Origin of the sequence: Streptomyces marispadix, assembly GCF_022524345.1 — a bacterium.
Lineage (GTDB): Bacteria > Actinomycetota > Actinomycetes > Streptomycetales > Streptomycetaceae > Streptomyces > Streptomyces marispadix.
Map to the genome: position 1 here is coordinate 4,167,937 of NZ_JAKWJU010000002.1, position 57,671 is coordinate 4,225,607.

Below are 57,671 nucleotides of genomic sequence, written 5' to 3' on the forward strand. Positions count from 1 at the left end.
CGGCCTGCTCGTGGGACTGGTGCTGGCGGGGCTTGTCGGCGCGCTGATGTACGCGGTGTGGTTCATGCCGAAGGGCGACCCGGAGGGCGCCGCCAACCAGCAGCGCGGCTCGGTCGGCGGCGACAGCCGTCCCGGAGAGCCCGGCGCCGACGGCAAGACGGGCGGCACCGGTACAGGCTCCGGCGCGGACCCGGGGGAGGGCAGCGGCGACGGCGCGGAGCGGCCGCGCCCGTCGGCACCCGCCGACAAGGCCCCGAAGGGCTACAAGCTCAGCCGGGACCCGGCGGGGTTCCAGGTGGCCGTTCCGCAGGAGTGGAACAGGCGCTCGACGCCCGGCCACGGCCAGGTCCGCTACAACGGCGGCGCGGTCGAGATGGTCGTCGTCAACGGCCGCGACCCGGTGTCGAAGTACGGCGACGACCCGATGGACTACCAGAGCGACCACGAACGGGAGTTGAGGGCGTACCGCGCCTCCGACTGGGCGTCCACGACCGGGCTGCGCCGCATCGACGTGGGCGAGGCGGCCATGGCCGAGGGCACGTTCGTCTGGAAGGACGGCGGCCGCGACGTGTACGCACGCAACAGGGCGATGATTCTCGACGGGCGCTACCACGTGCTGATGGTGATGGGCTCGAAGAGCAGGAAGCAGGAGATCGACCGGCACTTCGAGGCGGTGGCCGACACCTATCGCTCGACGGGCCGCTGAGCGCGCGCCGCTCGACGGCCACTCGATCGCGTACCGGTCTGCGGGCCGCTGACCGCCGCGGTGGGACGGTCTCCTGAGCGGAACGGTCTCCTGAGCGGAACGGTCTCTTGAGCGGAACGGCCCCGCAGCGACGCCCTCGCAGGCCCCCGTCGGGCCCGTCACGGGCCGTCGCGCCAGCGTTCGCTGGCGGATTCCGTGAAAGTGGTTACCGTCGGGTATGCAGCCTGTTTCGGTGGTCGTAGTCTCTCTCGCATGACGGACACGCAGCAAACCCCAGGCCCCCAGGGCAGCGGCGACAGCGTCGAGCGCGGCGGCGACGGCGCGGGCAGCAACGGCGGGACCGCCGCCGGCGGCGCCGTCACCGGACGCACCGAGGGCGACCGCGCCGAGGGCAACCCGGTGGCCTCCGCGCCCGAAGGGGCGCGCACCGCCGCCGACGTCGTCACCGGCGAGCTGGTCGCGCAGCTCTCCGAGGGGGTGATCGGCAGCGGCCGTACGGCCAATCACACGCCTTTCACGGGGAAGAAGCTGGCCGAGCTGCCGGAGTCCACGCTGGAGGACGTCGCCTTCGCCTTCCATCGCGCGCGGGAGGCACAGCGTTCGTGGGCCGCCGTCCCCGTGAAGGAGCGGGCCGCCGTGCTGCTGCGCTTCCACGACCTGGTGCTGCGGCGGCAGAACGAGGTGCTGGACCTGATCCAGCTCGAGACCGGCAAGACCCGGCTGCACGCGCACGAGGAGGTGCAGGCGGTCGCCGTCGCCGCCCGGCACTACGGGCTCAAGGCACCCGCCTATCTGCGTCCCAAGCGGCACATGGGCGCCTTCCCCGTGCTGACGAAGGTGGCCGAGCACCGGCATCCGCGTGGAGTCGTCGCACAGATCGCCCCTTGGAACTACCCCTTCGAACTCTCCGTCGGCGACGCGCTCCCCGCCTTCGTCTCGGGCAACTCCGTGGTGATGAAGCCGGACACCGAGACGGCGCTCACCGCGATGTGGGCGCGCCGCCTGCTGATCGAGGCGGGTCTGCCGAAGGACGTGTGGCAGATAGTCATCGGCGAGGGCCATGTGATCGGGCCCGCCGTCGTCGAGCGCGGCGACTACGTCTCCTTCACCGGCTCCACCAGAACCGGGCGCGGCGTCGCGCAGAAGGCGGCCGAGCGGCTGGTGGGCGCATCGCTCGAACTGGGCGGCAAGAACGCCATGATCGTGCTGCCGGACGCCGACCTGGACAAGGCGGCGGCGGGCGCGGTGCGCGGCTCCTTCTCGTCGGCCGGACAGCTTTGCATCTCGATCGAGCGCCTCTACGTGCACGAGTCGGTGGCGGACGCCTTCGTGGAACGCTTCGTCGAGCGTACGAAGCGGCTGCGGCTCGGCTCGTCCCTCGCATACGGCGCCGACATGGGCTCCCTGGTGTCGCAGAAGCAACTCGACAACGTCACCCGGCACATCGAGGAGGCCGTCGCCAAGGGCGCGAGGGTGCTCGCGGGCGGGCGCGCACGGCCCGACGTCGGACCGCTCTTCCATGAGCCGACGATCCTCGACGGGGTCGAGACGCCGATGGCGGTGTGCACCGAGGAGACCTTCGGGCCCGTCGTCTCGGTCTACCGCTACGCCGACGAGGACGAGGCCGTCGAACTCGCCAACTCCACGGCGTACGGCCTCAATGCGAGTGTCTGGGGCGGCAACGGGCGGCACGCCCGCGAGGTCGCCGCAAGGCTGCGCAGCGGCACCGTCAACGTCAACGAGGGCTATGCGGCGGCGTACGGCAGCGTGCAGTCCCCGATGGGCGGCATGGGCGACTCGGGGCTGGGCCGGCGGCACGGCAGCGAGGGCATCCTCAAGTACACCGAGGCGCAGACCGTGGCGCACCAGAGAGTGCTGCCGATGGCGCCGTCCTTCGGCATGGACGACGCGAAGTACGCCAAGTTCATGAGCCTCAGCCTCAAGTTGCTGAAGGCGCTCCGCCTGCGATGACGCCGGGCCGGGCGCGCAGGCGCCCGGCCTCCTCCCGCACCGAGTCCCGCACCGAGTCCCCCATCGGAACCCGGCACCGAGTCCCGCATCGGGGCCGCGCCGGACCCCGCACCCCCGTCCCTACGACCGAGCACCGATCGATCCCGAGCCGCAAGCACCACTCGCACCGGAGGCCAACCGTGTCCGAGGAGAACTCCGCCCAGAACAAGGGCGGTTCGTACGACTACGACGTGATTGTCATCGGTTCCGGCTTCGGCGGTTCCGTCTCGGCGCTCCGCCTCACGGAGAAGGGGTACAGCGTCTGCGTTCTGGAGGCCGGGCGCCGCTTCACGCGCGAGACCCTGCCCAAGAACTCCTGGGACACCAAGAACTACATCTGGGCTCCCGCGCTCGGCCTCTACGGCATCCAGCGCATCCACGTCCTCAGCAATGTCATGATCCTGGCAGGGGCGGGGGTCGGCGGCGGTTCGCTGAACTACGCCAACACCCTCTATGTGCCGCCGCCCGCCTTCTTCAAGGACCGCCAGTGGGGCCATATCACCGACTGGCAGGAGGAGTTGAAGCCCTACTACGACCAGGCGCGGCGGATGCTCGGCGTACGGCTCAACCCGACGATGACGCCTTCGGACGAGCATCTGAAGACGACGGCCGAGCGCATGGGCGTGGGCGACAGCTTCCATATGGCGCCGGTCGGTGTCTTCTTCGGCGACGGCGAGGACGCCGACGGCACCTCGACCGTGAAGCCGGGCGGCGAGGTGGCCGACCCGTACTTCGGCGGAGCAGGGCCCTCGCGCCGCGCCTGCTCGGAGTGCGGCGAGTGCATGACCGGCTGCCGTCACGGGGCGAAGAACACCCTCAACGAGAACTACCTCTATCTCGCGGAGAAGGCGGGCGCCGAGGTCCGCGCGATGACGACCGTGCGCGGGATCGAGGAACTCCCGGGCGGCGAGGGCGAGTCGGCGGACGGCGGTCCGGGCGGTGGCGGGTTCGCCGTGACCTGCGTCGCCACGGACAAGCGCAAGAGCCCCCGCACGGTGCTGCGTTGCCGCAAGGTGGTCGTCGCCGCCGGTACGTACGGCACGCAGACGCTGCTGCACCGTATGCGCGACACCGGCACCCTGCCCCGGCTCTCCGAGCGGCTCGGCGAACTCACCCGTACCAACTCCGAGGCCCTGGTGGGTGCGCAGACCATCGACCGGCGCTACCGCAAGAAGTGGAAGGACGGCCGGAAGCTCGACTTCACACGGGGCGTGGCCATCACCTCGTCCATCCATCCCGACGAGCACACGCACATCGAGCCCGTCCGCTACGGCAAGGGCTCCAACGCGATGAGCGCGCTGACCACCCTTCAGGTCAACCACGAGACGAAGCTGCCCAAGCTGCTGGGGCACCTGGTCACATGTCTGCGGCACCCCAACCTCTTCCTGCGGTCGCTCTCGGGCCGCAAGTGGTCCGAGCGCATCATCATCGGCCTGGTGATGCAGACGCACGACAACTCCCTGACCACGTACCGGAAGGAGAAGGGCCTCGGGAAGGGCCTGCTCACCGCCCGCCAGGGCCATGGCGCGCCCAACCCGGCCTACATACCGGAGGGCGCCGAGGCCGCGCGTCATCTCGCGGACGAGATCAACGGCTTCCCCGGCACCAACCTGGGCGAGCTGATGGGCATGCCGCTCACCGCGCACTTCCTCGGCGGCTGCCCCATCGGCGCGGACGCGGACAGCGGCGTCATCGACCCGTACCACAGGCTGTACGGCCACCCGGGCATCTCGGTGGTGGACGGCTCCGCCGTCTCCGCGAACCTGGGGGTCAACCCGGCGCTGACCATCACGGCGCAGGCGGAGCGTGCGATGTCGCTGTGGCCCAACAAGGGCGAGGAGGACGCCCGTCCGGAACAGGGCACCCCCTACGTACGCATGGCGCCGGTGGCACCGCGCGAACCGGTGGTGCCCGAGGGCGCGTTCGGAGCGCTGCGGCTGACGGTGCTGCCCGTGCCGGAGGTCCCGGCGCGCAAGCGTGAGACGGCGGGCAAGGGCGGCGACGCGGACTAGCCGCCTGGGCCCTCGTGACGTGCGAAGGGCCCCGTGGCGCCGGCCGGGTGGGGCGGCGTCGCGGGGCCCTTGGCGTTCAGCACGGACGTCAGGGCAGCGCCCGAGCTGAAGAAGCGGCACCGGGGGGTTGTGCCGCTGGGCCGTCGGGGCCGCGGCAGCATGCTGCGCGGCCGGTCAACGGCTGGACCTGCAACGGGAGTTCGTGTGCATCGTGCTGGACGGGCACGTGGTGCGCAAGGTGTGCGACCCGGTTGCTCACGGCATTCGTACCGGCTGGCCGGAACTTTTACCGCGGCTCGCAAATCTCCCGAGGATCTTCCTGAACGGAGGCCGGTGAAGAGGCCGAGGGCGCGGTTAGAGTTCCGCGGAGCGGCCGGTCCAGGGCGTCCCCGGGACCGGCCACTCTCTCCCCGTACGGGGAGAGTCGGTGACCGGGCTGCTGTCCCCTGCTGACCGGTCACGCGCGCCGGAGCGAGGTCCCACGACACTTCCGTCTCCGCCCACGGGAGGAACGGGCGTCTCATCGCTTGGGCGCGTCCCCGAACTGCCGGACGTCCGGCGCGTATCGGGGTCACCGGGACCAACGAAGCTTCTTGTCGGGCGGTCACGCACCGTACGGGTGACCGCGGCGATCCGGAATTGCCGCCTTGTGTGAACCGCCTTGTGTGAACGCCCGCCGCCCGGCGGGGATTTCACAGCGCGCCTCGGCACAGCGCCAGCAGCGTCATCGCGAGCTGGGTGCCGGGGCGCCCCAACTCGCCCCGGTAGCGGTCGAGGATCTCCATCTCGCGGGCGAGGTGCACGCGGCGTCCGCCCGCCTCGATGCGGGCCCGCTGGATGCCCGCCGATACCGCTCTGCGCTCCTGCACGAGCGCGATGATGCGGGCGTCCAGTTCGTCGATGCGGGAGCGGGCGCCGGTCGCGTCGCCGGTGGCGGCACCGTCGGCGGTGCTCCCGTTCACGTCCGCGGCGCTTGCGGTGCTTCCGGTGCCTCCTGTGCTCGCCGGGCTTGCTGTGCTTGCTGTGCTCCCGGCGCCCGTGGCGTCCGGGATGCTCGCCGCGTCTGGGCTGCTCGCTGTGTCCGTGGTGGTCGTGGCGTTCACGGTGTCCATGTCTCCGTCCTCGGGGCTCGTACGCAAGCCGGAGCCCTGGACCGCGCGGCCCGTGGGAGCGGAAACAGCGAGCGCCCCGGACCTGTATCGGCCCGGGGCGCCCGGTGAGTCGCTCGTCAGTGGTTCAAGCAGCTCGACCTCGGCAGCCGGACGGGCCGGTGCCATAGGTAAACCAGAAGCCGGTGGCGAGGTGCTGCTCGAACATGCAGGACAGTATGCACAGCGCCGCCTCGATGACCAAGCGGGGCCCCCGGGGGCCGCGAGCGGGGGCGGCCGGACCTCTGCCGCCGCCCGTTAGAATCGGCCATACGAAGTGAGCATGCGCTCCGCGCTCCGGTAGGCGTCACGCCGTCCGTACGCGCCCATGCCGTCCACGCTCCCGTACCACCGCCGCAAGGCCGAAAGGCAGCCGCTCCGTGGCATCAGCGCCCGACCCTCGGGGCTCAGGCTCCCCGGAATCCGCCCCCGCCGCCTCCTCCTCGCAGGCACCGGACTCGCCGGAGGCACCGGCCTCGCCGGGCACGACGGAGACCGTGCTCGTCGTCGACTTCGGTGCCCAGTACGCGCAGCTCATCGCCCGCCGCGTGCGTGAGGCGCGGATCTACAGCGAGGTCGTCCCGTCGACCATGCCGGTCGAGGAGATGCTGGCCAGGAAGCCGAAGGCGGTCATCCTCTCCGGCGGTCCCTCGTCCGTCTACTCCGAGGACGCCCCTTCCCTCGACGGCGCGCTCTTCGAGGCGGGCGTCCCGGTGCTGGGCCTGTGCTACGGCTTCCAGCTCATGGCGCAGTCGCTCGGCGGCATCGTCGACAACACCGGCAGCCGTGAGTACGGACGTACGGACCTGTCCGTCACCAAGGGCGCCTCGACCCTCTTCGAGGGCACACCGTCGCACCAGCAGGTGTGGATGTCGCACGGCGACGCCTGCTCCGCCGCCCCCGAGGGCTTCACGGTCACGGCGTCGACGGACACGGTCCCGGTCGCCGCGTTCGAGAACGACGAGCGCAGGCTCTACGGCGTCCAGTACCACCCCGAGGTCATGCACTCCACCCACGGCCAGCAGGTCCTGGAGCACTTCCTCTACCGAGGCGCCGGGCTCTCCCCGACGTGGACGACCGCGAGCATCGTCGACGAGCAGGTGGCCGCGATCCGCGAGCAGGTCGGCGGCAGGCGGGCCATCTGCGGGCTGTCCGGCGGCGTGGACTCCGCGGTCGCCGCCGCCCTCGTGCACAAGGCCATCGGCACCCAGCTCACCTGCGTGTACGTCGACCACGGGCTGATGCGCAAGGGCGAGACCGAGCAGGTCGAGAAGGACTTCGTGGCGGCCACGGGCGTACAGCTCAGGGTCGTCGACGCCGCCGACCGCTTCCTGTCCGCACTGGCCGGGGCATCCGACCCGGAACAGAAGCGGAAGATCATCGGCCGGGAGTTCATCCGGGTCTTCGAGCAGGCGCAGGCGGAACTCGTCGCCGAGGCGGGCGCCGCCGGCGAGGACGTCGCCTTCCTGGTGCAGGGCACCCTCTACCCGGACGTCGTGGAGTCCGGCGGCGGCACCGGCGCGGCCAACATCAAGTCCCACCACAACGTTGGCGGCCTTCCCGAGGACCTGGACTTCGAGCTGGTCGAGCCGCTGCGCAAGCTTTTCAAGGACGAGGTCCGCATGGTCGGCCAGGAACTGGGCCTGCCGGAGGAGATCGTCCAGCGGCAGCCGTTCCCCGGGCCCGGCCTCGGCATCCGCATCATCGGCGAGGTCACGCGTGAGCGCCTCGACCTGCTGCGCGAGGCGGACGCCATCGCCCGCGAGGAGCTGACGGCCGCGGGCCTCGACCGCGACATCTGGCAGTGCCCCGTGGTGCTGCTGGCCGACATCCGCTCGGTGGGCGTGCAGGGCGACGGACGTACGTACGGGCATCCCGTGGTGCTGCGCCCCGTCTCCTCCGAGGACGCGATGACGGCGGACTGGTCGCGCCTCCCGTACGACGTGCTGGCCCGCATCTCCACCCGCATCACGAACGAGGTCGCGGGCGTCAATCGCGTCGCCCTCGACATCACGAGCAAGCCCCCGGGGACGATCGAGTGGGAGTGAGGGGGAGCGGCGACCTACCCGTCGACACCGTCAACGAGGCATCGTCTGCTCACACCTTCGTGTGACTGTGTACCGCTCCCGCCCGCTACGGTGAGCTCGCGGCAGAGGATCCCGTTCATGGGAGGAACCATGACCTCCTCCAGGGGTCGAAGGCGCCAAGTGCCGTGTCCCCGGCCCGGGTTGCGGGTCGGGGACACGGCCGTTCAACGGTGCCCGGCGCGCTGCCTGGTCGGCGGCTGCGGCGCCGGGCGTGCCGCTGCGTCAGCGAGGCTTCAGCAGGGCCTGATCTTCCACACCGGGGTCCAGGACGCGGTGCCGGTGTCCTTGGCGCGGTTCGTCCAGCGCAGGCTTCCGTTCCGGTTGTAGAAGCGTGCGACCGTGCCGGACGTCTGGTTGTTGTTGAAGGTGCCGTTTCCGATTCCGTAGAAGTTGTACGTACCGCAGCGGTAGTAGTCGTAGCGCTTGCCGCGGCCGTCGACGATGCACAGGTGCCCGTGGCGGCACGAAGGGGCGCTGCTCGCCCGGGAGCCGGTCTCGCCGCGGGCGGGGAAGGTGACGGTTCCGCCCTTGAACTCGACCTTGTTCGCGGAGATCTGGCGTGCCCCCGAGTCCTTGGCCAGGTAGCTGTCCACCTGCCGCTGGAGCTGCTGCGCCTGGCTGCCGGACGGCTGCTGCGGCGCCGCGGTCGCGGTGCCCGCCAGTGCCGTACCGCCCACCAGTGCGGCCGCTGCCGTCATCACGGCAAGGGTCCTGCGCGGTGACTTGTTCACTTTGTTCCCCCTCCAATTGGGCTCTCCGGCAAGCCACTCACTTGATGGCGGCCCGTCCCGGAGTCGTCACCCATCGTGCTGGCGAGGGTGGTATTGATGAAAGGGGAAACTGAGGCTCTTACAACGCAAATTGATACAGTATCCGGTATGGGGGCAAACGGGGTGGATGGGTCGAATGGCAGAGGGGGCCGCAGGACGGCGACCTGGGGGAGCGATCCGAGTGTTCACCAACTGCGGCTGTTCCTGGCGCTCGCGGAGGAGCTGCACTTCGGGCAGGCGGCGAAGCGGATGTTCATCAGCCAGCCCGCGTTCAGCCGGCAGATCACCGCGCTCGAACGACGCATGGGCATCGGCCTGTTGGAGCGTTCCACGCGGCGTGTGGAGCTGACGCCGGAGGGCCGCGCGCTGCTGCCCGTCGCACGCGCGGCGGTCGAGGCGGCGGACCGGCTCCGCAAGGCCGCCGAGCTTCAAGCGAGGCATGTGAGCGGGCGGTTGAGGGTCGGGTTCGTGGGGGCGGAGGCGGCCATGCCGTACACCCAGCGGATCCTCACGGAGTTCCGCAGCCGCAACCCCGACTGCGCCGTCGAGATGTGCGGCCTGGATCTGGCCGGGCAGGTCGAGGCGCTCACGGGCGGCGACGTCGACGCGGCCTTTCTGCATCTGCCGTTGCCTGCCGGCATCCGCACGCTTCAACTGGCCGCGGAGCCGAGGGTGGTGTGTCTGCCCGTCGGAGATCCGCTTCTCGATCGTCCGCAGCCGCTCGCCCTGTGCGACCTCGGCGAGCGCGTCTTCGTGGACGTCGCGGGGGAGTCGGTGCGCGAGTGGTGGGACCACTGGACGGTCAATCCACGTCCGGACGGTACGGCCGTGCGCTTCGGACCAGTGGTCACGGGGCTGGAGTCGCTGCTGCTCGCGGTGGCGCAGGGCGAGGGCATCGCGCTACTGCCCGCCGCCGCCCGGGAGTTGTATCCGCGTCCGGGCCTGGCGTACGCGGACATCGCGGGTCTGCCGCCGGTCACCGCCGCGCTCGCCTGGCTGCCCGCGTGCGGTGAGTGGCGGAGCGTGGCGGCGCTGCGGCAGGCCGCCCGTGCGGTGCTGCGCGCGGGCAGATGCCCGAGTGCCGCTCCGCGCAGGCGCGGTGGCGGTGGTGCGGCGCCGGCGGCGCGGCGGGTGCGGCTCCCGGGGCAGCGACGGCCGCTGGTGTGACGGTGCCTGTGCCTGTGCCTGTGCCGCGGGGGTGGCGACCGCCGGGCGTACGGGCGCAGGGGGCGCGTATGTCCGGCACCCGCCGCCGGTTCCGCCGCGTAGGCCGGGCGGCCCTCAGGTGCCCGACTTGCCGTCTATGCGCTCGCGCAGCAGATCGGCGTGACCGTTGTGGCGTGCGTACTCCTCGATCATGTGGACCAGGATCCAGCGCAGCGAGACGGTGCCGGCGCCCATGACCGACGCGTACCGTTCAGGGACCTGGCCGGAGTCGTCGAGGGAAGCGGAGGCGGTGAGTTCACGGCCGCGATCGACCTCGCGCTGCCAGGTCGCCATCGCCTCGTCCATGCCGCGCTCGGGCGTGACCGCGAACCCGTCCCGGTCGCCCTCCTCGTAGATCGGCGGCAGATCCTGGCCCGCGAAGATCCGCTGGAACCAGTTGCGTTCGACCTCCGCCATGTGCTGCACAAGGCCCAGCAGTGTCATCGCGGAGGGTTCGACGGACCGCTCGCGCAGCTTGTCGTCGTCGAGATCGGCGCACTTGAGGGTGAGCGTGGCGCGATGAAAGTCCAACCAGCTCTCCAGCATGGTGCGTTCGTCGGCCTGCGGATGAGGAAGCCGGCGCTGCGGGTGCCCTTCGAGGGTCGTCCTGGTCATGGGCCCAGCCTGGCATGGAAGGCTCCTTCCGGGGCCCGGTCCGGTGACTTCGGCGAGCGGCTCCGGTCCTCACTCCGCAGGGACTTACGCACACGGAGAGACGTCGAACGACCGGCTCCACCGGCTCCAACGGGCCCACCCGCTCCAACGGTTCGTACGACCCCGAAGGCGGCCGGGTCAGCCAGCGGAACGCTCGCCGGGCGCCAGATCCTTCGCCGGGCGTCCCGCAGCCCACACCCACATGGCGAAGCCAGCCGCGAAGCCCAGCATCGTCACCACCCCGCGGGGGTGGAAGATGTGGCTGTCGAAGAACGACCAGCAGCAGATGAGCAGCACCGCCGTCCCCGGCAGCACGCGTGCCGCCCCGTAGCGGACGCACAGCGCCACCGACGCCGCCGCCACGGCGACGGTCAGGCACCACACGCCTGCCTGCCCCAGCGCGTCGCCGGTGTGGAAGAGCGGGTTGACGACTTCGCGCCGCCGGTCGCCGCCGTGCTGTTCGGCGATGCCCGCGCCGATCCCGGCTACGGCGTCGAGCCCCGTGTAGAAGGCGGCGTAGCCGAATGCCGCGGCCCAGGCGACGACGGTCGCCGCCCCGGTGACGTCCCGGCGTGGCCTTCCCCACAGCGGCAGCACCAGGCCGAGGGCAAGCAGCGGCCAGACGGGCAGCAGCCAGATGTGCAACTCGGCCCAGTGCGCGGCGTTGTGGGGCCGCAGGCCGCCGGGGTGCCCGAGTCCGAATCCGGCGAGCACGAGGGGCGCGGCGACGACGAGCGCGATGTCGCGCACGAGACTGGCGGGCCGGGGGAGCCGACCGGGGCTGCTGGGGCTGGTCGCGGACATGTCCGTGATGGTAGGGCGGCGGCGCCGCTGTGGCGGGTCCTCGTGGTGCGACGTCACAGAAGGGAAAGAACTCGGACGGTGGCGAACGGACCGCGCGTCCACAGGCCCCCTGCCCTGGTCGCCCGTGCCGGACGAGGCGACCCGAACGAGCGGCGGTTCGCGCACCCGGACATCGCACCCCAAAGCCGCCCGGTCACCCAACCCCCTTGCCCCCGCGCCGAGTTCGGGTGTGATTCCCCACGCTCATCCATGGAGCCGATTCGGCCTCCCGTACGTCGTATCCTCGTACTGTTATCGGCTATGCACTCTCAGCATCCGTCTCGTGATCGAGGCGCCCGTCGAGTCTGGAGATAGACGAACGGATGGAATGTGCACGACTGTCAGACGCCGAACTCCTCCCGCTCATAAGGGAGGAGGGCGAGTCGTACCGCGAGGCGCTCCGTGAGCTGGAGCGACGGCACCGCGATGCGGTGCGGGCGTTCGCCGCGGTGTGCGCCGTGGACGCGGAGGCGGCCGAGGAACTGGCCCGCAACGCGTGGCGCCGTGCGACGACGCTGCGGGAAGGCGTGTCCGTAGGGGCGGTACGGCCGCACGCGCTGTGCTCGGTGCTGCGTACGACCGCCGACTGGGCCGGGACGGCCAAACGGGGCGAGCTGCACGACGAGTTGGTCACCTGGATCCAGACCTATGTCTCGGAGGGAAGGGGCGACTCCTCCGCCGACGACTTCCCCCGTACGTCCATGGCGGCGCGTGCCTTCGGCTCGCTGCCGGACGCGAGCCAGACGGTCCTGTGGCACTACACGGTCGAGTACGACGGCGTGGCGAGGGTCGACCAACTCCTCGGCGGCGGCACCGAGGAGGTCTCCGTCCTGGAGAGACGGGCGCGCCGGGAGTTCTACAACGCGTATGTGCGCCTCCACGAGGAGGAGATCGAGCACGACGAGTGCCGTCGGCTGCGGCGCACGGTGCTCGCCTACGCGGACCAGAAGTCGATCGAGACCGCCGCCGAGCTGACTCCGCATCTGGAGTGGTGCGCGCACTGCTCGCAGGCGGTCGACGACCTCGGGCTGATGCGGGTGCACTGCGGGGCGCTGCTGGCGGAGGCGCTGCTTCCGTGGGGCGGCCCGGAGTACGCCGCGTCCAGCCTCCCGTCGTCCGCGGCCGGGGCGCTGCGCGGCGGGAACGGCGCGGTCTCGGGTGCCCGCGACGGGGCGGCGGACAGCGGGGCCCGTTCCCGTTCCGGCGCCGGTGCGGGCGGCGGGGAGCGTTCGTATGAGAGCAGGCTGACGGGCCGTGCGCGGTCGGCGCTCGCCGGATGGGCGGGACGCCTCGCGGATCTGCGGACCGCGGCCTTAGCCGGGGCGCGCGGAGGCGAGCCCCGTCCGGGCGACGGGCGGCGGCGTTACCGGACGAAGCGTGTGATGCAGAGCGCGCTGGTGGTGACCTTGTCCTCGCTCGTCGTCGCCGTCGCATACACAGGGGCGTTCCGCCCGGGGGCGCCGCAGAGCAGCGCCTCGCCGCCCGCGCGGGGGGCTTCGCAGACGCCCCTGCCGCCGTCGGGGGCGAAACCGACCACGGCGACGGCCACCGCGACGTCGACCGTCACCACGACACGGACCGCGCCGCCACCGCAGAACGGCGGCGGGCAGGGCGGCACAGGGAAGCCGCCCGCCGTGGTGCAGCCCGTGAACGCGGCGCTGGAGTGGCTCTTCGACACCGTCAACGGCACGACCGCGGCGGACACTTCGGCCAACGGCATCGTGGGCACGCTCTTCGGCGACCCGCTGCCCAAGGCCGTCGCCGGTGCCCTGGAGTTCAACGGGGCACAGGACGTCTCCGCGGACGGCTCCGTCCTCGACACCGAGCGCAGCTTCTCCGTATCGGCCCGCGTGCGGCTGCTCGACAAGGGCGGCCCCATGACCGTCGTCAGCCAGGACGGCTACGACGTCAGCGGCTTCGCGCTCCGGTACGACGTGAACGAGGACCGCTGGGCGATGAGCATGAGCGAGGACGACTCGCAGGACGTAGAGACGGACGTGGCACTGTCCCGCACGTCGCCCCGCGCCGGTGTCTGGACCCGACTGACCGGCGTCTACGACGACTCGGGCGACGAGATAAGGCTCTACGTCGACGGACGGCTCCAGGACACGGTCAGCCACGACGGCGACTGGCCGGCGGAAGGCGATTTCACGGTCGGGCGGGGCCTGTTGGACGGCGGACCGTTCCAGCAGTTCAGGGGAACCGTCGACGACGTACGGGCCTACGACCGTGCGCTCTCGGGGCGCGAGGTGCTGGGGCTCGGCGGGGCGTGACCTGACGGCGACGACGGTCGCCGACGGTGGACGACGGCGCGACGGCCGCCGGTTGCCCTTGCTGATGCCGGGTGTCCACGAGTCGAGGCACGGGTGGCGCCGGCCGGGCGCCGGTGCGTGCGGTCCGGCGGCCGGTCAGCCGTCGGAGCTGCTCCGCGTCCCCCGCCGGGCGAAGGCGTCCTTGCTGCCGCCGTCCCACTCGACGGTGAGCTTGTCACCGGAGCGGACCGCGTCGCCTCCCAGCTCGCTGTCGGCTTTTCCGTTGGCGCACTTGAGGGCGAGCCTGAAGACGGCGCCCGACTTGCGTGCCTCGCCGACGCCGGGACAGGTGCTCAGCGCTCCCGGCCGGTTGTAGGAGACGGCCTGCTTGCCGGCGGACTTCCCGGACCGCGCCACCTTGCCGATCGTCAGCACCGCGCCGCCCTGCGAACGCCACTGGCCGGTGTAGTCGCCGCCGCCCGCGCCGTCTCCGGGGCGTCCTGCGCCTTCCTCGCCTTCCTTGCCGCCCTTGCCGTTGTCGTCGTCACCGTCCTGGGCGCCGCCCGACTTGCCGCCCTCGGGGCGCTCACCGGCGGAGGAGGAACCGGCCGGTGCCTCCTCGCTCGCACCGGCGCCACCGCCCGACTCGCCCTGGACCATGTAGTACACGCCCCCGGCCGCGAGCAGCAGCCCGATGAGGGTGCTGACGACGAGGACGGTGAGCCTCGACTTCGAGCGGGCCTCCTGCCGGGTCACCACGGGGCCGTAGCCGTACTGCGACATCCCCCGGCCGCCCCCGCCGTAGCCGTACGACTCGTCGTAGCCGTAGGGGGGAGGGGGCGGCGGCGGTGCCTCCCAGCGCTCCCAGGGCTCCCACGGCGGCTGCGCGGTCGGCTCCCACGGCGACTGCTGCTCGGGGGGTGGCTCCGGCGGCGGCTGCGGAGGCAGCCGGCGGGAGTCGGCGTCCCAGTAGCCGAAGCCTGCCGTGGGCGGCTGCGGCGGCGGCTGCCGCGACGGCCTGGATCTCGGCGGCATGGGCCTCGGCGTCGGCTGCTGCGGTATCGGTGGCGCAGGAGGCCGCTCCCCCTGGACCGAGGACTGCCGTAACGGTCCTGCGGTGGCTCAGTCATAGCGAACACCTCTGCGCACGTGCCCGCAGCCGCCCGGGACCTCGGCTGGCCAGATGGCCCGAATTCCGCCCTGGCCGGTCTCGTTCGGCTACGGGCCCGCCGCTTCTACACGACAAGTGAGCGGGCCACGTGACTCATCCTCCGTCATCGGGACGCCGCCCCGCAGCCGAAACGGGAGCAAGTGTGCGGTACATCGGCAGTGCGTGCGGGATTTCGGGGGCTGTTTCCGGCCGGTTCCGGTCCGGTTCCGCGGCCGGTTCCCGTACGGGTGCGGTGCCGGGAGCCGGGAGCCGGGAGCCGGGAGCCGGGGCCGGACGAGCCGCATGGTCCCGGTAGCAGCGAACTCCCGTAGTCATAGCCCCGGTTCGGGCCGGGGCGGGTCTTCGGGCACCGAACAGGTCTCGGGTGGGGAACAGGTCTCGGGCCTGGAGCCGGGAGTCCCGCGCCGGTCAGACGAGGCGGCGCGCGGCTGCCCAGCGGGTGAGTTCGTGGCGGTTGGAGAGCTGGAGCTTGCGCAGCACCGCCGAGACGTGCGACTCGACCGTCTTCACCGAGATGAAGAGCTGCTTCGCCACTTCCTTGTACGCATAGCCCCGGGCGATGAGGCGCAGCACCTCGCGTTCGCGCTGCGTGAGCCGGTCGAGGTCCTCGTCGAGCGGCGGGGCGTCGGTGGAGGCGAAGGCGTCGAGTACGAAGCCCGCGAGGCGGGGCGAGAAGACGGCGTCGCCCTCGGATACGCGGAAGATCGCGTCGACGAGATCGGCACCGGTGATGGTCTTGGTGACATAGCCGCGTGCGCCGCCGCGGATAACGCCGATGACGTCCTCGGCGGCGTCCGAAACGGAGAGGGCGAGGAAGCGCACGGGAGAGTCCGCGGCACCGGACAACGAGCTGCTGCGGCGCAGCACTTCGACCCCGCCTCCGCCCGGGAGGTGCACGTCCAGCAGGACCACGTCGGGCCGGGTGGCGGTGATGACGGAGACGGCCTGCTCCACGTCTCCGGCCTCGCCGACGACGTCGACGCCCGTCTCGTCCGTACGTCCGATCTCCGCCTGGACGCCCGCGCGGAACATCCGGTGGTCGTCGACGAGTACCACTCGCACCCGGCGGGACGAGGAGTGAGCCGCGTCGGTCCCCGCGGCCGGGGCGGTTCCCGGTTCGGTGCCCGCGGCCGGGGCGGCGCCTGTGCCGGGTCCGTGCGCCGGGTCGTTCGTACGGCCTTCGGCGTTCACATCGGAAGCCGGTCCCGTGCCCGTGTCCGGGCCGCCGTCTCCAGCGGTGCCTGGTGTCTCGTCCGTCACGACTCGGCCGCCCTCTCCATCTCCAGCTCCACCTCTGTCCCCTCGCCCGGCGCCGACCGCAGCCTGGCCGTACCCCCGTGACGCCGCATGCGGCCGACGATCGACTCGCGTACGCCCATGCGGTCCTCCGGCACCGCGTCCGGGTCGAAGCCCGGCCCGCGGTCGCGTACGGAGACGAAGACCGTACGGCCCTCCACCTCCGCGAAGACCTGGACGGCTCCTCCCCCGGGGGCTCCTGCATGGGCCGCGGCCCCGTCGCCACCGTACTTCGCGGCGTTCACCATCGCCTCGCGTGCGGCCTGGATCTGGGCGTCCAGCCCTTCGTCGAGGGGACAGTCGCCGACGCAGACGACCTCGATCGGCACCCCGTGGTCGTCCTCGACCTCCGCCGCAGTCGACTTGACGGCTTCGGAGAGGGTCTGCGGTCTGCGGTCCTCCTCCTTGCCGTTCCCGCGCGGCCTGTACAGCCAGTTGCGCAGCTCCCGCTCCTGCGCCCGTGCGAGACGGGCGACTTCGCGGGGGTCGTCGGCGCTTCGCTGGATGAGCGTGAGGGTGTGCAGCACCGAGTCGTGGACGTGGGCTGCGACTTCGGCCCGTTCCTGGGCGCGGATGCGCATCAGGCGTTCCTCCGAGAGGTCCTGCATCATCCGTACGAGATACGGGCCCGCGAGCAGCGCGACCCCCACGAGCACGGCGAGGGCGGCCTGAAGTACGGGACCGAGACGGCTCGCCGAGCCCTGCACCACGACGATCCCGCTCACGCCGACCGCCACCAGCACCACGCCGGCGGCGCTGCGCGCGATCGGTACCAGCCCCCGGCGGCGGGTGACTTCGGCCCAGTGCGCACGTCGGGCGTCGTCGGCCTGGCGCCAGACCAGGACGACCCCGAGGCCGATCAGCAGCACCGGCCAGAGATAGGTGTTGACCCTGCCGAACTGGAGGTTGTCGGCGATCACGGCCGCGCCGACGAGCAGTGCCAGTACGGCGAAGAGCTGGCCCTTGTCGGGTTTGCGCACGCGGAGCCGCGCCCAGCCGTAGGCGTCCTGGCTGTCCGGTGTGCCCTGGGCGTCCTCGCCGTGCCATCCGGGCGTGGAGCCGGGCGGGGCGCTCTTGCGCCCGGTGCCTCCGAGGGCACCCGTACCGGCGGCCCCGACGGTGGCGCCGGAGCCTGCCGTGCCGGTGTCCACGCCGCCGGTGCCCAGCGGCACCACGAACCAGAACGCCGCGTAGAGCAGCACGCCCAGCCCGTCCGTCACCGTGAGGGCGACGAAGACGATCCGCACCCAGGAGACCGGCAGGCCCAAGTGGCCTGCCAGGCCCCGCGCCACGCCCCCGAGCATGCGTCCTTCGGCGCTGCGGTAGAGCTTGCGCAGCGGAGGCGGCGGGGCGTCGTCGGCGGGCGGGCCGCCGCCGGCCGCGTGTGCGGCTCCGACGCCGCCGGCGGTCGACGAGGCGGGGGTCATGCACCGATCGTCACACGTTCGTGAGTGATGAGACATCAGGGTGGACCCTGATCCCTTCCCGTACGTGGCCGTAGAGCTCTTCCCGTACGTGGGCGTGGGGCGGCGCCTGCGCGGCCGTGGGACGGAGGACGTCACGGGCCGGTGACCGTCGGGCCGTATCAGGGTCCTGTGGGGGACGGGCCCCGATGTGACTACGGGAGCGACGCGACACCATAGGCGCATGACCGAGGACGACGAGCACGCGCCGGGCGGCGGTGGCGCCCGCGGCGGTGGCGGTGCGGAGGCCCGCCACGGCGCCGGGGAGCGGGGCGACCGGGACCGTGCCGACCGCGACCGTGCCGGTCGCGGTGGCGGCGACTCCGGCCGGGGCGCGGGCGCGCACACCGGCGAACGCGCAGGCCCGACGCGCCCCGCGCCCCGCCTCGTACGCAGCCGCCGTCCCAAGGTCGTCGCCGGAGTGTGCTCGGGCCTGGGCCGCTGCTTCGGCCTCGACCCCGTCATCTTCCGTGTGCCCCTGGTCGTGCTCTCCGTCGTCGGCGGGCTCGGCCTCGTCTTCTACGGCGCCGCCTGGCTGTTGATCCCCGCCGAAGGCGAGCGCCAGAACGAGGCACGTTGGCTGCTGTCGGGCCGCGTCGAGGGCACGACGCTCTCCGCGATCCTCGTCGCCCTCGTGGGCTGCGGCCTCTTCCTCGCCTCGCTCGGCAGCCGCAGCACTCCCTTCTCCCTGCTGCTGGCGGCAGCGGTCGGCGGTGCCGCGTACTGGTCGCACCACCGTCGTGAGGCCGAGGCCGCCGAGGCGGTCGGCGCTCCGGTCGACCCCACCACCGCGCACGCGGTCGCCGACGCGCCCCCGGAGGCGCAGGCTCCGCCCGTGCCGGGCATGCCGTCGTGGTGGCGTGAGCCGCTGACGAAGGACGGCACAGGCGGGCCCATGGACACCGGCTATCTGTGGGGGCCCGACGACGGCACGGGCCCGGCGGACGTACGTGATCTGCCGGGCGCCCGAGCCCGCGGGTGGGCCGGCGGTCCCGTGCCCGGTTCCGTACGTGGTCCGATACGTGTGGGGCGGCGGCGCGAGCGTTCGTTCGGCGGGCTCGTGGCGATGCTGGCCGCTGCGGCGGCGGTCGCCGGTGCCGCCCCGGGCTGGGACTCCCGGCCGCTCGGCACGAGCCTCACCGTCGGGTTTGCCTGTGCGCTCGCGGTGTGGGGACTCGGGTTCGCCGTCAGCGCGTTCGCGGGACGGGTCGGCTTCGGCAGCCTCGTACTGACGGTCGGCACCGCCGTGATGCTGACGGGCGTCTCCCTGATCCCGAAGAGCATCGGCACGGACTGGCGCGACGCCGCATGGGCACCGGCCTCCGCCGCGGACGTCGCCCCGGTCTACGAACTCGACGGCGGCAACGGCGAACTCGACCTCGGCCACATCCGCTTCCGCGGCGACCGCAAGACCGTACGTACGAAGGCACGGATCGGTGTCGGGACGCTGAAGGTCGTCGTGCCGAGCGACACTCGCGTCGAACTGACCGCGGACCTCACCGGCGGCGAACTGCGCCTGCCCACGCAGACCGACCACGAGGGAGACCACTTCGTGGTGGAGAGCTCCGGCGGCTTCGACCGGCACGAGCGATGGACGCTGCCCGCCGCGGGTCCGGGCGCGGGCCCACGTACGGGCCCCGGGGCAGATACCGGGCCCGGGACCGGGGCGGACGGCTCCGGTCCACGCGGGGACAAGGCTGAGAAGGGAACGCTGGAGCTGTCCGTGGGAATGACGTTCGGACAGGTCGAGATCGTGCGGCTGCTTCCCACCGGCGAACGCACCGACCACTTGCCCGGCGACGTGGTGCCCCACGAGGAGCAGGTGCGCGAGCATCTACGCGGTCATCCACGCGAGTACGTACGCGAACACGTAGGAGACCACGTACGCGAACACGTGCGAGACCACGGGAGTCTTGGGGACCACTGGAATCCGGGAGGCGGCCGATGACCCGGCACCGCTTCGAACCCGCCCGGCTTCTCCTCGGACTGCTGCTCCTGGGCACGGCGGTGACTTACGCGATGAACGCCCTGGGGGAGTGGCACGTACCGCTGTGGGCCCTGCTGGCACTGGTGCCCGCCTCGCTGCTGGCGGCGGCCTTCGTGGCGGTGGCGACCTTCGCCGTGCGTCGCATGCTGCGGCGGCGGCGAACCGCTGCGCGGCGCACACTCGGAGGCATGCCGGTGGACGAACTGCGCGACGGATACGAGCAGTTGCACAAGGACAACGGCGGGGCGAAGGACCAGGAAGGCAGGCGGCGGGAAGGCGGGCAGCCGGAGGGCGGGCAGCCGGAGGGCGGGGACCCGGGCGCCCGGAGTTCCGAGGGGCACGGCGACGGGACCGGCGACACGCAGTGAGCCCGTGTCGGCAGCGAGCCCGTACAGCAGTGCTGCCGGGCACTCGGTGACCCCGTACACGCGGTGAGCCCGTACACGCGGTGACCCGTCCCCGTACACGCCGTGAGGCGGGGTCCGGCCGGGGGCGACGTTTGCCTCCCGGGCCGCGGCCCCGCCTCACTGACAAGATCTGTTAGCTGTTATCTGTCCGCTGTCATCCGTCCGCTGTCATCCGACATCCGTCAACTGACATCTGTCGTCTGCCATCCGTCAATTGCCAACTGGCGCGGTGCCGCAGCCGACCTCGGCGCGCACCGTCACACGCTGCCGACGGCTATCTGTCACCTGTCACCTGTCATCTGTCATCTGTCATCCGACATCTGCCAAAAGCCACCCGCCACCCGCCCGCTGCCCGCCGCCGACCGGCTCACCCACCAGCCGCGACGACTCCGACCTCAGCCGAAGATGTGCCTGCCCTTGCGCCGTCGCCGCTTGGAGTAGGCCATGTCCAGGGAGAGCACCGAAGCGCCCGCGAAGATCAGCGGGACCCAGGCCATCATGTACGGCAGGTCGTTGCCGTAGTAGTAGGGGTCGTTCTGCCAGCTGACCGTGAGCCACAGGCTCAGCGAGATCAGCATGCCGCCGAGAGCGGCCAGCCGCGTCCAGAGACCCACCAACGCGCCCAGGCCCGCGGCGATTTCACCGGCGGCGATGGCGATGCCGAACGCCTTGGGATCGTTCTGCGCCAGTTCGATCATGGCCGGGATCGCCGCGGCGTCGTGCGACGACTCCAGGACGGTGGCGAGCGAGTCGCCGCCCTTGCCGGAGAGGAACTCCTTGTTGAGGACGAGCTTGTCGAGACCCGCGTAGATGAACGTGATGCCGAGGAAGAGGCGGAGGGGGAGCAGCGCGTATTTCGACGCCCTGGCTCTCAGACTGCCGGGGGGACCGCTGACCGGCACGTCGCCGCCGATCGTCCTGGTTTGATCCGCCAGAGACATGACACGTCCCACCTTCCGTAGTTGCCGCCTCTGCCGCATGTACGTTCGGCTCGGCTGGAGTCGGGTCGCTACGGTACGCGGCCATGGCCGCACGTACACCCCGTCTGAACGATCTAAGTCACAGTCCGCGTGGCCAAGACCGCCCAGCCGAGGGCGCATTCGTCACATAGGGGGCGAACCCGCCGGACGCGGGTGCCTACGGGCGTGCCAGCGGGCGTCAGTCGGCGACGTCGATCGGGTAGCGGTTGGTCTCGACGCCGGCCGCGGTGACGACCTGGACGTCGACCCGCCCCGGTTCGACCTCCACCGGGACCGGCACGGTGAGCGTCGCGTCCGTCGGGTTGGAGAAGCCGCCGGACGCCGGGATCAGCGGTACCGGTACATGCACGGCGCCGACGCGGACCACCATCCGGGAGAGCCGGTCCGGGGCGCCCGCCCCCGGGGGTACGAAGCCCGCGCCGCGGATCTCGATGTCGTCGCCCGTACGGATGGGCGCGTGCAGATCGCCGATCTCCCGTGCCCTCACGACCGACAGCACCACGGGACGGCCGCCCTCGGCGTACTTGCCCGTGAGATACGTGGCCGCCGAGATCACCACCAGCAGCGCCAGGCCCCAGGGCAGATCGGGCAGTTGGTCCGGCTGCCGCGCGAGGCGCACGGCGGCGAACACCACGGCTACACCGCTGACGAGCACGTACTGCACGTCGCAGAAGGAGCCGCGCCCGGCGTCGTCGGTGAGCAGGTCGGAGGCGCGCGGCCGGTCGGCCCGTACCTTCTGGAGGCGCTGGTGCTGCACGCGCACCGTGACGGTGCGGCTGACGAAGACCGCGATGGCGCAGCTCAGTGCGAGCACTGTCAACAGCCCGGCGCCCTTTGAGAGTTCGAGCCCCTCGATGAGGTCGCGGCGCTCGTCGCTGCCGGAGCGGCCCGCGAGTTCGAGGGCGAGCACGAGTACGTCGTAGACGGCGAGCACGACCCAGGCGCCCGCGACCGTGCGGGAGGTGGAGAGCCTGTTGTCCTCGCCGATGAGGGGGGCGAGGGCACCGCCGCGTGCACGGTGCAGATGTGCCGCGAGCGAGACGACGCCCGCGGCGGCCACGGCGGCGATCAGCGCCGCGGTGCGCGCGACCGTCCAGCCCACGAAGAGCGCCGTGAGCAACTGGCCGACGAGGAGGGCCCCGACGGCCGCCCAGGTGGCGGTGACGGTGTGCCGCCACAGTGAGGCGAGGCGCATCGCGCCTTCCTCGCGGGCACGTTCGGAGACCGTACGTGCGGCGCGTGTCAACTCGTCGGAGACCCACTGGCGCGAGGCGCCCGACGAGTGGGCGAGGGCGGCGGGAAGCCCCTCGCCCGCGGCGAGTTCGGCGCGGCGCCGGTGGAACTCCTCCAGTGCCTGCCGATGGCCCTCGCGCGCACCGATCGGGCAGTCGCCGCAGGTGCAGCCGCTGGAGTGGGCTCCGGAGCTGCGACCGGAGTCCTCGCCGGAGTGCGAGCGTGAGCGGGAGCCCGGCCGTGCGCTGGAGCGGGTACTCGGGCGGGCGGATGAACGGGCGCCCGGGGCGGCGGACTTCTGCACCGGCACGGTCTCCTCGTTCGTACCGCTCTCGCCGTCGCCCTTGCCGCCGTCGCCGCTCGTGCCGTCCCGCGCAGTGTCCACGGCCACTTGCAACCCGCCTTTCAAACACCGTTCGTGAAAGGCGCATTGTGCCCTACGTGAACGGGGGTCGCGGCGGCAGGTCGGCCTTCGGCCGCCCTTCGTCACCCGGCTGTGTGAGAAGAAAGTGTGGCTGGTGGACGAAGGGTGGCGACCGGGGGGCCTGTGTGATCCGCATGCCTCCCTCGCGGTCGGCCGCACCCTTCGCTTCGCCTCGACTGCCGTACGCAGGCTCGCAGTTGGAGCAGCAGCGATACGTCAGTCGGGACCGATCGGGGGCGGCCGAGCAGGGCGGAGATTGTCCTGAATCGTGGTTCTTACGGGCTGAGCCCGGACGTTAGCGTGCGCGGGACGTCGACAGGGGGGAAGACCATGACGGCCGACGGCATCGTCGAACTGACCCGGCTCAGCCCGGACTTCGTACGCGACCCCTACCCCGTGTACTCGGCCCTGCGTGCCGAGGCGCCCGTACACCACGTTCGGAGTCCGAACGGCGACGAGCTGTGGCTGGTCGTGGGACATGAAGCGTCGCGCAGGGCCTTCACCGATCCGCGGATCAGCCGGGCCTGGCTCAAGCACGGAAGCGAAGAACAGGTCACACAGGCCGACGCTTCGCAGGTCGTGCACCGGCACATGCTGATGACCGATCCGCCCGACCACACCCGGCTGCGGCGGTTGGTGGCGGGGGAGTTCACACCGCGCCGCATCGCCCGGCTCGCGCCGAGGATCCAGCAGATCACCGACGAGCTGCTGGACGCCATGACGGCGGGAGACAAGCGCGAGGCCGACCTCATCGACTGCCTGGCCTTCCCGCTGCCGATGACGGTCATCTGCGAACTGCTCGGCGTGCCCGAGCTGGACCGCACCGTCTTCCGCGGCTGGTCGAACGCGATCGTTGCGCGCACCGATCCCGAGGAGATGAAGCGCGCTTACGACGAGATGCCCGTCTATCTCGACGAACTGATCGAGGCCAAGCGGGCCGATCCGGGCGAGGACATGCTCAGCAAGCTGATCCACACCGTGGACGAGGACGGCGACCGGCTCTCCGCCGACGAACTCGTCGGCATGTCGGTGCTGTTGCTCGTCGCCGGTCATGAGACGACGGTCAACCTGATCGGCAACGGCATGCGCGCCCTCTTCTCCCACCCGGACCAACTCGCCGATCTCCGCGCCGACTTCGGTCTGATGGACGGGGCCGTCGAGGAGATGCTGCGCTACGACGGGCCGGTCGAGACGTGCACCGAGCGGCTCGCCGTCGAGGACGTGGAGATGGACGGGGTGACAATCCCCGCGGGTTCGACCGTCCTCATCGCCATGGCCGACGCCGACCGCGACCCCGAGCGCTTCGACGATCCCGACCGCTTCGACATCCGCCGGGACGCACGCGGCCACATCGCCTTCGGGCACGGGCTGCACTACTGCCTGGGCGCGCCGCTGGCCCGGCTGGAGGGGCGTATCGCGATCCGCTCGCTGCTGGAGCGCTGCCCCGGCATCACGTGCGACGCGGACGAGGCCACGCTGCCGTGGATGCCGGGAATGCTGATCAGGGGGGTCAAGCGGCTGCCGGTCCGCTGGTGACCGACAGTCCCCCGCCGACCGGTCGCCGGGGGCCGCCTCGGGCACGGGCCCCGGGCCCGGCGCGCGTCGCCCCCGTCGCTAGGCTCCGGCCATGGACGTACTCATAAATGTCTTCGTCGGGCTCCACGTCATCGGCATCGCGGCCCTGCTGGGCGGCTTCTTCTTCCAGATGAAGGCGATGCGTACGAACGAGGCCCGGTTCGTCCCCGGCATGCTGCACGGCGCGCTCACCATGCTGCTGACCGGCATGGTCCTCGTCGGCCTCAACCAGGCCGCGAACGACCCGGTGAACAACGTAAAGATCGGCCTCAAGCTCGCGCTGCTCGTGGTGATCCTCGGGCTGGTGTATGTGAAGAGGGACGAGGAGAAAGTGCCCTCGTCCCTCTTCGGCACGGTCGGCGCGCTGACGGTGGCGAACATCTTCGTCGCCGTCCTGTGGACGTGACGACGAAGCCTGCAAGTCGCCTTCGCCTGCGGAGGGTTGAGCCGCCGTGCCCGCCCTGCCCCCGGGCCCGGCACTGCTCGGTCTCCGGAGTCCCGCTGCTGCCCGGCCCCTCGTCGGGCCCTCGACCGGGCTCCGGTCAGGCCCTCACCGGGCCCTGACCAAGCCCTGACAGAGCCCTGAACGGGCCCTGGCCGGGCGGTGATCCGGGCCCGGCCGCAGGGCCGCCGGGCCCGCGGACGGCTCAGCCCGGCCGCACCGCCGAGTGGTACGGCATGTAGCTGACGTCCTCGTACGTCACGTCCGCGCCGGGCTTCGGCGCGTGGATCATCTGCCCGCCGCCCACGTAGATGCCGACGTGGCTGATGTCGTCGTAGAAGAAGACCAGATCGCCCGGCTTCATCTCGGACTTGGCGACCTTCGTGCCGACCTTGACCTGGTCCCAGGTCGTACGGGGCAGCGAGATGCCCGCGGCCTTCCACGCGCCCTGGGTCAGCCCGGAGCAGTCGAAGGAGTTCGGGCCGGTGGCTCCCCACACATACGGCTTGCCGAGCTGGGCCTTGGCGTAGGCGAGCACCTTCTCCACCTGCGAGGACTGCGAACCGCCCGGCTGGGAGCCGTCGCCCTTCTCGGCCTCGCGGCGCGCCTCTTCGGCCCGTTCGGCGGCCTTGCGCGCCGCCTCCTGCTTCCTCTTCTCGATCTTCGCCAGGCGCGCCTTCTCCTCCGCCGTCAGCTTCGACAGCAGCTTGCGTGCCTCGGCGAGCTTGTCCTGCACTTCCTGCTTGTTCTTCTTCAGCGCCTTCTGCGACGCGGCGAGCGAGGCCAGCTCCTCGGTGGCGTGCTCACGCTTGCTCTGCGCCGCCTTCCGCTGCTTCTCGAAGTCGGTGACGGCCTCCTTCTGACGGCCGGTCATCCGGTCGAGCATGTGCGACTGCTGGAAGAACTGCTGCGGGTCCTCGGTCAGCAGGAGGGTCGCCGTCTGGGACATGCCGCCGGTCCGGTACTGGGCCGTGGCGTAGTTGCCGAGCGTGCGGCGCGCGTCGTTGAGCTTCGCGGTCCGCTCGGCGGCCTCGTCGAGGGATCTGTCCGCCTTCTTGCGCTGGGCGTCCGTCTTCTCCTTGGCCTCGTTGTACTTCTGCGTCGAGGTCTCGGCCTGCTGGTAGAGCTTGTCGACCTTCTTCTTGACCTCGGAGATCGACGGCTTGCCGTCGTCCGGTGCGGCCTGGGCGCTCTGGGAGAGCAGGGAGACGGAGGCGAGTGCGGCGGTGGTGACACCGATGACACCGCGCTTCTTAGAGGCGGACTTCAGTATCCGGGTGCGCGGCTTGCGATGGGACGCCAAGACCGGCAACTCCTTCCGTGAACCGCCTACCGGGTTAGCTGACGGGTTCGGGCTCTCGGAAGGCGGCCCTACGGGTCGTGCGCGGTGCTTCCGCGGTGCGACTTCCCGATTCACCCCGGGTGCGTACGCGGTCTCACGTTCTCCGCTGCACGCGGTGGGTCCCCGGCTCCGGCGAAGCGCTCCTGGGAGGCCCGTCGGACGTCCGTCGGATTCGGCGGAGGCGGCCCGTGCCGACGCTTTCGCCGGACATTGGTGCGGACCGCCTGGCACGGCACCGTAGCGAGATGTGGGGCGTCTGTGAAGGCCGATAGGTGATACGTCCGATATCTGTTCGTTATCCCGTGCGGGACGTGGCCGTGCGGTGTCGGAGCGGCAATCTAGACTCGTTCGACGATGAGCAGCCTCTTCGACGACGAGTTCCTGGCAAGCCTCGCGCCCGTGCGCGCGCAGGACGGTTCCGCGTCCGTGGAGGGCCCAACGGGCCCCGGCGGAGCGGGGATCGGGCCCGACGACGGCCCTGCGGCCGGCCCCGCGGGCGCCGGCGGCTCGTCCTCGCATCACAGGGGAGGCACGCCCCGTACGGTCGTCGATCCGGACGCGCTGCTGGAGCAGATGAACGAGGCACAGCGCGCGGCCGTGGTGCACACCGGCTCGCCGCTGCTCATCGTCGCGGGCGCGGGATCGGGCAAGACGCGGGTGCTCACCCACCGCATCGCCTATCTGCTCGCGGCACGCCGCGTTCACCCCGGGCAGATCCTCGCCATCACCTTCACCAACAAGGCCGCGGGCGAGATGAAGGAGCGCGTCGAGGAGCTGATCGGGCCGCGTGCGCAGTCGATGTGGGTGTCGACCTTCCACAGCGCGTGCGTTCGCATCCTGCGCCGCGAGAGCAAGAAGCTCGGCTTCACCTCGTCCTTCTCGATCTACGACGCGGCCGACTCGAAGCGGCTGATGGCCCTGGTCTGCCGGGACCTGGACCTCGATCCGAAGCGCTATCCGCCGAAGGCGTTCAGCGCGAAGATCTCGAACCTGAAGAACGAGCTGATCGACGACGAGGACTTCGCGGGCGCCGCGTCCGGGGCGTATGAGAAGACTCTCGCCGAGGCGTACACGATGTACCAGGCGCGGCTGCGCGAGGCCAACGCGCTGGACTTCGACGACATCATCATGACGACCGTCCATCTGCTCCAGGCGTTCCCCGACGTCGCCGAGCACTACAGGCGGCGCTTCCGGCACGTGCTCGTCGACGAGTACCAGGACACGAACCACGCCCAGTACACGCTGGTTCGGGAGCTGGTGGGCACCGGCGAGGCGGGACCCGAGGGCGGACCCGAGGCCGAGGCCGGACCCGAGGGTGGTCAGGAGCGGCAACGCCCCGCCCCGCAACGTGCCGAACTGTGTGTCGTAGGCGACGCCGACCAGTCCATCTACGCGTTCCGCGGCGCCACCATCCGCAACATCCTCCAGTTCGAGGAGGACTATCCGGACGCCACGACGATCCTCCTCGAACAGAACTACCGCTCCACGCAGACGATCCTCAGCGCCGCCAACGCCGTCATCGAGCGGAACGAGAACCGCCGCCCGAAGAACCTGTGGACCCAGTCCGGCGCGGGCGCACCCGTCACCGGCTATGTGGCCGACACCGAGCACGACGAGGCGCAGTACGTCGCCGACGAGATCGACCGCCTCACCGACGCGGGCGAGGCCAGGGCAGGCGACGTCGCGGTCTTCTACCGCACCAACGCACAGTCGCGTGTCTTCGAGGAGGTCTTCATCCGCGTCGGCCTGCCCTACAAGGTCGTCGGCGGCGTCCGCTTCTACGAACGCCGCGAGGTGCGCGACGTACTGGCCTATCTGCGGGTGCTCGCCAACCCGGAGGACGCGGTGCCGCTGCGGCGCATCCTCAACGTGCCCAAGCGCGGCATCGGCGACCGTGCGGAGGCAATGATCGAGGCACTCGCGCTCCGCGAGAAGATCACTTTCCCGCAGGCGCTGGCCCGTGTGGACGAGGCGTACGGGATGGCCGCCCGCTCGGCCAACGCCGTACGGCGGTTCAACGTGCTGATGGAGGAGCTGCGTACCGTCGTCGAGTCAGGGGCCGGGCCCGCGACGGTGCTGGAGGCCGTGCTCGAACAGACGGGATATCTGGCCGAGTTGCAGTCCTCGACCGACCCGCAGGACGAGACACGCATCGAGAACCTTCAGGAACTGGCCGCCGTCGCCCTGGAGTTCGAGCAGGAGCGCGGCGAGGACGAGCCGGGCACCCTCGCCGACTTCCTGGAGCAGGTCGCACTGGTCGCGGACTCCGACCAGATCCCGGACGAAGAGGCGGGCGAGGAGAGCGGAGTCATCACGCTGATGACGCTGCACACGGCCAAGGGCCTCGAATTCCCCGTGGTCTTCCTCACGGGCATGGAGGACGGCGTCTTCCCGCACATGCGCGCCCTGGGCCAGACGAAGGAGCTGGAGGAGGAGCGGCGGCTCGCGTACGTGGGCATCACGCGTGCGCGCAAGCGGCTCTATCTGACGCGGTCGGTGCTGCGGAGCGTATGGGGGCAGCCCTCGTACAACCCGCCGTCCCGCTTCCTGGAGGAGATCCCCGACCAGTACGTCGACTGGAAACGCACGGGAGCGGCGGCAGGCGGCGGCGCCAGCGGCGGCGGAGGCATCGGCTCGGGCCTGGGTGCGGGGTTCGGCTCCGGGGCGTCCTCGGCGGTAAGAGGGGGCGCCGCGGGGGGCGTTCAGCGGCGCGGCGGGCCGAGCGGCTTCGCTACGCGGCGTACGTCGGACCGTCCCGTCGTCTCGCTGTCCCCCGGCGACAGGGTCACGCACGACAGCTTCGGGCTCGGCACGGTCGTCGCGGTGAAGGGCAGCGGGGACAACGCGGAGGCGACGATCGACTTCGGCGGCGAGAAGCCCAAGCGGCTGCTGCTGCGGTACGCACCGGTGGAGAAGCTGTAGCGGCGGCGGACGCGGAGCGGAGGCGGACGCGGAGCACGCGGCGGGGACAGCGTCAAGAGCCGCTGCGCGCGGCGCAGTCGGGTCCGGGCCGCGGGGGCCGAGCGGCCTGGTCTGACCGTCGGGTGTGTGTCTGCTGCGGGCGACCGGCTTGTGCCGTGCCTACTCGGGGTTGAGGCCCTTGCCGCGCAGCCATGGCAGCGGGTCGATGGCGTCGCCTCCGCCCGGGTGCACCTCGAAGTGGAGATGCGGGCCGGTGGAGTTGCCCGAGGTGCCGGAGTAGGCGATGGTGTCGCCGGCCTTGACCTGACCGGAGCGGATCTTGGTGCTGCTGAGGTGGCAGTACCAGGTCTCGGTGCCGTCGGGTGCGGTCACCACGGCCATGTTGCCGAAGGACACGTCGTACTTGGTGGTGACGGTGCCGTCGGTCGCCGCCATCACGGGCGTGCCTTCGCTCACGGGGAAGTCGATGCCCGTATGGACGGACATCCAGTTGAGGCCCGCCTGCCCGTAGGTGGCGCTGAGGCCGTGCTCCTTGACGGGGAGCGCGAACTTCGGCCGCAGGGCCTCCTTGCGGGCGGCCTCCCTCGCCTTGCGTTTGCGTTCGGCCTCCTGTCGTGCCTGGAGGTCGAGGCGTTCCTGGGTACGGCTGGCCCGGTCGGCGAAGTCGTCGGCGTCGGCGGAGAGTCCGGCGAGCTGTGTGTCGAGCTTCTTGTTGGCCGGTTTCACGGGAACGTCGGCCGAAGCCTGCGTCGTCGTGTCGTCCTGGGGCGCGTTGCCGGCGACGGAGGCCGCTGCGGCCGCGGCCACGCCCATCACGGCGACGGACGGAACGGCCACCGTGAGAAGCGCGGACCGCCTGGGTCTCGCGGAGCGGCGGCGGCCTGGCAGGTGCGCGACCCTGAGGTCCCGCTGGGGGTGTACGTCGGGGGCGTCGGCGCCGCGCGGCACGGGGTTCTCCGCGCCGTAGGCGTCGGGAGTGTCGTTGGCGCCGGGGGCGTCGATGCCGTCGATGCCGGTGTGTGCGTCGACGCCGTCGAGTCCGTCGTAGCTCTCGTACCCGTCGTAGGCGGGGAGAGCGGTCGTGGCGTCCAGGTCGCCGCCATGGGCGAACGTCTCGTCGGCGTACGGCTGTTGCTGCTGCTCGCCCGTGTCCGCGGTGTCGTAACCGTCGTAGCCGTCATACGACTCGTAGCCCTCGTAGGCCGATTCCGCGTAGGCCGCGGTGGTCTCGTCGCCCTGCGCGGGGACGGACTGCGCTGCCGCCTGGTCGTAACCGTAGGCGTCCCAGCCGCCGTTGGGGCCGGGCGTGTCCCACTGGCCGCCCGTCTCCCATTGATTGTCGCTCCACTGCGAGGCGTCCCACTGGCCGCTGTTCCAGCCGAATTCCGCCTGGTCCGCGCCGGGTTGGGCGGAGAAGTCGCCGGCCTGTAGGAAACCGGCCTGCGTCCAGGCGCCGTTCGTGTCGTAGGAGCCCGTGCCGTAAGTGCCGGTGTCGTAGCCGCCGGTGTCGTACGTGCCCGTGTCGTACGTACCTGTGCCGTATGCCCCGGTCTCGTAAGTGCCGGTGTCGTACGTGCCTTGGTCCGAGTAGGCGTCATATGTGCCGGACGTCCAGCCCGCGCCGTCCGTGCCGGGCATCGAACCGAAGAGCGGGTCCTGGTCGTAGGAGAAGTCCTGGCCTGCGAAGGTTCCCGTGGAATAACCGTCGTACGCGGCGGGTTGACCCTGCTGGGCGTAGACGCCGTGCGCCGCCTGCTCGTACTGCCCGGCGCCGGAGGCCGCGTACGAGAAGCCAGGAGAGGTGTCGGCCGGGAACGAGGTTCCCGACGGGTGACTGTCGTTCACCACCAACTTCTCTTTCGCCTCGACAGCAGGGGCGGAGCAGTGCGGTGACTGTACCCGGGGGTACGTGACGACGACAATCTTCAACAGGTTTTACAGCCCGGAGAAACGGGCATTCGGTGGCCTTTCGGGGCTCCAAGAACGCGATTTTGGCCTGGCGTTCGATGAATGTTCGACTAACTTCCGCGCCTGGGCGGGGTCCTGGCCGCTTCCCGTCGCGTGATTCCGGATGTCTCTCGTGCCGCCGGACGGCGGCCCAACTCCGTTGCGGCGCACGCCCGATGCGCGTTCTGGCGGCTTATGTCTGCATCTGTGCCCCTGCTTTACCGGTATCGCGGGAGACGTCCTGTACGGGCTGTCACCAGCGGAGGGCGGATGCGAAGCGGAAGGGCGGGGGCGCGCAGCGGGAGGGCTGCTGCGGCTGGGGCGTTGCGGCTGGGTGTGAAGGGGCGGCCGAGGGGTGCGGACCGGGCGCCGCCGTCGTGTGATTTCCCCCTCCCTTCCCGGTCGGGAGGGCCTCCGTGCGGGATGCTGGGGATAACGTTCGTTCACTCCGGCAGTCATGGTCCTCCGCGCCGACGAGGACCGCCGTAGAAACAGACCCCGGAGAGCCGTCGAGATGGAGGCAGTGATGAGTGTGCCGGGTCCGATCCGCGTGGTGGTCGCCAAGCCTGGGCTCGACGGTCACGACCGAGGGGCGAAGGTCATCGCCCGTGCGCTGCGGGACGCGGGCATGGAGGTCATCTACACCGGGCTGCACCAGACGCCGGAGCAGATCGTGGACACCGCGATCCAGGAGGACGCCGAGGCCATCGGCCTGTCCATCCTCTCCGGCGCGCACAACACGCTCTTCGCCAAGGTGCTGGAGCTGCTGCGCGAACGCGACGCACAGGACATCAAGGTCTTCGGCGGCGGCATCATCCCCGAGGACGACATCCCCCCGCTCAAGGAGAGCGGAGTGGCGGAGATCTTCACTCCCGGCGCGACGACCAACGAGGTCGTCGAGTGGATTCGCGCGAACGTCGGACGGCTCGCGGCCTGACGAACGGCCCCGGGCCCCCGGGCCGCGGCTCACAGGCTCATCGGCTCAGCATTCAGGATTCCGCGGATGTGCGTCGCTGCCGCCGCGCAGTTCGGCGAGCATCGTCTCCCGTAGCCGCAGGGTCGCCACAAGCCGCTGGAAGGACTCCGCCCAGTAGGCTCCCGCACCCGGTGAGCCTCCTTCGGGCTCGTCGGGCACGGCTGCGAGCGGCTCCAGCCGACCCGCGTCGGCCGGCGGGAGACAGCGCTCGGCCAGGCCCAGGACCCCGCTGAAGCTCCAGGGGTAACTGCCCGCGTCCCGTGCGATCTCCAGGGCGTCGACCACGGCCCGGCCCAGCGGTTCCGCCCACGGCGCCGCGCACACGCCCAGCACGCGGAACGCGTCCGACAGCCCGTGTGCCTCGATGAAGCCCGCCGCCCACGCGGCTCGTTCGGCTTCGGGCAGCACTGCGAGAAGCCTGGCCGCGTCCCCCGCGCTCCCTTCCGGCGGAGCCGTGGGGGCGGCCCGATCAGGGCACGCGCCCACTCCGCGTCGCGCTGGCGTACGGCGGCACGGCACCAGGCCGTATGGAGGTCCCGCTTCCACTCGTCCGCGACGGGAAGGCCGACGATCTCCTGAGGGCCGCGCCCGCCGAACTGGTCCGGCCACGCCCACAGCGGTGCCGCCTCCACCAACTGCCCCAGCCACCAGGCACGTTCGCCCTTTCCCGCGGGCGGCTTGGGCACCACCCCGTCGCGCTGCATCTCCGCGTCGCACTCGTGGGGCGCCTCCACCGATATCCGCGGCGCCGTGGCGAGAGGGTCCGGAGTGACGTATGTACGGGCACGGGCCGCCATGCGGGCGGCGAACGCCGACCCCGGAAGGCAGGCGAGCAATTCCGCGGCGGTCGCGCGCACGGTACGGGAACGGTCGCCGAGCGCCCGCTCCAGAAACTCCTCGTCATGAACGCCGATGCTCTCGCGCAGCGAATCGAGGAACATCAGCCGGTCCTCGGCGCGCTCGTTCGCCCATGTGCCGGTCAGCAGGGCCAGCCCGGCGGCAGGGTCCCGGCGGCGCAGCGAGACGAGCAGGGCGACCCGCTCCGCGAACAGGCCCTCCTGCCACAGCCGTTGGGCCTCGCCCGGCGGCCGGTCCGTACCGGCTGGCGGCTCGGGCGCGCCATCGCCCGGCGCGGGCTCGGGACCGTCCCCGGCTCCGTACCGGTCCGCGCGTGCGGCGGCCCGGGCGGTCCGTCGGGTCCGGTCGTCCGTGGGTGGCAGGGCGTGGCGGAGCGCGAACCTCCACTCCGGGTTCAGACCGGCCAGCCACATCCCGCGAGGACCTGCGAACGCCAGCGTCTCGGCGCGCAGATCGGTACGGGCGCGGGCCGCGTCCAGCAGGGCAGGAAGCTGTCCCTCGGGGGCGCGGTATCCGTGCTCGTTGGCGGCGGCAAGCCACTGCGGCAGCAGCTCCGCAAGATCCGGCGCCGTGCCGCGCCGGCCCCCTCCGGGGCCCTGGCCTCCGGGACGGCCCGCGAGCAGCAGCGTCAGCCGGTGCGCCGCCGCGGCGGGCAGCGGCGGGCGCGGGTCCTCGGGGGCGAGGGCGAGGCGCGGCCCCGCCGGTGCGGGCAGCAGCCCCGCCCGGTGGCGGACGGTCTCCACCGCCGCCGCGTCCAGCAGGGCCGCTGTGCTGCCACCCGGTGGCGTGCGCCGCTCGCTCCCCAGCAGCGCAGCCGTCACCAACGCGCCCCATGCAGTGGTGAGTTCGTCTGTGGGGTCCGCCGTGTCGTTGCCGTCCTTGCCGTCCTTGCCGTCCATGGCGCCAAGCACGTCGGGATTGGCCGGTCCATCGGGGGCTTCCGAGACCGCACCGGGTGCCGCCGTCGGCTGTGGCGGTGGTTGCGGCGGCGGCGTGGCCCTCGTCGTCCGGCTCATCGCTCTCCCTCCGTACGGACGGCTCGCCGCCACCCGCCTTGCTGCCGACACTCGGCCCCGTTGCGGGCGAACGCTCGCGCCCGTGTGCTGAGACGGGCTCACAACGGCACCGCCTCTCCCTCGCTCCAGACCGTGTACGGGGCGAAGCCCCTGTGGCCGCATTCACCGAACACCGTCACCGGGCGGCCTCCGGAGACCGCCGTAAGCCTCCACAGCGACGCGGGGGAGACGCCGGGAGCCACGGGGAGCGCGAACTCACCGCCCGCGTCCGCCAGTTGCCGTACCCCTGGGCTTCCGTGCGCCGCGCTCTCGCTGCCGCCACCGGTGCCGTCGCCGTGACCGGCCGCCGTACCGTCCCCGTACTCGCCGAGGACCGGCACCACATCGCTCAGTACCGCGGGCCAGGCGTCCAGCCAGGGGTCGTCGCACAGCGCCTGCCCATACGAGGCGAGCGAGTCGGTGACCGTGCCCCCTTCCGGCACGTGCCCGGCCGCCGAGGGCGTCCCATGACTCTCGCCGAGCACGGCACGCAGCGGACGCGCTCCCGGGTGGTACGCCAGCTCCGCATCGATCGACGAGCCGACAGGCAGGGCCTGTTCGGGCGCGCGGCCCCCTGCCGCATACGACAGCAGCAGCGCCGGACGCCCCGACGCCAGACCCTTCAGCCAGATGCGCCGGGCCGTAAGCCGCCCTTCCTCGGTGTCGCGCTGTGCGAGCACCAGCCACTCGTCCCTGACCTTCTCCGCTCCGCCCGCCAGCAGCTCCGCGGAGTCGACGGTGAGCCCGACCCTCGTCCTCACTGTCGCGGCGAGAGGTTCGGGCAAGCTGTCCAGGGCCAGCACGCCGCGATTCAGCAGATGGAGAAGCGCGCACTCCGACAGCAGCCTGCCGGGCCAGCCTCCGGCAGCGTCACCCGCAGGCGACGACGTACGTCCGGAGACGGGGACCGCGCCCAACTCCCGTATGCGCGCGGCCAGTCCGGGGGCCTGGGCGTCGACCATGCGCGAGGCCGTCTCCTCCCACTGTCCATAGCCGCCCTGCTCCGCACCGGCCAGACCCGCGCGCAGCATGTCCGCCAGCCGTTCCTCAAGCTCCGTGGCCCCCGCCGTGATCCGCCGCATCCGCCGCTGCGCCCGGCGGCGAGCGGCCTCCGGATCCGCTGGGCCGCGCGCCCCGCCACTCCCGGCGCCGGCGTCTGCCTCGTCTGCCGAGTCTCCGCCCGCGCGCCCCGGCCGGCCCCCGGCGGCCCTGCGCGCGGCCCGTTCGCGGCGGCCGGCGAGCCATTCGTTCGCCCACTCCGGCGGACGGCCGCCGGACCGTACGACCTGCGGGCTACCCGTTTCCCGCTCACCGGCCCACAACAGCAGCAGCCCCAGCGCGTGCTTGCACGGGAACTTACGGCTGGGGCAACTGCACTTGTATCCCGGCCCGTGACCCCTCCCGTAGCCCTTGTCCTGCCCGGGATCTCCCACCGGCCCGTCACCAGGCCCGTCACCAGGCCCTTCACCCGGTCCGTCTCCCGGCACGTCGGCCGAGCCGCCGTGCGGGCCGCCGAGATCCACCACCGTGCGATACGGCCTGCTCCCGCTGCCCTCGCACAGCCCCCACACCGCGCCGTCGCCGGAGCCCGCCTCCGACCACGGGCCGGGCGAGGAGAGCTTGCTCCCCGCCCTGCGTGACGCGTCGTCAGGAGCCAGTGCCAGCACCTCTTCCGCCTTCCAGCGGACCCCCGGTCCATCCATGGTCACGACCGTACGAGCCGCCACTGACAATCGCCTGGCGCTGCACCGTCCACGACTGATCAGCGCAGGTCAGGGCGGGTACAGAGGTGATTGTCAGTGGCGGGGTGCACGCTTGGCGGCACATCGGCAGTCATGTGTGGAGGGGGACCTGTGACCATCGATTCCCGCGCCGGAGACACCGCGCAGCACGCGGCGCTGCGGCCCCATGCCGAGGACGCCTTCGCTGACGAACTGCGGGCGCTGGCCGCGGCGGACGACAGGCCGCGCCCCGAGCGCTGGCGGCTCTCGCCCTGGGCGGTCTCCATGTATCTGCTCGGCGGAGTGCTGCCCGGCGGAGGCACGGTGATCACGCCCAAGTACGTCGGGCCGCGCAGGCTCGTCGAAGTGGCCGTCAGCACCCTGGCGACGGACCGCGCGCTGCTGCTCCTCGGCGTCCCCGGCACAGCCAAGACCTGGGTCTCGGAGCATCTCGCGGCGGCCGTGAGCGGCGATTCGACGCTGCTCGTGCAAGGCACCGCGGGCACCGCGGAGGAGGCGGTGCGCTACGGCTGGAACTACGCGCAGCTACTCGCCGAGGGGCCCAGCCGCGCCGCCCTCGTACCGAGCCCCGTGCTGCGAGCGATGGCGGAGGGCAGGACGGCGCGCGTCGAGGAGCTGACGCGCATCCCGGCGGACGTACAGGACAGCCTGATCACCGTGCTGTCGGAGAAGACGCTGCCGATACCGGAGCTGGGCGAGGAGGTCCAGGCAGTGCGGGGCTTCAACCTCATCGCGACGGCCAACGACCGTGACCGCGGGGTGAACGAGCTGTCGAGCGCGCTGCGCCGCCGGTTCAACACGGTGGTGCTCCCGCTGCCCGAGACGGCCGAGGCGGAGGTCGACATCGTCGCCCGCCGTGTCGATCAGCTCGGCCGCTCCCTCGACCTGCCCGCCGCGGCGGACGGTACGGCGGAGATCCGGCGCGTGGTGACGGTCTTCCGCGAGCTGCGCGACGGCGTCACCGCCGACGGGCGTACGAGGATCAAGTCGCCCTCGGGGACGCTCTCCACGGCGGAGGCGATCTCGGTCGTCATGGGCGGCATGGCGCTGGCGGCCCACTTCGGCGACGGCGTGCTGAGGGCCGGTGACGTGGCCGCGGGCGTGCTCGGCGCGGTGGTGCGCGACCCGTCGTCCGACCGTGTGGTGTGGCAGGAGTACCTGGAGGCGGTCGTGCGTGAGCGTGACGGCTGGAAGGACTTCTACCGCGCCTGCCGTGAGGTCTCGGCATGACGGCTGCACAGGCCCGCGCTCCCGGGCACGGCGCGCCGGGGCGCGATGCTCCCGGGCCTGCCGCCTCCGAACTCCCCGACGCGCCGCTGCTGTTGGGCGTGCGGCATCACGGCCCCGGGTCGGCGCGTGCCGTGCGGGCGGCGCTGGAGGCCCGTCGCCCGAGGGTGCTGCTCGTAGAGGGGCCGCCGGAGGCGGACGGAGTCGTCGAGTTCGCGGGCGACGAAGCCATGCGTCCACCGGTGGCTCTCGTCGCACATGCTCCGGACGAGCCGGGCAGGGCCGCGTTCTGGCCGTTCGCGGCGTTCTCGCCTGAGTGGGTCGCGATCAAGTGGGCGCTGGAGCAGGGAGTCCCGGTCCGCTTCATCGACCTCCCCGCAGCGAACAGCCTTGCCGCACGTACGAGTGAGGACTCACGCACAGGCGAAAACGACGAGCGGGACGTCGACGGGCGGGGGGCCGACGGCAGGGGGACTGACGGGCAAGAACCTGACGGACGAGGGGGCGATGGACAAAGCGGCGACAGCGAACGAACCCCCGGGGAAGGGGAGTTCGCCACCGCGTACGGCGACGAGCGGAGCGGCCCCCCGGCGGCCGATCCCGTGCGCGTCGATCCGCTCGCGGTCCTCGCCGAGACGGCCGGTTACGACGACGCCGAACGCTGGTGGGAGGACGTAGTCGAGCATCGTGGAGCGCGCACGGGCTCCGATCCGTACGCGCCGTTCGCCGTGCTGGGCGAGGCGATGGCCGCCCTGCGGGAGGAGCACGGCGAGGCGGAGGGCACCCGTCCCGCGGGCGACGCCGGTGACCGCCGCGACGAGGTCCGCGAGGCCCATATGCGTCTGCGACTGCGCGATGCGGTAAGGGAGTTCGGCGCGGGCGGAGTCGCCGTCGTCTGCGGTGCGTGGCACGTTCCGGCACTCACCGCGAAGACGAGGGTCGCCGACGACAGAAGGCTGCTCAAGGGCCTGCCGAAGGTGAAGGCGGAGATCACCTGGGTGCCGTGGACCCATCGCAGACTCGCACGCCACAGCGGCTACGGCGCGGGCATCACCTCTCCCGGCTGGTACGGGCATCTTTTCGAATCGCCCGACCGCGTCGTCGAACGCTGGATGACGAAGGTGGCCCGGCTGCTGCGCGACGAGGACCGCGGGGTGTCGTCGGCACACGTCATCGAGGCCGTGCGTCTGGCCGACGCGCTGGCCGTCATGCGGGGCAGGCCGCTCGCAGGGCTGACCGAGACCCTCGACGCGGTGAGGGCCGTGATGTGTGACGGTTCCGACGTGCCGCTCGTCCTGATACGGGACAGGCTCGTCGTCGGCGACGTGCTGGGCGAGGTCCCGGAGGCGGCGCCCGCGGTCCCGCTCCAGCGGGATCTGGCCAGGCAGCAGCGCACCTTGAGGCTCAAACCCCAGGCCGGTGAACGGGAGTTGGACCTCGACCTGCGCAAGGAGACGGACTCCGCCCGCAGCCGTCTGCTGCACCGGCTGCGCCTGCTGGGCATCGGCTGGGGGACGCCCGTGCACTCCCGTACGGGCAGCACCGGCACGTTCCGCGAGAGCTGGCGGCTGATGTGGGAGCCGGAGCTGTCGGTTCGTACGGCCGAGGCGGGGGTGTGGGGCACGACCGTCGAATCGGCGGCGACGGCCAAGGCCGTGTCGCAGGCCCAAGAGGCCGTCGAGCTGACGGAGGTGACCGCCCTCGCCGAGCAGTGCCTGCTCGCGGAGCTGCCGGACGCTCTGACGGTCGTCATGCGCGCGCTGGCGGACCGTGCCGCCCTGGACTCCGACGTCGGGCGGCTCGCAAGTGCCCTTCCGGCGCTGGTGCGTTCGGTGCGGTACGGCAATGTGCGCGGCACCGACTCGGCGGCGCTCACTGAGGTCGCGTACGGGCTGGCGGAGCGGGTCTGCGTGGGGCTGCCACCCGCGTGCGCGGGCCTCGACGCGGACGGCGCCGCACGGATGCGTGACCATGTCGACGCCGTGCATCGCAGCGTGGCGCTGCTGTCGCAGTCGTCCGGTGCGATGGAGGCGGACGCAACGGACCCTGACGCGGCGCACGTTGACACGGACGAGGCCGATGCAACGGAGCTTGCTGCGCGGGACGTTGCTGCACTGGGCGTAGCGGCACCGGGCGTTGCTGCTGGGGAGGCCGATGGAGCCGAGTCCTCCGGCCGGTCCGCCTCTGCCGAGTCGCCTCGGCCGCACCGGCCACACCGGCCCAGCGGCATCCGGTCACGCTGGCGTGCGGTGCTGGGCAGGCTCGCCTCACGCGACCGCATACCGGGCCTGATCCGCGGCCGTTGCGTCCGACTGCTGCTGGACGACGCCCAGTTGACGCACTCGCAGGCCGCACGGCTGATGGGGCTGGCGCTCTCGCCGGGCACGGCTCCGTCGGAGGCGGCGGCATGGATCGAAGGGTTCCTCGCGGGCGGCGGCCTGCTGCTCGTACACGATGAACGGCTTCTCGGCCTGGTGGACGGCTGGCTGGCGTCCGTACCGGGGGAGTCCTTCACGGACGTACTGCCGCTGCTGCGCAGGACGTTCGCGGAGTTCGAGCCGGGAGTGAGGCGCACCGTCGGCGAACTCGTGCGGCGCGGCTGCCACTTCACGGCGGCGGACATGGGAGTGGGGCAAGGGGGGCCGACGGGCGCTTCCGGCCTGGCACCGGGGTTTCCGCTACGGCGGATACGGCCGGGGCTCGAAGGCTTCGGTCAGGGGCTGGACGTGGCCCGCGCGGGCGGCGTCATGCCGACGCTGCGGCTGCTGCTCGGGCAGCCGCAGCCCGAAGGCGGCGGGCCTGCGGAGGCCAGATCGGCACAAGTACCGGCCGGAGCAGGGGACTTCGAGACGGCGACGACCCACGCGACCCACGCCGGGCGTGAGCAAGCCGGACCGGAGACGCACGATAAGGAGGCGGCCGTATGACCTGGCCCAACGGCACACCCGGAACGCCGAACGGCACGCCCGGAACCGGAATCACGGGTGCACCCGGGACCCCCGGCGGGCCCGGCGCGATTTCGGCGATAAGGCCGCAGACGCCCTCACAGCCCCGGAACGCCCAGGACGGCCCCGTCGACATCACGAGTGCCGACATCTCGCCTGTCGACTTCACGCGTGCCGACATCACGCGTCCTGAGTCCAGTCCCGCCGAGCCGACCCCCGCCGGGGAGCGGCTGCGTCGTTGGCGTCTGGTGCTCGGAGGGGCGGACGGTTCGGACGGCACCGGCTGCCGACTGGGCGGCACGGACGCCGCGATGGACCGTACGCTCCAGGCGCTCTACGGCGGCGGCCCGTCGCACGGCCCCGGCGCGGGCTCCGGCTCCGGCTCCGGATCAGGCTCCGGCAGGGGGCGGGCCGGCCGTGGCGAGCGTGCCGGTGGCCTGGGCGCCTCCGCGCCCCAAGTGGCGCGCTGGCTGGGCGACATCAGGACGTACTTCCCGAGTTCCGTGGTGCAGGTGATGCAGCGCGACGCCATCGAGCGACTCGACCTCTCCGCCCTGCTGCTGGAACCGGAGATGCTGGACGCCGTGGAGCCGGACGTGCATCTCGTGGGCACGCTGCTCTCGTTGAAGGCCGCCATGCCCGAGACCAGCAAGGAGACGGCCCGCATGGTGGTCCGCAAGGTCGTCGCGGAGCTGGAGAAGCGGCTCGCGGCCCGCACCCGCTCCGCCCTCACCGGCGCGCTCGACCGCTCCGCGAGGGTGCACCGGCCCCGGCACCGCGACATCGACTGGGACCGTACGATCCGGGCAAACCTCAAGAACTATCTGCCCGAGCACGACACCGTCGTCCCCGAACGCCTCATAGGCCATGGGCGAGCGGCGCGTGGAGTGCGCAAGGACGTCATACTCTGCATCGACCAGTCGGGATCGATGGCGCCGTCCGTGGTGCACGCCTCGGTCTTCGGCGCCGTGCTCGCCTCGATGCGTTCGCTGAACACGCGGCTCGTCGTCTTCGACACCAGCGTCGTCGACCTCACCGAGGAACTCGACGATCCGGTGGATGTGCTCTTCGGCACCAGCCTCGGCGGCGGCACGGACATCAACAGGGCGCTGGCGTACTGCCAGTCGCAGATAAGCCGCCCCTCGGAGACGATCGTGGTCCTCATCAGCGACCTCTACGAGGGCGGCATACGTGACGAGATGCTCAAGCGCGTGGCTCAAATGAAGGCGGCGGGCGTGCAGTTCGTGGCCCTGCTCGCGCTGTCGGACGAGGGGGCGCCCGCGTACGACCGTAGTCACGCCAGTGCGCTCGCGGCCCTGGGCGCCCCCGCGTTCGCCTGTACGCCAGACCACTTTCCCGAAGTGATGGCGGCGGCCATAGAAAAGCGACCGCTTCCCGTTCCGGACCAGGGGTGAGATGCGATTCGGGCGCGTTCTCGGAGGTGAAGCGCGCGCTTTCGGGGGATGAGGAACAGGAATGACTAATTCCTGTTCCGGTGCCCGCCATGGCTTCGTTCCCGGATTCGTGGCCCGGTCGTTCTCGGACTCGTCCCCGGAAATCGAAACGGACTTGAGCCTCCGTGGCTGTGAGGTGAACAAGTTGTGAGGGCGGTTGCGGCCGGAACATGCAGCCGTGCAAGGATCTCTCTCGTCCGGAACGCACGGGCTCCCGGCGCGCATTCACGTCTTCGCCGCTTGTGCAGCCTGCGTCCGCATTCTCCGACCACCTGGAAGGTTCTGCGTTGTCAGCAGCCTCGATGCCTGCCGTCGTGCGTTCGCCGCACTCAGCGGCTGCGCGCAGGGCACTGCTGACGCTGCTCTTCCTCGGCGGCTTCCTCGCGCTCGCGGTCGCCTTCGGCGGCAGTGCGAACGCCGTCTCCGACGCGGGGCACGAGGCACGGCAGGCCGGCGGCGAGGCCTCCGGACTGCTGAAGTCCGAGAAGGCGTCGGGAAAAGCGTCCGGTAAGAAGTCGGGCGAGACCCGCGACCGGGCGGAGCAGGCAGCGGCCGAGGCCGAGGCCGGGGCGAAGGGCAAGGCGAAGTCACAGGCCAAGACGGGTAAGTCGCTCACCGGGACCGAACTCGCCGAGCGGCAGCCGCAGGACGCACATCCGGCCGCCCGACGTGCGACCTCGCAGGTGCTGGGGCCCTTTGTGGACGGCGTGGACAGCGCCGGGCAGATCACCCGCCCGGTCGGCGAAGCCGTACAGGACGTCGCGGACTCGACCGGACCGCCCGGCGGCCTGGGGCTCGGCGGACTCGGCGGCATCGGCGGCGACACCCCGGGCGAGGGCGGTCACCAGAGCCACGACGGTACGGGCGACGACTCGTGCGGCGCGGTCACCCACGGCACGGGCGACCGTCTCAACACCCCGGACCCACAGGGGAGTCGGGGCCTGGCCCCAGGGGCCTTCCTCTCGGCCGGCGCCGCCCATGCGAACGCCGAGGACGGCCTTACGGACGGAACCGGCGAAGGAGCCCCGGACGGTCGGCTCCCGTTCGGTGACACGCCCGCCGTACCGTCCCCCAGCACGTCGCCGCAGTACACGGCCGACGGTCAGAGCCAGCGCGGCGGCCCGCTCCAGTTCGCCGCCGTCGTCGACTGCGAAGAGCACCTGGTGCCGCCGCGATCCGGCGCAGTGAGCGCCGCGGACGGTACTCCGACGCGTGAGCGCGCCGGCGACGTCCTCGAATTCCCCGGCTAGGGCGGACTTCCACACCGCGCCACGCGCGACAAACCCGCGAAGAGCGTCAACTGCGCCGTCGGCGACGCCGGTTCGCGCGTCGCGACGTGTGCGCACGACCTGCCACGCGGGGGTGGACAGGTCCGCCCTGGCCCGGCGTCCCGGATCTACGGCAAGCCCACGCGGCGAACCGTGCGACATCCGGGGCCCCGCGCCGCCAGATCTTCAGGATCGCCAGATCTCCAGGGATCTTCCGGATCGGAGATCCCCTCAATTCGAAGGACTTCCGCATCATGCGCAAGAACATCCGACGCTCACTCATGGTCGCCGCTGCCGCATCCGGCATCTGGGCCCTGAGCACCGCCGGCGCCTCCGCGGCCGAGCTTCCCGTGTCCACCGGCACCGGGACGACCGGCACGGTCGACGCCGTCGACGACGCGGTCGAGGAAGTGGAGCGGGCCGCGCACAACGCCGACGGCACCGCGGTCGGCACCGTGGGCAGTGCGAAGGAGACCGTGACGAGGACCCCGGGGACCGTCGAGGACGTCGTCAGCGGCGTCGCCGGCAAGCTGCCCACCAAGGGCATCCCCGAGAACGGTCTGCCCACCAACACCCTGCCGACGAACGGCCTGCCGACCGGTTCGTTGCCGTCCGGTTCGCTGCCGTCCGGTGCGGCGCACGATGTGACCGGCCCGCTGCACGGCACGGACGCGCCGGGCGCCGTCGAGGGCGCCCGGACCGCCGTTCAGCACGCGTCCCACCACGCCGGGCAGGCGAACAAGGCCGTCAAGGAGGCCCGTAAGGACCTGCGTTCGGCCACTGCGGGTCTGCCCGCCGAGGCCGCGCTCCCGGATCTCTCCGCCGTTCCCGGCGAGGTGACCCGTCATCTGCCTCCCCACACGCTGCCCGCCGTGTCCGTTCCGGGCGCGCCCGTCGTCCCGGGCCTGCCGGAGCCCGGCGTACCGGCGGTGCCCTCCGCAACGGGGGTCCCCTCCGTGCCCGGGGTCGGCTCCGTACCGGCAACCGGTGAGATCGCCGACGGCCTGGCCGCCGCCGGTCTGCGCACCGGACGGCTCACCGCCGCGCTTGACGGCGGCAACGCACAGGACACCGTCGGCGAGGTCCGCCGGGCCGTGTCCACCGCCCACCCGATCCTCGACGGTGCGAGCGGCGCGGTGCTGCCGCCGGTGGCCCGTGGCCGTGCCCTCCACGTGCGTCCCGCCGCCTACCAGGCAGCCACCGACGTCGCCGTGACCGCCGACCACGCCTCCGCAGCGACCGCTCCGTTCGCGGAGGCCGCATACGTCCGCTCGCAGGCCCTCGCCGACGAGGCGACCGGCGGCGAGGCCGGCGATGTGACCCGTGGCGTGGGCGACTTCGGCCGCGGTGTCGCCTCCGACGCCGTGCCCTACGCGCACACCACGGGCACCGGTCTGCACGCGGACGCTCAGGAGACCGCCTCGCACGCCGTCACCAATGTGACGGCCACCGTGGCGGCCCCGCCACGGCAGGACCTGACCGACGCCGCCAACTTCCCCGGGATGCCCGCGACCTCACAGTTCTCGGTCGTGCCGGGGGTTACGTCCGTGCCCGCGACTTCGTCCGTGCCCGGACTCTGAGCGCCCGTACACGGACTCTGAGCGTCCGTACGGCCGTACGCACGCCGTACCCGACGCCGCACTGAACGAAAAGCGCTGAGCACGGGGCCGCGGGGTGGCCCATGAAGGGGGGAAGGGCCACCCCGCATCTCCACCCATCGCTCATCGCTTCACCACCACACGACATCGGAATGAGGCAACCATGCACATGAGCAGGAGCGTTCGCCGCGGGGGCATCGTCGCGGCGGCAGCTTGCGGGCTACTGGCGCTGAGCGCCGGCAGCGCGTCGGCGGCCCAGCCGCCGAAGGCCACGGCGGCCAGAGGCACCGCCTTCGACGTGACGCACGTGACGGATGTGGAGCACGTGACGAGCGACGTGACGGCGGACGCTACGGACGCGGCGAAGTCGGGGCACGCCGCTGCCGAGCGCACACTCGACGACGCCGGAGCGGCGGCACCCCGGTCCGTGGAGCGCCGCCTGACGCGGAGCCTCACGGACGTTTCGAGGAAGGCGCAGCAGACCGGGCCCGACGTACGAGACGGTGCAGGGAAGGCGAGCAGGAATGTCACACAGGAGGCCGGTGAGGCCGTGTCCGAGGCGTCTTCGGCTTCCACGGATACGTACTTGGGCGCTCTGTCCCGCATCCCGGCTCAGGCGGCCCCATCGTCCGCGCCGGGGTTGCCGGAAGACCTTGTGATCGAGATACCCGAGGTCGTACCGGGCGTGCCGAGCATCGGCATCATTCCCCTCTCCCTGCCGGCCCTGCCCGTCACTCCGGGCATCCCGTCCCTGTGACGTAACCGCGGCTGCGACCTGTGGCTGTGGCTGTGGCCGTACGGGCACGGCAACGGCACGGGCACCGGCGCCCGCCCGCATACGGGTCCGCCCGCGCACGTATACGGGAAGAATGTGGACGCGATGAGTCCTCGTCGGCAACGCACGAAGCACGGCGCGATGCGACGAGGACTCACGCGGTCCGCGCGGAAACTCTCGGTACCCCGGAACGCACGCGCACAACGGTCCCGTATCCGCTCGTCGTCAAGTGGCCCCGCACGCGGCCGTACTGCTCCGAACCGTCCCCAAGTCCCTTCGTGCGGGCGGCCGTTCGCGTCCGTACAGGGAGAAGCAGGAGAGACCCGGGAACCGGATCGAGGCCGGGCGGGAGGCCGTTCACGGGAACTCCCAGGCCCCGGCCCCGCCGTGTGCGGGCGGCCCGCCGAAGCGTAGATTCCGTCCGCACGACATGTACGTGCCGCTGTGACCGTTGTCACCGCGAAGGTGTGAGCTGGAATTTATGCACCGCTCACGTGCAGGGCTAACCTGCAAGGCGGACATGCCGCGCCTCGTCGTGACGCCGCGGCCACGCGGCACGCCCATGATCACGCTGACACGCTGACAACCGCGAACCACTGATTAAGGGGACGTACGCGCGTGGACCTGTTCGAGTACCAGGCGAGGGACCTCTTCGCCAAGCATGACGTACCGGTACTGGCCGGCGAAGTCATCGATACGCCCGAGGCGGCGCGCGAGGTGACCGAGCGACTCGGCGGTCGCGCGGTCGTCAAGGCGCAGGTGAAGACCGGCGGCCGGGGCAAGGCCGGCGGTGTGAAGCTCGCCGCCGACCCCGCGGAAGCCGTCGAGAAGGCCAGGGCCATCCTCGGCATGGACATCAAGGGCCACACGGTCCAGAAGGTCATGCTGGCTGAGACCGCGGACATCGCGGAGGAGTACTACGTCTCCTTCCTGCTTGACCGCACCAACCGCACCTTCCTCGCCATGGCCTCCGTCGAGGGCGGCGTCGAGATCGAGGAGGTCGCCGCGACGAAGCCCGAGGCCCTCGCGAAGATCCCCGTCGACGCCATCGAGGGCGTCACGGACACCAAGGCGCGAGAGATCGCGGAGGCCGCGAAGTTCCCGGCCGAGCTGATCGACCAGGTCGCCGAGGTGCTGAAGAAGCTGTGGGACGTCTTCGTGCGTGAGGACGCGCTGCTCGTCGAGGTCAACCCGCTCGTGAAGACGGGCGAGGGCAAGGTCATCGCCCTGGACGGCAAGGTCTCGCTGGACGCCAACGCCGAGTTCCGGCAGCCGGACCACGCGGCGCTGGAGGACAAGGCCGCGGCCGACCCGCTGGAGGCCGCCGCCAAGGCGAAGGACCTCAACTACGTCAAGCTCGACGGTCAGGTCGGGATCATCGGCAACGGCGCTGGTCTGGTCATGTCGACGCTCGACGTCGTGGCGTACGCGGGCGAGGCGCACGACAACGTCAAGCCGGCCAACTTCCTCGACATCGGCGGCGGCGCCTCCGCCGAAGTCATGGCGAACGGCCTGGAGATCATCCTCGGCGACCCCGACGTGAAGTCGGTCTTCGTCAACGTCTTCGGCGGCATCACCGCCTGCGACGCGGTCGCCAACGGCATCGTCCAGGCCCTCGAACTGCTCAAGAGCAAGGGCGAGGACGTCAGCAAGCCGCTGGTCGTACGCCTCGACGGCAACAACGCCGAGCTGGGCCGCAAGATCCTCACGGATGCGGACCACCCGCTCGTGCAGCAGGTGGACACCATGGACGGTGCGGCCGACCGCGCTGCCGAGCTGGCCGCGAAGTAAGCGGACGAGACCGAGATCTGCGAGGACATCGACACACCATGGCTATCTTCCTCAACAAGGAGAGCAAGGTCATCGTCCAGGGGATGACCGGCTCCGAGGGCCAGAAGCACACCAAGCGCATGCTGGCCTCGGGCACCAACATCGTCGGCGGCGTCAACCCGCGCAAGGCGGGCACGAACGTCGACTTCGAAGGGACCGAAGTACCGGTATTCGGCGGCGTGAAGGAGGCCGTCGACGCCACCGGCGCCGACACCACCGTCATCTTCGTACCGCCGAAGTTCGCCAAGGACGCCGTCGTCGAGGCCGTCGACGCCGGGATCGGCCTGGCCGTCGTCATCACCGAGGGCATCGCCGTGCACGACACGGCCTACTTCTGGGACTACGCCTCCCAGAAGGGCAACAAGACCCGCATCGTCGGGCCCAACTGCCCCGGTCTGATCACCCCCGGCCAGTCCAACGCGGGCATCATCCCGGCCGACATCACCAAGCCGGGCCGCATCGGGCTGGTCTCCAAGTCGGGCACTCTGACCTACCAGATGATGTACGAACTGCGGGACATCGGCTTCTCGACCTGCGTCGGCATCGGCGGCGACCCCGTCATCGGCACCACGCACATCGACGCGCTCAAGGCTTTCGAGGCCGACCCCGACACCGATCTGATCGTGATGATCGGGGAGATCGGCGGTGACGCCGAGGAGCGTGCCGCGGACTTCATCAAGGAGCACGTCTCCAAGCCGGTCGTCGGCTACGTCGCGGGCTTCACCGCCCCCGAGGGCAAGACGATGGGCCACGCGGGAGCCATCGTCTCCGGTTCGTCGGGCACCGCCCAGGCGAAGAAGGAGGCCCTGGAGGCCGCGAACGTGAAGGTCGGCAAGACCCCTTCGGAGACGGCACGGCTGGCGCGCGAACTGCTGGTCGGCTGAGGCGAGTCGGAGTCCGCCGCGAGCGGCGAGCCCGGCCAGGCCCCTTGCGGGAGCCGGGAGTTGCCGGGTCTTCTCGCGTGCTGTTCCACGAGCGGGCCCGTTCCCTGTCGGCAGAGGCAGGGAACGGACCCGTCGGCTTGCGCGGGGGGCGCCGCGCCGCCGGGTCGTGCGCCCCCTGGGTGTACGGGCGTTCCGGTTCGCAGGGCGGTTCCGGTTCGTGGGGCGTTCCGGGTTCGTACGGCGGTCACGGACCGGAGGGTGAGCGGTGCCGCGGCCGTCGTCGGCCGCAGACGGCCCGGCTGGCGGTCCGGTGCGAGCGTCGCGGAGGGACTCTCGTGGCCAGGCAGCGGTGGCGGCGCGTTCCGCTCCCGCTCCGAGGCGACGAAGGCGAAGGCCGCAGCGGTCAGGGCCCCGACGAGCCCCAGCGACGCGGCCGTCGCACAACGGGTGCGCACCTCGCTGCTGACGCGCGCACGCCGTGCCGACGGCGGCTTCACCGGCTGCGGCGCCGCCAACGGCCCCATCAGCAGCGCCGTTTCCCGCGGCAGCTCCCTCACAGGTACGTCACGCAGCGTGGGCACACTCGCGGCCAGCGCCTCGCGAGCGTGACGCAGGCGGCCCGAGGTCGCAGCGCTGCCCGCCTCCAACTCCGCCGCCGTATCGCCGAGTCGGAGCCCGAGCCCGTCGTGCAGCAGAAGCGCCGCGCGGTAGGTGCGCGGCAGCATCAGGAACGCTTCGAGCAACGGCCGGTCGCCGGGCGGTACATGACGCAGGGCCCGCTCGCGGCGCACAGACCGTACGAGCCGGAAGTCGTGCCAGGGAGCGAGCGCATGACGGTGCGCCACCGCACGCACCCACTCGCCCGGGTCGGGATCGGCGGCCACCTGAGGCCAGCGGCGCCATGCGAGCCGGAAGGCGTGGGCGACGGCACGGCGGGCGAGCCCGGTGCTGCCGCACAGAAGAAAGGTCTGCCGTAGGAGAGCGGGCGCGTGCTGCTCGTGGAGCATGTCGAAGGCGCCGGCGGCGGTCACGGGGATGCGGGGAGAGGAGTCTGCGGTCGTCTGCTCTCGCCGTTCGGTCCGTCCGGTCCGTCCGGTCCGTCCGGTCCGTCCGGTCCGTTCGGTCCTGTCGTCCCGGTCGGTCCGTTCGTGCCGGTCGCCGCTCATGTCCGGGGCCAGCGGTCGCGTGTGCTTTGTCGTACAAGGTGCATGCGGACATATTGGGCGACACATCGACGACTGGCGCGTTACCCGGACAGAACGTGTGTTGTTGACAGCATGTCGACGTGAGTCAAGTGACGCAGCGCAGCGCGACGTTGTCCCCCTACGGCCGGAGCACGGAACCGGACCTGCCGCCGAAAGCCGCCTGGTTCTTCGAGGGCGTGCTGGCCGCCGGCCTCGGGCTCGGGTCGCTCGCCGTCCTCGTGCTTCTGCTGTGGATCATCTCGCCCTACCCGGAGAGCGGCGCGGGCGGAGCCCTGCACATCGCCGCCGATCTCTGGCTCCTGGGCCACGGCAGCAGCCTCGTACGCACCGACACGCTCTCCGGCGTCCCCGCCCCGATCGCGCTGACGCCGCTGCTGCTGGCGATCCCACCGGTGTGGCTGCTGTACCGCGCATGTGTGCAGGCACTGGCCCACGGCGGAGAGCCGAGCGGTGACGAGGACCCGAAGAGCGAGACAGGCAGCGCCCCGGCGGACGGTGCCGGCCGGGAGCCGATGGGGCCGCTGACGCCGCTCGTCTTCGTGGCGGGGGGCTATCTGCTGACCGGCGCCGTCACCGTGCTGTTCGCCTCCGGCGGGCCTGTACGGGCGGACGCGCTCAGCGCGTTGGTGCGGCTGCCGCTGTTCGTACTGTGCGTCGTCGCGGCGACGCTGTGGCCGCTCGGCGGCGACGTCCCACCCGAGCCGGGGCGGCAGCCGGGGACGGAAGCAGCGGACGCGAGTGTCAACTCCCATGACGGCTCGGCCGGTTCGGCCCGCGCGGCAGGCTCGGCGCCCGAGGCGGCGGCGGCGCGACGGCGCCTCTCCTCGCTCGTTCCGTACGACGCACGGCTCCTCGCACGGCGGCTGCCCCGGCTGCGCACCGTGCTCACGGCGACGGCCGTGCTCTTCGGCGGCGGCCTCCTCATCACGCTCGGCGCGCTGCTGTGGCACGTCGACGATGTGCGGGCGGCCTTCCCGAGACTCGCGGGGGACTCCTGGACGGGACAGTTCGCGGTGCTGCTGCTCGTCGTGGCGCTGCTGCCGAACGCCGCCGTGTGGGCGGCAGCGTATGTACTCGGGCCGGGCTTCGCCCTCGGCGGGGGCTCCTCTGCGGGACTGCTGGTGGACGGCGACGCCACAGGGCTGCCGCCGTTCCCGCTGCTGGAGGCGCTGCCCGCGCAGGCAGGCGGCCATGGCTTCCTGACGTCACTCGCGGCGGGTACGGTGCCGCTCGCGGCAGCGGCCACCGTCGGCTGGTACGTGGCACACGCCGCCGTACCGGAGCCGGGCCGAGCACCCGGCGCGGCGAGCCGACAGGGCACGGTCTGGGTCGTAGCCCTCGTGGCGTGCGAGATCGGAGCGGGCGTCGCGGCACTCGCGGCGCTCTCAGGCGGTGCGCTCGGCACGGAGGCCATGGCCTTCCTGGGGCCCAACTGGTGGCTGACCGGCGGGGCGGCGTGTGCTTGGACGCTGCTGGTCGGTGCTCCGGTAGCGCTGGCGGTGCGGTCTTGGCGGCTACGGGGGCGCGGACCCGACGACGACTGGCACCAGACGCTCGCACGGCGCGCCCGCTGGGCGGAGCTGAAGACGGCCTCCGGCGGGCTGATGCCGGACTTCGAACCCCGCCGCGACTGACGTACGCGCTGCGGCACGCGCAGGTAAGCGTCGGGAGGCGCCCCGCCGCGAGCCCAACGCCCGTACCGCATCGATGAGTTGGAGCGGTACGGGGGCTGTGCGCTGAAGCCGGGCCGCGTGCCCGGCGGAGCAGGTGCGCGCGACCGCGCCCCCGTGTGACCTCAGTGCACCCGGAAGTCCCCGGGCCCCTGGAGGCCGTGCGCTCCCTGGAGTCCTCCCACTCCCTGAAGCCCGCTCGCGGACGACGACCGGTTCTCCAGCAGCGGCCGCAGTTCCTTCGGCAGCAGATCCTTGCAGTCCTCACGCGAGGACTGCGTCAGCGCGTCCTCCGTACATGTGAAGTACTCGCTGTAGACCTGCTGGAAGGTGAAGGTCGCCGCGACGATCGCCAGCGCGAGCGTCGCCGTGATCAGACCGCTGATCGCCGCCGTCGTACGGGACTTGGCCGCCTGCGCGGGAGTGACCGCGACCGGGATCTGCGACACCGTCCTCGGCGGCTCCTCCGCGGCCGCACTGCCCGGAGTCGTACGGTCCGTGCCCGCCACGTCCTCCGCTGTCGCGCCCGCCCCCGAGCGGCCACGGCGGCCCGTGGACTTGCCCGAACTCCCCGCCCCGGACGAGGACTTGCCCGCCCGCAGCGCGCTGATCCCCCAGTACACGGACAGGGCGCCCAGGAGCAGTGCGACCTCGGGAAGGCTGAAAAGGGAGAAGAACAGCGCCCAGACGCCGGTGTGGAGGGAGTAGCGCGCATGCCGCTGCGGGGGGTCCGTGGGGTCCCAGCGCATGCCGCGGCCCAGCCCGCCGGCCGGTCCGGCGCCACGGCCGCCGGGTCCGTCGCCATCGCCGTCTCCGCCTTCCGGGCCTCCGCCCGGGGAGTCGCCTCCGAAGCCGCCGCTCTGACGGCCCGGCTGCTGGCTGCTCCACCGGCTGCCCCACGAGGAGCGGTCCCGGCCCTTGTCACGGTCCCGGTCCTGGCCGGTGCCACGCCCGTCGCCTCCCGGGCCCGCACCGGTGTCAGTGCCCGTGCCGGTCTGTCGTCCCTTCCCGGAGCCGTCGTCGCCGTTCGTACCGTTCCGTGCGCCCGATGAGCGGCGCGGCTGCCAAGGCTGGTCCGGCTGCCCCTCCGGTGGTGCCGCGAAGGGGTTCTCCTCGCGCGAGGCGTCGTCCGATGGGGCCGCACGGCGGCGGCGTCGGTCGGTCATGTGGAGTGTGTCTTCCCCTTGCCCTGTCGTCCCTCGTACTGCCTGCACGGGCCGTGGTGCCGTCGTGCGTCCTGCCGTGCGGCGGCGGCCCTCCGGCGCCGGATGCGCCCGTGCCATGACGGGCACGTGCCTCTGACGCTACCTGGCACATGCGCCCCCGTCCCGAGGGGGCCGCGTCATGGGCCGGTATGGTTGCCGACGGTCGGACGCTTCGTAGAGTTCCCCGGAATTCACCGCTCCATGAGTTCGTACGACCACACAATCCGCTGCTCCCCGCATCCGGCACCCCACCGTGCCGGAGGAAACCCGTGAGAGAGAGCCTCGCCGTGGCTGCGCACCAGAGCCCGAGCCGCACCGGACGCGAACCCGCCCGTCTCGTCGTACTCGTCTCCGGCTCCGGTACGAATCTTCAGGCGCTGCTCGACGCCATCGACGCGGAGGGACCGGAGGCGTACGGCGCCCGCATCGTGGCCGTAGGCGCGGACCGCCACGGGATCGAGGGCCTGGAGCGTGCCGAGCGCGCGGGAATCCCCACCTTCGTCTGCCGGGTCCGTGACCACGCCACCCGTGACGAGTGGGACGAGGCGCTGACCGAGGCGACCGCGGCGTACGAGCCCGACCTGGTGATCTCCGCGGGCTTCATGAAGATCGTGGGCAAGGAGTTCCTCGCCCGCTTCGGAGGGCGGGTGGTCAACACCCATCCCGCGCTCCTTCCCAGTTTCCCGGGCACTCACGGCGTACGCGACGCGCTCGCGTACGGCGCGAAGGTGACCGGGTGCACCGTCCACTTCGTCGACGACGGTGTCGACACGGGACCGATCATCGCGCAGGGCGCGGTGGAGGTCCTGGACGAGGACGACGCCGACGGAGGCGCCGCTCTGCACGAGCGGATCAAAGAGGTCGAGCGACGGCTGCTCGTCGATGTCGTGGGACGAATCGCCCGCGACGGCTATCGCATCGAGGGACGAAAGGTACGGCTGCGGGATGGGTGAGGGTGGCATGCGCCAGAGCCAGAACGAGGACCGCAACGAGGACGCCGACGACAACCAGGCACGGGGCCGGGCACGGGAGCAGGCGGGAGACCGTGGCCGGGACGTGGAGTCGAGGCTTCCTCTCCGGCGGGCGCTGATCAGCGTCTACGACAAGACGGGGCTGGAGGAGCTGGCGCGGGGCCTGCACGAGGCAGGGGTGAGTCTGGTCTCCACCGGTTCGACGGCCCGGCGGATCGCCGCCGCCGGAGTGCCGGTCACGGCTGTCGAGGAGCTGACGGGCTTCCCCGAGTGCCTCGACGGACGGGTCAAGACCCTGCATCCGCGTGTGCACGCGGGCATCCTCGCCGACCGCCGACTGCCCGCACACCGCGAGCAGTTGGAGGAGCTGGACGTCGAGCCGTTCGACCTCGTCGTGGTCAACCTCTACCCCTTCCGCGAGACCGTCGCCTCCGGAGCCGCCCCGGACGAGTGCGTCGAACAGATCGACATCGGGGGCCCGTCGATGGTGCGCGCGGCGGCCAAGAACCATCCGTCGGTCGCGGTCGTCGTCAACCCCGGGCGCTACGCGGACGTGCTGGCCGCCGCCGGCGGCGAGGGCTTCGCGCTGGCCGAGCGCAAGCGGCTCGCGGCCGAAGCGTTTCAGCACACGGCGGCCTACGACGTGGCCGTGGCCTCCTGGTTCGCCGACGGCTACGCACCCGACGAGGCCGGGGACGCGGCCGCCACGGACGCGGGGGAGGCGACGGACGCCGCCAAGGGGAACCGGCTCCCCGCCTTCGCCGGTGCGGCCCTCACCCGCAGGGGCGTGCTGCGTTACGGCGAGAACCCGCACCAGCCGGCGGCGCTCTACACCGACGGCAGCGGCACGGGCCTGCCCGGCGCCGAGCAGTTGCACGGCAAGGAGATGTCGTACAACAACTACGTCGACACCGAGGCCGCGCGCCGGGCCGCCTACGAGCACGGCGAGCTGCCCTGCGTAGCCATCATCAAGCACGCCAACCCCTGCGGTATCGCCGTCGGTTCGGACGTGGCGGAGGCACACCGCAAGGCGCACGCCTGCGACCCGCTCTCCGCCTTCGGCGGCGTGATCGCCGTCAACAGGTCGGTGTCGGTCGCCATGGCCGAGCAGGTCGCGGACATCTTCACCGAGGTGATCGTGGCGCCCGCGTACCAGGAGGGCGCCGTCGAGGTGCTCGCCCGCAAGAAGAACATCCGGGTGCTGCGCTGCGCCGAAGCGCCTTCCGCGGCACTGGAGTTCAGGCCGATCGAGGGCGGTGCGCTGCTCCAGGTCAAGGACCGCCTACAGGCGCCGGGCGACGACCCGGCCGAGTGGACCCTGGCCACGGGCGAACCGCTCTCCCCTTCGGGTCTCGACGAACTCACCTTCGCCTGGCGCTCCTGCCGCGCGGTGAAGTCCAACGCGATCCTGCTGGCCAGGGACGGCGCCACCGTGGGCGTGGGCATGGGCCAGGTCAACCGCGTGGACGCGGCGAAGCTCGCGGTGCAGCGCGCGGGCGAGGAACGCGCACGCGGGTCCTACGCCGCATCCGACGCCTTCTTCCCCTTCCCCGACGGGCTGGAGGTGCTGACCCGCGCGGGCGTCAAGGCCGTTGCGCAGCCCGGCGGTTCGGTACGTGACGAGGCGGTCGTGGAGGCGGCGAAGGCGGCGGGCGTGACGATGTACCTTACCGGTACGAGGCACTTCTTCCACTGAGGTCCACCCAGTCGCGTGCGGGCAGCGGGGCACTGCGCCCGCACGCGACTCGACGTCCACCGCCTGCGGCTCCCGGCTCGCCGTCCGCCGCCCGTGGTCCCATGCCCGTGGCCCGCCCGCTGACGTGCCGCATCCCGTACGCCATACTCGGTTGCCATGAAGGACGGACCGACGCCGGGACAGGGCGGATTCGGACCGGCGGAGCCCACGCCGCCTCCCGACGACGGAGCGGCGTACGGATACCCCGGTCCGCAGGGGGGCTACGGATATCCGGCCGGCGCCGGACCCATGGGACCCGCGGGACAGATGGGCGTGCCGGGCCACGACGGCGGATACGCGCAGCCGCTGGTCGTCATCGGCGACATCACGGTGACGGCCGACGGCATCGTCACGCCCGCGGGCAAGATGCCGCTGAGCGGCGCCACTTGGACGGTCACGGACATGTCGCGCACGGAGGAGCGGATACCCACGCACGCGATCGTGCTCGCCGTGGTCTTCGTGTTCTTCTGCTTCCTGGGGCTGCTCTTCCTGCTGATGAAGGAGCGCACCACGGCCGGTCACGTCCAGGTGACCGTGAACAGCGGCGGGAAGTTCCACTCGACGATGATCCCGGTGCACGACCCGATGGCGGTGCACCACATCATGCAGCAGGTCAACTACGCCCGTTCGGTGAGCGTTTGACGGGCCGGCAGTCCGACGGCAGTCCGCCGGCCGGCCGGTCCGGCGGCGTGAGGGCCGTACGCCGCGAAGTCGTGCCGCGTCTCGCACGGCCCTCGTCGCCGGATGCCGCGGGCGCTCAGTAGCGCGTGCGGTTGAACCACTGCGAGCCGTCTTCCTTCGCCATGAAGACGATGATCAGGATGCCGAGCGCGAGCGGGACGATGCCGATGACGACGATCAGGCTGATCAGCCCGCCGAGGGCCATCAGCGACCCGTAGACGATGGTCCATATGCGGACGCCGTTGCCGCCGGTGTTGAACTGGGTCGCCAGGAAGATAGCCCCGGCGCTGACGATGAGCCCGAACACTCCGATGGCGACGATGAGTCCGGCTCCGACGTCGGCGAAGTCCGAGCTGTTGGCGCTGAACATCGCGGCCTGTACGAAGTTGCCGATCGCGCCCAGGATGCCCAGGCCGCCCATGATGAACAGGATGATCCGTACGGCGTTGACCGTGCCCGGCATCGTCACAGGGGCGTTCGGGTAGTTGAAGCCGGGCTGCTGCGGATAGCCGCCCTGTACCGGCTGCTGGAAACCGCCCTGGGGGAAGCCGTACCCGGGCTGGGCGGGCTGCTGCGGGAACCCTCCCTGCGGCTGCTGCGGATAGCCGTAAGGCTGCTGCGGAGGCGGCTGCTGAGGGGGCCGCTGGTACGGGTTGCCGCCCTCATAGGGGTTCTGTGGCGGTGGATAACTCAACGCTATGACCCTTCAGTCGGGGATGGCGTGCGAGAGGGCGTACGAAGGGCCGCGCCCCCGGTGTCCCGCGGCACGGCCCCCGTACGGTGACGCTGCGACGGGACAAACGATACGGTCCCGCGTCCCCGGCACACCGTCCGGTGCGCCGGAGAAGGCTCACAGCGCGGTTACTTCTTGATGACCACCGTCCCCGCGGCGCGGTCGTGCCAGCCCTGGAGCTTCCCGCTGTTGTCGAAGAACGGCGAGAGCACGACGAGCAGCGCGCCGATGTAGCACGCCAGGGCGCCGGCGACCGGGATGATGTAGCGGATGAACCCGCCGCCCACGCCCGGCACTTGACCGTCCGCCTCACGGATGACGCGGAGCCCCATCGCCATCTTCCCGAACGTCGCGCCCCTGAAGGCGATCATCAGCCACTCGTAGAGGGCCATCATCACGGCGATGATCAGGAACATCACGATGAAGATCCCGAACGCGCCCATCCCCGCCTCCTGCGCGTCCTGGACGCACTGGCTGTAGCCGGGGTCGGTGTAGGTGCCGCAGTCGTCGACGGACGAGCTGGTGATGCCGATCGCGCTGCCGACACCGGCGACCATGACGATCGTGTAGACGGTGCCCAGGATCAGGCCGTCGATGAGCCGTGCCAGGAACCGCTGGCCCATCGTGGCCAGTTGCACCGTGCCGAGGTAATTGATGTTTATGTAGCCGTTGTTGGCCTGCACCGTGCCGGGCGCCTGCTGCGGATATCCGTACCCGGGCTGGCCCGGGACGCCGCCCGCCTGCGGCTGCTGCGGGTACCCGTAGCCGGGCTGGCCGGGCTGCTGCGGGACTCCCTGCTGCTGCGGATAGCCGTACGCCTGCTGCTGCGGCTGTTGCGGCGGCTGCTGCGCGTAGGGGTTGTTCGGGTCCTGGCCGGGCGGTGGTGGATAGCTCACGAGTACGTTCCTCCGGGCTTTCGACTGGGGACGGAATGGGCCGAAGTTCTCGAGGAAACGACAGTTCCGCCCCCGCAGGTGCCGTAATTGGGCTGCGTGAGCTGCGCGCTTTGCACGATGTGCCTCCCCCGATTTGCGACGCCGGCCGTCGGCCCGTCATGGTGCGGTGGCGGCGTCGGCGAATCATGTTGGTAGGCCGAAGGTGATGCTGTCCAGCTAGATCTCGGAATGTGGCGAATCCGCAACTCGACGCTCACCCCGCCCCGATTTCGGCCGCGCCGCCGCATCCGGGAGTATGGACGCATGACGGCGCAGATTCTCGATGGCAAGGCCACGGCAGCAGCGATCAAGACCGGTCTGAAGGAGCGCGTCGACGCGCTGCGCGCCCGGGGCGTCACACCGGGCCTCGGCACCCTGCTCGTGGGCGACGACGTCGGCAGCCGGAAGTACGTCGCGGGCAAGCACCGCGACAGCGAACAGATCGGCGTGCGTTCCATCCGGCACGAGCTGCCCGCCACCGCCACTCAGGACGAGATCGAAGCGGTCGTACGGGTGCTGAACGAGGACCCGGAGTGCACGGGCTACATCGTGCAGCTTCCGCTCCCGGCGGGCATCGACACCAATCGCGTCCTCGCGCTGATGGACCCCGACAAGGACGCCGACGGGCTGCACCCCACCAGCCTGGGCCGTCTCGTGCTGAACGAGCCGGGCCCGCTGCCGTGCACCCCGCGCGGGATCATCGAGCTGCTGCGTGCGCACGGCGTCGAGTTGAACGGTGCGCACGTGGTCGTCGTCGGCCGCGGCATCACCGTGGGGCGCTCCATCCCACTGCTGCTGACGCGCCGCAGCGAGAACGCCACGGTGACGCAATGCCACACCGGCACCCGCGACTTGCCCGCGCTGCTGCGGCAGGCGGACGTGATCGTGGCGGCGGCCGGAGTGCCGCATCTGATCAAGCCGGAGGATGTACGTCCGGGGGCCGCCGTGCTGGACGTGGGCGTCAGCCGCGACGAGAGCGGCAAGATCGTCGGCGATGTCCACCCGGGTGTGGCCGAGGTCGCCGGGTGGCTCTCGCCGAACCCGGGC

Annotated in this window: 41 protein-coding genes, 1 pseudogene and 1 riboswitch (2 of these 43 only partly in view); of the genes and pseudogenes, 26 read left to right on the forward strand and 16 right to left on the reverse strand. The window is 71.6% G+C overall.

All coding sequences use genetic code 11. The features are described from left to right. From MMA15_RS17565 to MMA15_RS17575, 3 genes are all read left to right on the forward strand, one after another. Positions 1–706, forward strand: the final stretch of a protein-coding gene (locus MMA15_RS17565; RefSeq protein ID WP_241060915.1) for a serine/threonine kinase C-terminal domain-containing protein. Its footprint begins 2,729 nt before the window's first position; 706 of the gene's 3,435 nt are visible here — the last part of the coding sequence; the start codon falls outside the window, past its left edge; the stop codon is at positions 704–706. 252 nt (positions 707–958) lie between these two features. Next, positions 959–2,677 (forward strand): succinic semialdehyde dehydrogenase, encoded by a 1,719-nt coding sequence (locus MMA15_RS17570; RefSeq protein WP_241060916.1) that lies wholly within the window; start codon positions 959–961, stop codon positions 2,675–2,677. A gap of 179 nt (positions 2,678–2,856) precedes the next feature. After that, the gene (locus tag MMA15_RS17575) at positions 2,857–4,728 is read left to right on the forward strand and encodes a GMC oxidoreductase (RefSeq protein WP_241060917.1); all 1,872 of its coding nucleotides are present in this window, start codon (positions 2,857–2,859) and stop codon (positions 4,726–4,728) included. Between the two features lie 692 nt (positions 4,729–5,420). On the opposite strand, the gene MMA15_RS17580 is transcribed toward MMA15_RS17575, so the two are convergent. Beyond that, positions 5,421–5,840 carry a chorismate mutase gene (locus MMA15_RS17580; protein ID WP_241060919.1) on the reverse strand — a complete coding sequence of 140 codons (420 nt, stop codon included), beginning with the start codon at positions 5,838–5,840 and terminating at the stop codon, positions 5,421–5,423. 533 nt (positions 5,841–6,373) lie between these two features. Here MMA15_RS17580 and guaA point away from each other — a divergent pair. After that, positions 6,374–7,924: a glutamine-hydrolyzing GMP synthase gene (gene guaA, locus MMA15_RS17585; RefSeq protein ID WP_241063257.1), complete on the forward strand. Its 1,551-nt coding sequence runs from the start codon at positions 6,374–6,376 to the stop codon at positions 7,922–7,924. 272 nt (positions 7,925–8,196) lie between these two features. On the opposite strand, the gene MMA15_RS17590 is transcribed toward guaA, so the two are convergent. Continuing rightward, positions 8,197–8,661, reverse strand: coding sequence for a hypothetical protein (locus MMA15_RS17590; protein WP_241060920.1), 465 nt, complete (start codon positions 8,659–8,661; stop codon positions 8,197–8,199). 195 nt (positions 8,662–8,856) lie between these two features. Here MMA15_RS17590 and MMA15_RS17595 point away from each other — a divergent pair, with 195 nt between their 5' ends. Beyond that, entirely contained in the window at positions 8,857–9,900 is a 1,044-nt protein-coding gene (locus tag MMA15_RS17595; protein ID WP_241060922.1) for a LysR family transcriptional regulator, read from the forward strand. A 114-nt stretch (positions 9,901–10,014) separates the two neighbouring features. Here the strand turns inward: MMA15_RS17595 and MMA15_RS17600 are convergent, their stop codons facing one another. After that, complete coding sequence (locus MMA15_RS17600; protein WP_241060923.1) at positions 10,015–10,554, reverse strand: DinB family protein; 540 nt, start codon at positions 10,552–10,554, stop codon at positions 10,015–10,017. 177 nt (positions 10,555–10,731) lie between these two features. Continuing rightward, a complete protein-coding gene (locus MMA15_RS17605) occupies positions 10,732–11,397 on the reverse strand; it encodes a hypothetical protein (RefSeq protein ID WP_241060924.1) in 666 nt (221 codons plus the stop codon). A 362-nt stretch (positions 11,398–11,759) separates the two neighbouring features. On the opposite strand from MMA15_RS17605, the gene MMA15_RS17610 reads away from it, so the two are divergent. Next, a complete protein-coding gene (locus MMA15_RS17610) occupies positions 11,760–13,709 on the forward strand; it encodes a LamG domain-containing protein (protein ID WP_241060926.1) in 1,950 nt (649 codons plus the stop codon). Between the two features lie 135 nt (positions 13,710–13,844). Here MMA15_RS17610 and MMA15_RS27945 read toward each other — a convergent pair whose 3' ends face one another. From MMA15_RS27945 to MMA15_RS17625, 3 genes are all read right to left on the reverse strand, one after another. Then, positions 13,845–14,723, reverse strand: a complete 879-nt coding sequence (locus tag MMA15_RS27945) for a hypothetical protein (protein ID WP_277400357.1) — start codon at positions 14,721–14,723, stop codon at positions 13,845–13,847. 544 nt (positions 14,724–15,267) lie between these two features. After that, a complete protein-coding gene (locus MMA15_RS17620) occupies positions 15,268–16,050 on the reverse strand; it encodes a LuxR C-terminal-related transcriptional regulator (protein ID WP_372498351.1) in 783 nt (260 codons plus the stop codon). 65 nt (positions 16,051–16,115) lie between these two features. Next, on the reverse strand, positions 16,116–17,582 hold the full coding sequence (locus MMA15_RS17625) for a PspC domain-containing protein (protein ID WP_372498262.1): 1,467 nt from the start codon (positions 17,580–17,582) through the stop codon (positions 16,116–16,118). 220 nt (positions 17,583–17,802) lie between these two features. On the opposite strand from MMA15_RS17625, the gene MMA15_RS17630 reads away from it, so the two are divergent. Both MMA15_RS17630 and MMA15_RS17635 read left to right on the forward strand, forming a co-directional pair. Beyond that, positions 17,803–19,566, forward strand: a complete 1,764-nt coding sequence (locus MMA15_RS17630; RefSeq protein WP_241060928.1) for a PspC domain-containing protein — start codon at positions 17,803–17,805, stop codon at positions 19,564–19,566. Beyond that, positions 19,563–19,973, forward strand: a complete 411-nt coding sequence (locus MMA15_RS17635; protein WP_241060930.1) for a hypothetical protein — start codon at positions 19,563–19,565, stop codon at positions 19,971–19,973. Before MMA15_RS17630 ends, MMA15_RS17635 begins: the two co-directional genes overlap by 4 nt. Positions 19,974–20,407: 434 nt before the next feature. Here the strand turns inward: MMA15_RS17635 and MMA15_RS17640 are convergent, their stop codons facing one another. Next, complete coding sequence (locus MMA15_RS17640; protein WP_241060931.1) at positions 20,408–20,953, reverse strand: DoxX family protein; 546 nt, start codon at positions 20,951–20,953, stop codon at positions 20,408–20,410. Positions 20,954–21,170: 217 nt separating this feature from the next. Further along, a complete protein-coding gene (locus tag MMA15_RS17645; protein ID WP_241063260.1) occupies positions 21,171–22,373 on the reverse strand; it encodes a hypothetical protein in 1,203 nt (400 codons plus the stop codon). A 606-nt stretch (positions 22,374–22,979) separates the two neighbouring features. Between MMA15_RS17645 and MMA15_RS17650 the strand changes: the two genes are divergently transcribed. Next, positions 22,980–24,185, forward strand: coding sequence for a cytochrome P450 family protein (locus tag MMA15_RS17650; protein ID WP_241060932.1), 1,206 nt, complete (start codon positions 22,980–22,982; stop codon positions 24,183–24,185). Between the two features lie 91 nt (positions 24,186–24,276). Further along, complete coding sequence (locus tag MMA15_RS17655; protein ID WP_241060933.1) at positions 24,277–24,630, forward strand: hypothetical protein; 354 nt, start codon at positions 24,277–24,279, stop codon at positions 24,628–24,630. 241 nt (positions 24,631–24,871) lie between these two features. On the opposite strand, the gene MMA15_RS17660 is transcribed toward MMA15_RS17655, so the two are convergent. Then, a complete protein-coding gene (locus MMA15_RS17660; RefSeq protein WP_241060935.1) occupies positions 24,872–25,969 on the reverse strand; it encodes a C40 family peptidase in 1,098 nt (365 codons plus the stop codon). A gap of 7 nt (positions 25,970–25,976) precedes the next feature. After that, positions 25,977–26,153: riboswitch (cyclic di-AMP (ydaO/yuaA leader) on the reverse strand. 209 nt (positions 26,154–26,362) lie between these two features. Between MMA15_RS17660 and pcrA the strand changes: the two genes are divergently transcribed. Then, positions 26,363–28,930, forward strand: coding sequence for a DNA helicase PcrA (gene pcrA / locus MMA15_RS17665; RefSeq protein ID WP_241060937.1), 2,568 nt, complete (start codon positions 26,363–26,365; stop codon positions 28,928–28,930). Between the two features lie 159 nt (positions 28,931–29,089). Here pcrA and MMA15_RS28260 read toward each other — a convergent pair whose 3' ends face one another. After that, the gene (locus MMA15_RS28260) at positions 29,090–30,775 is read right to left on the reverse strand and encodes a M23 family metallopeptidase (protein WP_241060939.1); all 1,686 of its coding nucleotides are present in this window, start codon (positions 30,773–30,775) and stop codon (positions 29,090–29,092) included. A gap of 628 nt (positions 30,776–31,403) precedes the next feature. Here MMA15_RS28260 and icmB point away from each other — a divergent pair. Beyond that, positions 31,404–31,814: a coenzyme B12-dependent isobutyryl CoA mutase small subunit gene (gene icmB / locus MMA15_RS17675; RefSeq protein ID WP_169134294.1), complete on the forward strand. Its 411-nt coding sequence runs from the start codon at positions 31,404–31,406 to the stop codon at positions 31,812–31,814. Between the two features lie 45 nt (positions 31,815–31,859). On the opposite strand, the pseudogene MMA15_RS17680 reads toward icmB, so the two are convergent. Both MMA15_RS17680 and MMA15_RS17685 read right to left on the reverse strand, forming a co-directional pair. Next, a pseudogene (locus MMA15_RS17680) lies at positions 31,860–33,889 on the reverse strand (DUF5691 domain-containing protein). Continuing rightward, entirely contained in the window at positions 33,826–35,469 is a 1,644-nt protein-coding gene (locus MMA15_RS17685; RefSeq protein WP_241060941.1) for an SWIM zinc finger family protein, read from the reverse strand. The pseudogene MMA15_RS17680 and the gene MMA15_RS17685 overlap by 64 nt, the downstream one beginning before the upstream one ends. A 132-nt stretch (positions 35,470–35,601) precedes the next feature. On the opposite strand from MMA15_RS17685, the gene MMA15_RS17690 reads away from it, so the two are divergent. The 10 genes from MMA15_RS17690 to MMA15_RS17740 all read left to right on the forward strand — a co-directional run bounded on the left by MMA15_RS17690 (position 35,602) and on the right by MMA15_RS17740 (position 50,328). Then, the gene (locus MMA15_RS17690) at positions 35,602–36,738 is read left to right on the forward strand and encodes an ATP-binding protein (protein WP_372498263.1); all 1,137 of its coding nucleotides are present in this window, start codon (positions 35,602–35,604) and stop codon (positions 36,736–36,738) included. Beyond that, entirely contained in the window at positions 36,735–39,662 is a 2,928-nt protein-coding gene (locus MMA15_RS17695; protein WP_241060943.1) for a DUF5682 family protein, read from the forward strand. The genes MMA15_RS17690 and MMA15_RS17695 overlap by 4 nt, the downstream gene beginning before the upstream one ends. Then, positions 39,659–41,095 (forward strand): vWA domain-containing protein, encoded by a 1,437-nt coding sequence (locus tag MMA15_RS17700; protein ID WP_241060945.1) that lies wholly within the window; start codon positions 39,659–39,661, stop codon positions 41,093–41,095. The genes MMA15_RS17695 and MMA15_RS17700 overlap by 4 nt, the downstream gene beginning before the upstream one ends. 326 nt (positions 41,096–41,421) lie before the next feature. Next, complete coding sequence (locus MMA15_RS17705; RefSeq protein WP_241060947.1) at positions 41,422–42,384, forward strand: hypothetical protein; 963 nt, start codon at positions 41,422–41,424, stop codon at positions 42,382–42,384. 272 nt (positions 42,385–42,656) lie between these two features. After that, a complete protein-coding gene (locus MMA15_RS17710) occupies positions 42,657–43,982 on the forward strand; it encodes a hypothetical protein (RefSeq protein ID WP_241060949.1) in 1,326 nt (441 codons plus the stop codon). Between the two features lie 187 nt (positions 43,983–44,169). After that, positions 44,170–44,757, forward strand: a complete 588-nt coding sequence (locus tag MMA15_RS17715) for a hypothetical protein (protein WP_241060951.1) — start codon at positions 44,170–44,172, stop codon at positions 44,755–44,757. A gap of 636 nt (positions 44,758–45,393) precedes the next feature. Then, positions 45,394–46,566, forward strand: a complete 1,173-nt coding sequence (sucC, locus tag MMA15_RS17720) for an ADP-forming succinate--CoA ligase subunit beta (protein ID WP_241060952.1) — start codon at positions 45,394–45,396, stop codon at positions 46,564–46,566. A gap of 38 nt (positions 46,567–46,604) precedes the next feature. Next, entirely contained in the window at positions 46,605–47,489 is an 885-nt protein-coding gene (sucD, locus tag MMA15_RS17725) for a succinate--CoA ligase subunit alpha (protein ID WP_241060954.1), read from the forward strand. A gap of 258 nt (positions 47,490–47,747) precedes the next feature. After that, positions 47,748–48,098: a hypothetical protein gene (locus MMA15_RS17730; RefSeq protein ID WP_241060956.1), complete on the forward strand. Its 351-nt coding sequence runs from the start codon at positions 47,748–47,750 to the stop codon at positions 48,096–48,098. Between the two features lie 676 nt (positions 48,099–48,774). After that, positions 48,775–50,328: a cell division protein PerM gene (locus tag MMA15_RS17740; protein ID WP_241060957.1), complete on the forward strand. Its 1,554-nt coding sequence runs from the start codon at positions 48,775–48,777 to the stop codon at positions 50,326–50,328. Positions 50,329–50,489: 161 nt separating this feature from the next. On the opposite strand, the gene MMA15_RS17745 is transcribed toward MMA15_RS17740, so the two are convergent. Next, positions 50,490–51,530 (reverse strand): hypothetical protein, encoded by a 1,041-nt coding sequence (locus tag MMA15_RS17745; protein WP_241060959.1) that lies wholly within the window; start codon positions 51,528–51,530, stop codon positions 50,490–50,492. 326 nt (positions 51,531–51,856) lie between these two features. Between MMA15_RS17745 and purN the strand changes: the two genes are divergently transcribed. The 3 genes from purN to MMA15_RS17760 all read left to right on the forward strand — a co-directional run bounded on the left by purN (position 51,857) and on the right by MMA15_RS17760 (position 54,917). Then, a complete protein-coding gene (gene purN / locus MMA15_RS17750) occupies positions 51,857–52,522 on the forward strand; it encodes a phosphoribosylglycinamide formyltransferase (RefSeq protein WP_241060960.1) in 666 nt (221 codons plus the stop codon). Continuing rightward, a complete protein-coding gene (gene purH, locus MMA15_RS17755) occupies positions 52,515–54,236 on the forward strand; it encodes a bifunctional phosphoribosylaminoimidazolecarboxamide formyltransferase/IMP cyclohydrolase (protein ID WP_241060962.1) in 1,722 nt (573 codons plus the stop codon). The genes purN and purH overlap by 8 nt, the downstream gene beginning before the upstream one ends. A gap of 156 nt (positions 54,237–54,392) precedes the next feature. Further along, positions 54,393–54,917, forward strand: coding sequence for a hypothetical protein (locus tag MMA15_RS17760; RefSeq protein ID WP_241060964.1), 525 nt, complete (start codon positions 54,393–54,395; stop codon positions 54,915–54,917). A gap of 115 nt (positions 54,918–55,032) precedes the next feature. Here the strand turns inward: MMA15_RS17760 and MMA15_RS17765 are convergent, their stop codons facing one another. Together MMA15_RS17765 and MMA15_RS17770 are read right to left on the reverse strand one after the other, a co-directional pair. Further along, positions 55,033–55,650: a hypothetical protein gene (locus tag MMA15_RS17765; RefSeq protein ID WP_241060966.1), complete on the reverse strand. Its 618-nt coding sequence runs from the start codon at positions 55,648–55,650 to the stop codon at positions 55,033–55,035. Between the two features lie 167 nt (positions 55,651–55,817). Further along, positions 55,818–56,585 carry an RDD family protein gene (locus tag MMA15_RS17770; protein ID WP_241060968.1) on the reverse strand — a complete coding sequence of 256 codons (768 nt, stop codon included), beginning with the start codon at positions 56,583–56,585 and terminating at the stop codon, positions 55,818–55,820. Positions 56,586–56,888: 303 nt separating this feature from the next. Here MMA15_RS17770 and MMA15_RS17775 point away from each other — a divergent pair, with 303 nt between their 5' ends. Then, positions 56,889–57,671, forward strand: partial view of a bifunctional methylenetetrahydrofolate dehydrogenase/methenyltetrahydrofolate cyclohydrolase gene (locus tag MMA15_RS17775; protein ID WP_241060969.1) — the 5' portion only. The gene runs 75 nt beyond the window's last position; only the first 783 of its 858 coding nucleotides appear in the window; it begins with the start codon at positions 56,889–56,891; its stop codon lies beyond the right edge, outside the window.

Coding starts and splice junctions, on each gene's coding strand:
- MMA15_RS17580 (WP_241060919.1), bottom strand. CDS start 5,840: ATGGACACCGTGAACGCCACGACCACCACGGACACAGCGAGCAGCCCA.
- MMA15_RS17610 (WP_241060926.1), top strand. CDS start 11,760: ATGGAATGTGCACGACTGTCAGACGCCGAACTCCTCCCGCTCATAAGG.
- MMA15_RS17700 (WP_241060945.1), top strand. CDS start 39,659: ATGACCTGGCCCAACGGCACACCCGGAACGCCGAACGGCACGCCCGGA.
- MMA15_RS17715 (WP_241060951.1), top strand. CDS start 44,170: ATGAGCAGGAGCGTTCGCCGCGGGGGCATCGTCGCGGCGGCAGCTTGC.
- MMA15_RS17695 (WP_241060943.1), top strand. CDS start 36,735: ATGACGGCTGCACAGGCCCGCGCTCCCGGGCACGGCGCGCCGGGGCGC.
- MMA15_RS17640 (WP_241060931.1), bottom strand. CDS start 20,953: ATGTCTCTGGCGGATCAAACCAGGACGATCGGCGGCGACGTGCCGGTC.
- MMA15_RS17745 (WP_241060959.1), bottom strand. CDS start 51,530: ATGACCGACCGACGCCGCCGCCGTGCGGCCCCATCGGACGACGCCTCG.
- MMA15_RS17650 (WP_241060932.1), top strand. CDS start 22,980: ATGACGGCCGACGGCATCGTCGAACTGACCCGGCTCAGCCCGGACTTC.
- MMA15_RS17635 (WP_241060930.1), top strand. CDS start 19,563: ATGACCCGGCACCGCTTCGAACCCGCCCGGCTTCTCCTCGGACTGCTG.
- MMA15_RS17710 (WP_241060949.1), top strand. CDS start 42,657: ATGCGCAAGAACATCCGACGCTCACTCATGGTCGCCGCTGCCGCATCC.
- pcrA (WP_241060937.1), top strand. CDS start 26,363: ATGAGCAGCCTCTTCGACGACGAGTTCCTGGCAAGCCTCGCGCCCGTG.
- MMA15_RS17760 (WP_241060964.1), top strand. CDS start 54,393: ATGAAGGACGGACCGACGCCGGGACAGGGCGGATTCGGACCGGCGGAG.
- MMA15_RS17605 (WP_241060924.1), bottom strand. CDS start 11,397: ATGTCCGCGACCAGCCCCAGCAGCCCCGGTCGGCTCCCCCGGCCCGCC.
- MMA15_RS17685 (WP_241060941.1), bottom strand. CDS start 35,469: ATGGATGGACCGGGGGTCCGCTGGAAGGCGGAAGAGGTGCTGGCACTG.
- sucD (WP_241060954.1), top strand. CDS start 46,605: ATGGCTATCTTCCTCAACAAGGAGAGCAAGGTCATCGTCCAGGGGATG.
- MMA15_RS17630 (WP_241060928.1), top strand. CDS start 17,803: ATGACCGAGGACGACGAGCACGCGCCGGGCGGCGGTGGCGCCCGCGGC.
- MMA15_RS17625 (WP_372498262.1), bottom strand. CDS start 17,582: ATGACCCCCGCCTCGTCGACCGCCGGCGGCGTCGGAGCCGCACACGCG.
- icmB (WP_169134294.1), top strand. CDS start 31,404: ATGAGTGTGCCGGGTCCGATCCGCGTGGTGGTCGCCAAGCCTGGGCTC.
- MMA15_RS17590 (WP_241060920.1), bottom strand. CDS start 8,661: ATGACGGCAGCGGCCGCACTGGTGGGCGGTACGGCACTGGCGGGCACC.
- MMA15_RS27945 (WP_277400357.1), bottom strand. CDS start 14,723: ATGCCGCCGAGATCCAGGCCGTCGCGGCAGCCGCCGCCGCAGCCGCCC.
- purH (WP_241060962.1), top strand. CDS start 52,515: ATGGGTGAGGGTGGCATGCGCCAGAGCCAGAACGAGGACCGCAACGAG.
- MMA15_RS17600 (WP_241060923.1), bottom strand. CDS start 10,554: ATGACCAGGACGACCCTCGAAGGGCACCCGCAGCGCCGGCTTCCTCAT.
- MMA15_RS17655 (WP_241060933.1), top strand. CDS start 24,277: ATGGACGTACTCATAAATGTCTTCGTCGGGCTCCACGTCATCGGCATC.
- MMA15_RS17690 (WP_372498263.1), top strand. CDS start 35,602: ATGTGTGGAGGGGGACCTGTGACCATCGATTCCCGCGCCGGAGACACC.
- MMA15_RS17570 (WP_241060916.1), top strand. CDS start 959: ATGACGGACACGCAGCAAACCCCAGGCCCCCAGGGCAGCGGCGACAGC.